Origin of the sequence: Vaginella massiliensis (assembly GCF_900089075.1) — a bacterium.
Classification (GTDB): Bacteria; Bacteroidota; Bacteroidia; order Flavobacteriales; family Weeksellaceae; genus Weeksella; species Weeksella massiliensis_A.
On the sequence record NZ_LT593746.1, the window covers coordinates 540,393 to 598,063 of the forward strand.

Annotated in this window: 59 protein-coding genes (2 of these 59 cut by a window edge); 22 read left to right on the forward strand and 37 right to left on the reverse strand. The window is 38.6% G+C overall.

Going from position 1 to position 57,671, the window contains the following annotated elements; all coding sequences use genetic code 11:
- Positions 1 to 1,038: the 3' portion of an IS1182 family transposase gene (locus tag BN8061_RS03760; protein WP_068596629.1), read on the forward strand. Its footprint begins 492 nt before the window's first position; only the last 1,038 of its 1,530 coding nucleotides appear in the window; its start codon lies off the left edge, out of view; its stop codon occupies positions 1,036 to 1,038.
- 137 nt (positions 1,039 to 1,175) lie between these two features.
- Here BN8061_RS03760 and BN8061_RS03765 read toward each other — a convergent pair whose 3' ends face one another.
- On the reverse strand, positions 1,176 to 1,586 hold the full coding sequence (locus BN8061_RS03765; protein ID WP_068596631.1) for a BrxA/BrxB family bacilliredoxin: 411 nt from the start codon (positions 1,584 to 1,586) through the stop codon (positions 1,176 to 1,178).
- A gap of 87 nt (positions 1,587 to 1,673) precedes the next feature.
- Here BN8061_RS03765 and rnpA point away from each other — a divergent pair, with 87 nt between their 5' ends.
- Positions 1,674 to 2,063, forward strand: coding sequence for a ribonuclease P protein component (gene rnpA / locus BN8061_RS03770; protein WP_068596633.1), 390 nt, complete (start codon positions 1,674 to 1,676; stop codon positions 2,061 to 2,063).
- On the opposite strand, the gene BN8061_RS11850 is transcribed toward rnpA, so the two are convergent.
- The 9 genes from BN8061_RS11850 to BN8061_RS03810 form a co-directional block, all read right to left on the reverse strand.
- On the reverse strand, positions 2,014 to 2,217 hold the full coding sequence (locus BN8061_RS11850; protein ID WP_154662244.1) for a hypothetical protein: 204 nt from the start codon (positions 2,215 to 2,217) through the stop codon (positions 2,014 to 2,016). The two genes, rnpA and BN8061_RS11850, sit on opposite strands and share 50 nt — an antisense overlap.
- Positions 2,217 to 2,819: a MarC family protein gene (locus BN8061_RS03775; RefSeq protein ID WP_068596635.1), complete on the reverse strand. Its 603-nt coding sequence runs from the start codon at positions 2,817 to 2,819 to the stop codon at positions 2,217 to 2,219. The genes BN8061_RS11850 and BN8061_RS03775 overlap by 1 nt, the downstream gene beginning before the upstream one ends.
- Positions 2,820 to 2,948: 129 nt before the next feature.
- The gene (locus BN8061_RS03780; RefSeq protein ID WP_068596637.1) at positions 2,949 to 4,715 is read right to left on the reverse strand and encodes a BatD family protein; all 1,767 of its coding nucleotides are present in this window, start codon (positions 4,713 to 4,715) and stop codon (positions 2,949 to 2,951) included.
- Positions 4,715 to 5,488 carry a tetratricopeptide repeat protein gene (locus BN8061_RS03785; RefSeq protein WP_235802681.1) on the reverse strand — a complete coding sequence of 258 codons (774 nt, stop codon included), beginning with the start codon at positions 5,486 to 5,488 and terminating at the stop codon, positions 4,715 to 4,717. Before BN8061_RS03785 ends, BN8061_RS03780 begins: the two co-directional genes overlap by 1 nt.
- An 89-nt stretch (positions 5,489 to 5,577) precedes the next feature.
- The gene (locus BN8061_RS03790) at positions 5,578 to 6,588 is read right to left on the reverse strand and encodes a VWA domain-containing protein (protein ID WP_068596641.1); all 1,011 of its coding nucleotides are present in this window, start codon (positions 6,586 to 6,588) and stop codon (positions 5,578 to 5,580) included.
- Positions 6,588 to 7,604 carry a vWA domain-containing protein gene (locus BN8061_RS03795; protein WP_068596643.1) on the reverse strand — a complete coding sequence of 339 codons (1,017 nt, stop codon included), beginning with the start codon at positions 7,602 to 7,604 and terminating at the stop codon, positions 6,588 to 6,590. The genes BN8061_RS03790 and BN8061_RS03795 overlap by 1 nt, the downstream gene beginning before the upstream one ends.
- Complete coding sequence (locus BN8061_RS03800; protein WP_068596645.1) at positions 7,604 to 8,566, reverse strand: BatD family protein; 963 nt, start codon at positions 8,564 to 8,566, stop codon at positions 7,604 to 7,606. Before BN8061_RS03800 ends, BN8061_RS03795 begins: the two co-directional genes overlap by 1 nt.
- Positions 8,567 to 8,569: 3 nt before the next feature.
- Positions 8,570 to 9,442 carry a DUF58 domain-containing protein gene (locus BN8061_RS03805; protein WP_068596647.1) on the reverse strand — a complete coding sequence of 291 codons (873 nt, stop codon included), beginning with the start codon at positions 9,440 to 9,442 and terminating at the stop codon, positions 8,570 to 8,572.
- Positions 9,443 to 9,448: 6 nt separating this feature from the next.
- The gene (locus BN8061_RS03810) at positions 9,449 to 10,432 is read right to left on the reverse strand and encodes an AAA family ATPase (RefSeq protein ID WP_068596648.1); all 984 of its coding nucleotides are present in this window, start codon (positions 10,430 to 10,432) and stop codon (positions 9,449 to 9,451) included.
- A gap of 253 nt (positions 10,433 to 10,685) precedes the next feature.
- Here BN8061_RS03810 and BN8061_RS03815 point away from each other — a divergent pair, with 253 nt between their 5' ends.
- Positions 10,686 to 11,039, forward strand: coding sequence for a Spy/CpxP family protein refolding chaperone (locus BN8061_RS03815; RefSeq protein WP_068596650.1), 354 nt, complete (start codon positions 10,686 to 10,688; stop codon positions 11,037 to 11,039).
- A gap of 52 nt (positions 11,040 to 11,091) precedes the next feature.
- On the opposite strand, the gene BN8061_RS03820 is transcribed toward BN8061_RS03815, so the two are convergent.
- Positions 11,092 to 12,282, reverse strand: a complete 1,191-nt coding sequence (locus tag BN8061_RS03820; protein WP_068596652.1) for a phosphoglycerate kinase — start codon at positions 12,280 to 12,282, stop codon at positions 11,092 to 11,094.
- 545 nt (positions 12,283 to 12,827) lie between these two features.
- Between BN8061_RS03820 and rpiB the strand changes: the two genes are divergently transcribed.
- From rpiB to BN8061_RS03835, 3 genes are all read left to right on the forward strand, one after another.
- Positions 12,828 to 13,262: a ribose 5-phosphate isomerase B gene (gene rpiB / locus BN8061_RS03825; RefSeq protein WP_068596653.1), complete on the forward strand. Its 435-nt coding sequence runs from the start codon at positions 12,828 to 12,830 to the stop codon at positions 13,260 to 13,262.
- A gap of 185 nt (positions 13,263 to 13,447) precedes the next feature.
- Positions 13,448 to 15,604 carry a ribonuclease R gene (rnr, locus tag BN8061_RS03830; RefSeq protein WP_068596655.1) on the forward strand — a complete coding sequence of 719 codons (2,157 nt, stop codon included), beginning with the start codon at positions 13,448 to 13,450 and terminating at the stop codon, positions 15,602 to 15,604.
- Positions 15,605 to 15,632: 28 nt separating this feature from the next.
- Positions 15,633 to 16,313: a LysE family translocator gene (locus tag BN8061_RS03835; protein WP_068596657.1), complete on the forward strand. Its 681-nt coding sequence runs from the start codon at positions 15,633 to 15,635 to the stop codon at positions 16,311 to 16,313.
- A gap of 41 nt (positions 16,314 to 16,354) precedes the next feature.
- Here the strand turns inward: BN8061_RS03835 and BN8061_RS03840 are convergent, their stop codons facing one another.
- Positions 16,355 to 17,356, reverse strand: coding sequence for a glycosyltransferase family 9 protein (locus BN8061_RS03840; RefSeq protein ID WP_068596659.1), 1,002 nt, complete (start codon positions 17,354 to 17,356; stop codon positions 16,355 to 16,357).
- Between the two features lie 2 nt (positions 17,357 to 17,358).
- A complete protein-coding gene (locus BN8061_RS03845) occupies positions 17,359 to 17,784 on the reverse strand; it encodes a SufE family protein (RefSeq protein ID WP_068596661.1) in 426 nt (141 codons plus the stop codon).
- 79 nt (positions 17,785 to 17,863) lie between these two features.
- Here BN8061_RS03845 and BN8061_RS03850 point away from each other — a divergent pair, with 79 nt between their 5' ends.
- The 4 genes from BN8061_RS03850 to BN8061_RS03860 all read left to right on the forward strand — a co-directional run bounded on the left by BN8061_RS03850 (position 17,864) and on the right by BN8061_RS03860 (position 21,549).
- Positions 17,864 to 18,814 carry a 2-hydroxyacid dehydrogenase gene (locus BN8061_RS03850; protein WP_068596663.1) on the forward strand — a complete coding sequence of 317 codons (951 nt, stop codon included), beginning with the start codon at positions 17,864 to 17,866 and terminating at the stop codon, positions 18,812 to 18,814.
- A 125-nt stretch (positions 18,815 to 18,939) separates the two neighbouring features.
- Complete coding sequence (locus BN8061_RS11965) at positions 18,940 to 19,059, forward strand: pirin family protein (RefSeq protein ID WP_394330296.1); 120 nt, start codon at positions 18,940 to 18,942, stop codon at positions 19,057 to 19,059.
- Between the two features lie 29 nt (positions 19,060 to 19,088).
- The gene (locus BN8061_RS03855; RefSeq protein WP_094745847.1) at positions 19,089 to 20,465 is read left to right on the forward strand and encodes a chloride channel protein; all 1,377 of its coding nucleotides are present in this window, start codon (positions 19,089 to 19,091) and stop codon (positions 20,463 to 20,465) included.
- Between the two features lie 19 nt (positions 20,466 to 20,484).
- Positions 20,485 to 21,549 carry a hypothetical protein gene (locus BN8061_RS03860; protein WP_068596664.1) on the forward strand — a complete coding sequence of 355 codons (1,065 nt, stop codon included), beginning with the start codon at positions 20,485 to 20,487 and terminating at the stop codon, positions 21,547 to 21,549.
- Positions 21,550 to 21,596: 47 nt separating this feature from the next.
- Here BN8061_RS03860 and BN8061_RS03865 read toward each other — a convergent pair whose 3' ends face one another.
- The 8 genes from BN8061_RS03865 to BN8061_RS03900 all read right to left on the reverse strand — a co-directional run bounded on the left by BN8061_RS03865 (position 21,597) and on the right by BN8061_RS03900 (position 31,298).
- Complete coding sequence (locus BN8061_RS03865) at positions 21,597 to 22,295, reverse strand: YiaD family glycine zipper/OmpA-like lipoprotein (RefSeq protein ID WP_068596666.1); 699 nt, start codon at positions 22,293 to 22,295, stop codon at positions 21,597 to 21,599.
- A 12-nt stretch (positions 22,296 to 22,307) separates the two neighbouring features.
- On the reverse strand, positions 22,308 to 22,790 hold the full coding sequence (locus BN8061_RS03870; RefSeq protein ID WP_154662245.1) for a hypothetical protein: 483 nt from the start codon (positions 22,788 to 22,790) through the stop codon (positions 22,308 to 22,310).
- 6 nt (positions 22,791 to 22,796) lie between these two features.
- Positions 22,797 to 23,618, reverse strand: coding sequence for a class I SAM-dependent methyltransferase (locus tag BN8061_RS03875; RefSeq protein WP_068596669.1), 822 nt, complete (start codon positions 23,616 to 23,618; stop codon positions 22,797 to 22,799).
- A gap of 10 nt (positions 23,619 to 23,628) precedes the next feature.
- Entirely contained in the window at positions 23,629 to 25,500 is a 1,872-nt protein-coding gene (gene mnmG / locus BN8061_RS03880; protein WP_204207189.1) for a tRNA uridine-5-carboxymethylaminomethyl(34) synthesis enzyme MnmG, read from the reverse strand.
- 65 nt (positions 25,501 to 25,565) lie between these two features.
- Complete coding sequence (gene ybeY / locus BN8061_RS03885; protein WP_068596671.1) at positions 25,566 to 25,985, reverse strand: rRNA maturation RNase YbeY; 420 nt, start codon at positions 25,983 to 25,985, stop codon at positions 25,566 to 25,568.
- Positions 25,986 to 25,989: 4 nt separating this feature from the next.
- On the reverse strand, positions 25,990 to 28,173 hold the full coding sequence (locus BN8061_RS03890; RefSeq protein WP_068597917.1) for a patatin-like phospholipase family protein: 2,184 nt from the start codon (positions 28,171 to 28,173) through the stop codon (positions 25,990 to 25,992).
- Between the two features lie 76 nt (positions 28,174 to 28,249).
- On the reverse strand, positions 28,250 to 30,724 hold the full coding sequence (locus BN8061_RS03895) for a bifunctional UDP-N-acetylmuramoyl-tripeptide:D-alanyl-D-alanine ligase/alanine racemase (protein WP_068596673.1): 2,475 nt from the start codon (positions 30,722 to 30,724) through the stop codon (positions 28,250 to 28,252).
- Positions 30,684 to 31,298: a thymidine kinase gene (locus BN8061_RS03900; protein WP_068596675.1), complete on the reverse strand. Its 615-nt coding sequence runs from the start codon at positions 31,296 to 31,298 to the stop codon at positions 30,684 to 30,686. The genes BN8061_RS03895 and BN8061_RS03900 overlap by 41 nt, the downstream gene beginning before the upstream one ends.
- Positions 31,299 to 31,461: 163 nt before the next feature.
- Here BN8061_RS03900 and BN8061_RS03905 point away from each other — a divergent pair, with 163 nt between their 5' ends.
- A complete protein-coding gene (locus BN8061_RS03905) occupies positions 31,462 to 32,898 on the forward strand; it encodes an exopolysaccharide biosynthesis polyprenyl glycosylphosphotransferase (RefSeq protein ID WP_068596677.1) in 1,437 nt (478 codons plus the stop codon).
- Here the strand turns inward: BN8061_RS03905 and BN8061_RS03910 are convergent.
- Positions 32,873 to 34,114 (reverse strand): O-antigen ligase family protein, encoded by a 1,242-nt coding sequence (locus BN8061_RS03910; protein WP_068596679.1) that lies wholly within the window; start codon positions 34,112 to 34,114, stop codon positions 32,873 to 32,875. The genes BN8061_RS03905 and BN8061_RS03910 overlap by 26 nt on opposite strands.
- Before the next feature lie 134 nt (positions 34,115 to 34,248).
- Between BN8061_RS03910 and BN8061_RS03915 the strand changes: the two genes are divergently transcribed.
- On the forward strand, positions 34,249 to 35,025 hold the full coding sequence (locus BN8061_RS03915; RefSeq protein WP_068596680.1) for a 2OG-Fe(II) oxygenase: 777 nt from the start codon (positions 34,249 to 34,251) through the stop codon (positions 35,023 to 35,025).
- 94 nt (positions 35,026 to 35,119) lie between these two features.
- On the opposite strand, the gene BN8061_RS03920 is transcribed toward BN8061_RS03915, so the two are convergent.
- The 6 genes from BN8061_RS03920 to BN8061_RS03945 form a co-directional block, all read right to left on the reverse strand.
- A complete protein-coding gene (locus BN8061_RS03920) occupies positions 35,120 to 36,214 on the reverse strand; it encodes a DUF1972 domain-containing protein (protein ID WP_068596683.1) in 1,095 nt (364 codons plus the stop codon).
- Positions 36,211 to 37,392, reverse strand: coding sequence for a glycosyltransferase family 4 protein (locus tag BN8061_RS03925; RefSeq protein ID WP_068596685.1), 1,182 nt, complete (start codon positions 37,390 to 37,392; stop codon positions 36,211 to 36,213). The genes BN8061_RS03920 and BN8061_RS03925 overlap by 4 nt, the downstream gene beginning before the upstream one ends.
- Positions 37,389 to 38,618, reverse strand: coding sequence for an O-antigen ligase family protein (locus BN8061_RS03930; RefSeq protein ID WP_068596687.1), 1,230 nt, complete (start codon positions 38,616 to 38,618; stop codon positions 37,389 to 37,391). The genes BN8061_RS03925 and BN8061_RS03930 overlap by 4 nt, the downstream gene beginning before the upstream one ends.
- Positions 38,615 to 39,859 (reverse strand): oligosaccharide flippase family protein, encoded by a 1,245-nt coding sequence (locus BN8061_RS03935; protein WP_068596688.1) that lies wholly within the window; start codon positions 39,857 to 39,859, stop codon positions 38,615 to 38,617. Before BN8061_RS03935 ends, BN8061_RS03930 begins: the two co-directional genes overlap by 4 nt.
- A 13-nt stretch (positions 39,860 to 39,872) precedes the next feature.
- Positions 39,873 to 40,799 carry a hypothetical protein gene (locus BN8061_RS03940; RefSeq protein WP_068596690.1) on the reverse strand — a complete coding sequence of 309 codons (927 nt, stop codon included), beginning with the start codon at positions 40,797 to 40,799 and terminating at the stop codon, positions 39,873 to 39,875.
- 103 nt (positions 40,800 to 40,902) lie between these two features.
- Entirely contained in the window at positions 40,903 to 41,091 is a 189-nt protein-coding gene (locus BN8061_RS03945; RefSeq protein WP_068596691.1) for a DUF6341 family protein, read from the reverse strand.
- A gap of 41 nt (positions 41,092 to 41,132) precedes the next feature.
- On the opposite strand from BN8061_RS03945, the gene BN8061_RS03950 reads away from it, so the two are divergent.
- Positions 41,133 to 42,077, forward strand: coding sequence for a DUF6427 family protein (locus tag BN8061_RS03950; RefSeq protein WP_068596693.1), 945 nt, complete (start codon positions 41,133 to 41,135; stop codon positions 42,075 to 42,077).
- Here the strand turns inward: BN8061_RS03950 and BN8061_RS03955 are convergent.
- Positions 42,015 to 42,839, reverse strand: a complete 825-nt coding sequence (locus BN8061_RS03955) for a UDP-2,3-diacylglucosamine diphosphatase (RefSeq protein WP_068596695.1) — start codon at positions 42,837 to 42,839, stop codon at positions 42,015 to 42,017. The genes BN8061_RS03950 and BN8061_RS03955 overlap by 63 nt on opposite strands.
- Entirely contained in the window at positions 42,815 to 43,267 is a 453-nt protein-coding gene (locus BN8061_RS03960; protein WP_204207190.1) for a 6-pyruvoyl trahydropterin synthase family protein, read from the reverse strand. The genes BN8061_RS03955 and BN8061_RS03960 overlap by 25 nt, the downstream gene beginning before the upstream one ends.
- A gap of 37 nt (positions 43,268 to 43,304) precedes the next feature.
- On the opposite strand from BN8061_RS03960, the gene BN8061_RS03965 reads away from it, so the two are divergent.
- Both BN8061_RS03965 and BN8061_RS03970 read left to right on the forward strand, forming a co-directional pair.
- On the forward strand, positions 43,305 to 43,973 hold the full coding sequence (locus BN8061_RS03965) for a ComF family protein (RefSeq protein WP_154662246.1): 669 nt from the start codon (positions 43,305 to 43,307) through the stop codon (positions 43,971 to 43,973).
- Positions 43,974 to 43,997: 24 nt separating this feature from the next.
- Positions 43,998 to 45,695 carry an Ig-like domain-containing domain gene (locus tag BN8061_RS03970; RefSeq protein WP_068596698.1) on the forward strand — a complete coding sequence of 566 codons (1,698 nt, stop codon included), beginning with the start codon at positions 43,998 to 44,000 and terminating at the stop codon, positions 45,693 to 45,695.
- Here the strand turns inward: BN8061_RS03970 and BN8061_RS03975 are convergent.
- From BN8061_RS03975 to radA, 3 genes are read right to left on the reverse strand one after another with little or no spacing between them, the layout of a single operon-like run.
- Positions 45,658 to 46,071: a DUF2752 domain-containing protein gene (locus tag BN8061_RS03975; protein WP_068597921.1), complete on the reverse strand. Its 414-nt coding sequence runs from the start codon at positions 46,069 to 46,071 to the stop codon at positions 45,658 to 45,660. The two genes, BN8061_RS03970 and BN8061_RS03975, sit on opposite strands and share 38 nt — an antisense overlap.
- A 14-nt stretch (positions 46,072 to 46,085) precedes the next feature.
- Positions 46,086 to 46,475 (reverse strand): CD225/dispanin family protein, encoded by a 390-nt coding sequence (locus BN8061_RS03980; RefSeq protein WP_068596700.1) that lies wholly within the window; start codon positions 46,473 to 46,475, stop codon positions 46,086 to 46,088.
- 57 nt (positions 46,476 to 46,532) lie between these two features.
- Positions 46,533 to 47,894, reverse strand: coding sequence for a DNA repair protein RadA (radA, locus tag BN8061_RS03985; protein ID WP_068596702.1), 1,362 nt, complete (start codon positions 47,892 to 47,894; stop codon positions 46,533 to 46,535).
- Positions 47,895 to 48,014: 120 nt separating this feature from the next.
- On the opposite strand from radA, the gene BN8061_RS03990 reads away from it, so the two are divergent.
- The 6 genes from BN8061_RS03990 (at position 48,015) to BN8061_RS04015 (ending at position 53,819) form a co-directional block, all read left to right on the forward strand.
- Entirely contained in the window at positions 48,015 to 50,279 is a 2,265-nt protein-coding gene (locus BN8061_RS03990) for an NADP-dependent malic enzyme (protein WP_068596703.1), read from the forward strand.
- Positions 50,280 to 50,970: 691 nt separating this feature from the next.
- Positions 50,971 to 51,741, forward strand: coding sequence for a GLPGLI family protein (locus tag BN8061_RS03995; RefSeq protein ID WP_094745849.1), 771 nt, complete (start codon positions 50,971 to 50,973; stop codon positions 51,739 to 51,741).
- Entirely contained in the window at positions 51,732 to 52,307 is a 576-nt protein-coding gene (locus tag BN8061_RS04000; protein ID WP_068596707.1) for a peptidase associated/transthyretin-like domain-containing protein, read from the forward strand. Before BN8061_RS03995 ends, BN8061_RS04000 begins: the two co-directional genes overlap by 10 nt.
- Positions 52,304 to 52,618, forward strand: a complete 315-nt coding sequence (locus BN8061_RS04005; protein WP_068596709.1) for a hypothetical protein — start codon at positions 52,304 to 52,306, stop codon at positions 52,616 to 52,618. The genes BN8061_RS04000 and BN8061_RS04005 overlap by 4 nt, the downstream gene beginning before the upstream one ends.
- A gap of 99 nt (positions 52,619 to 52,717) precedes the next feature.
- Entirely contained in the window at positions 52,718 to 53,158 is a 441-nt protein-coding gene (locus BN8061_RS04010; protein WP_068596711.1) for a hypothetical protein, read from the forward strand.
- A gap of 157 nt (positions 53,159 to 53,315) precedes the next feature.
- Positions 53,316 to 53,819 carry a hypothetical protein gene (locus tag BN8061_RS04015; RefSeq protein WP_068596713.1) on the forward strand — a complete coding sequence of 168 codons (504 nt, stop codon included), beginning with the start codon at positions 53,316 to 53,318 and terminating at the stop codon, positions 53,817 to 53,819.
- 86 nt (positions 53,820 to 53,905) lie between these two features.
- On the opposite strand, the gene BN8061_RS04020 is transcribed toward BN8061_RS04015, so the two are convergent.
- On the reverse strand, positions 53,906 to 54,199 hold the full coding sequence (locus tag BN8061_RS04020; protein WP_068596715.1) for a F0F1 ATP synthase subunit delta/epsilon: 294 nt from the start codon (positions 54,197 to 54,199) through the stop codon (positions 53,906 to 53,908).
- 76 nt (positions 54,200 to 54,275) lie between these two features.
- Positions 54,276 to 55,784 carry a F0F1 ATP synthase subunit beta gene (atpD, locus tag BN8061_RS04025; RefSeq protein WP_068596717.1) on the reverse strand — a complete coding sequence of 503 codons (1,509 nt, stop codon included), beginning with the start codon at positions 55,782 to 55,784 and terminating at the stop codon, positions 54,276 to 54,278.
- 180 nt (positions 55,785 to 55,964) lie between these two features.
- On the opposite strand from atpD, the gene BN8061_RS04030 reads away from it, so the two are divergent.
- Positions 55,965 to 56,888 (forward strand): bifunctional riboflavin kinase/FAD synthetase, encoded by a 924-nt coding sequence (locus tag BN8061_RS04030; protein ID WP_068596719.1) that lies wholly within the window; start codon positions 55,965 to 55,967, stop codon positions 56,886 to 56,888.
- A 42-nt stretch (positions 56,889 to 56,930) separates the two neighbouring features.
- On the opposite strand, the gene BN8061_RS04035 is transcribed toward BN8061_RS04030, so the two are convergent.
- Both BN8061_RS04035 and BN8061_RS04040 read right to left on the reverse strand, forming a co-directional pair.
- Positions 56,931 to 57,323 carry an acyl-CoA thioesterase gene (locus BN8061_RS04035; protein WP_068597923.1) on the reverse strand — a complete coding sequence of 131 codons (393 nt, stop codon included), beginning with the start codon at positions 57,321 to 57,323 and terminating at the stop codon, positions 56,931 to 56,933.
- Positions 57,324 to 57,327: 4 nt separating this feature from the next.
- Positions 57,328 to 57,671, reverse strand: partial view of a Gfo/Idh/MocA family protein gene (locus tag BN8061_RS04040; protein WP_068596721.1) — the 3' portion only. The gene runs 643 nt beyond the window's last position; only the last 344 of its 987 coding nucleotides appear in the window; its start codon lies off the right edge, out of view; the stop codon is at positions 57,328 to 57,330.

Below are 57,671 nucleotides of genomic sequence, written 5' to 3' on the forward strand. Positions count from 1 at the left end.
GAGAAAATGATCAAACAATTAGAGGATATGTGGCAATACGCGCAGTGCGTTGCTGATGAAGAAGACCAAGATCCCGAGCCACCGGAGTTCAAAAAACTTGATCCTGAAAAAGTCCAACAAGCTGCAGATAAAATCAACCGAATCCTAAAAGAAAAGTCTGACGATCCAAAGAAAAAAGCCAAATCCCGTTACATCCAAAAGAATTTTGCGCCAAACTTAAAGAAATACCAAGAACAAGAAAAGTTACTACAAGAACGCAACTCCTACAGCAAAACCGATCCCGATGCGACCTTTATGCGCATGAAGGACGACCACATGCAGAACGGACAATTAAAACCCGGCTACAATGCACAAATCAGCACCGAAAACCAAATCATCGTCAACTATACCTTACATCAAGACACCAACGACATTCATACTTTAAAACCTCATTTAGAAAACCATAAAAAACTCTACAATGAGCTTCCCGAAGAACTCACCGCAGATGCAGGATACGGAAGTGAAGAAAATTACGAACTTTTGGAGGACAAAGCAATCAAAGCCTTTGTAAAGTTCAACACCTTTGACCAAGAACAAGGCAAATCAAAGAAAAGAAAAAATCCCAAACCCTTTGAACGAGACTCACTCTATTATAATGAAGCGCAAGATTTTTATGTATGCCCGATGGGACAACGTATGGACAAGCGCGGTGAGCGAAAAGTCCAAACAAAGTCAGGATATAAGCAAACCTATAGTTGTTATAGCGCTAAAAACTGCAATGGATGTCCGCTCAGAAGCCAGTGCTTCAAGGGGAAAAACAACAGGACAGTAGAAAGGAACCATAAATTAGAATACCACAAACAAAAAGCAAGAGAACTTCTCACATCCGATATCGGAGAAATAAGAAGAAAACAAAGAACTGCTGATGTCGAACCTACATTTGCCCAACTCAAACACAACCGAAACTTCAAAAGATTTACCCTAAAAGGAATTGAAAAAGTGGAATTAGAGTTCGGATTGCATGCTTTAGCTCATAATCTGAAAAAGATGAGTGCGTAAACAAGAATAATAACTCATCTTTTTCTAAATTATTAAATTGAGTTGGTTTTTGACCTCAATTTTTTAATCATAAAAAAACCGTCCCGATTTTATAAACGAGACGGCTTCTTTTGTTGTGAATTTTAACAATTCGACGCTTACACGAACTCGTTATAAGCAGATTTCAAATTTTCTGCGATGACTTCTGCAGAGTGCCCTTCGATATGATGACGCTCTAACATGTGCACCAATTCACCGTCTTTGAACAATGCCACGGCTGGCGAACTTGGCGGGAATGGAGCAAAATGTTCTCTTGCTTTTGCTACCGCATCTATATCGTAACCTGCAAATACGGTAGTGAGGTTGTTGGGTACTTTGTCGTTGTTCAACGATAAGATGACACCTGGTCTTGCTGCACCTGCTGCACAACCACAAACACTGTTGACTACTACCAAGGTGGTTCCTGGTCTTTGCAATGCTTCTTCTACTTTATCTGCTGTCGAAAGATCTTCGAAACCGTTTGAAGTGAGTTGCTCCTTCATCGGTAATACTATTTCTGATGGATACATAATATGCTCTTTTTTATATTTAATGATTACAAATTTACGATATTCTCTTATAATACCTAGAATCCTTACCTTTGAAAAAAAATTTGGATGTCGTATACGTTTCCTAAAGAAGAAAAACTGAAAAACAAAAAAGCGATCGAAAAACTATTCGCCGAAGGCAAAAGCTTCAGCCATTTTCCCATCCGAATTGTTTACCGAGAAAATGAACTGATGATGAATAGGGTAGCGATAAGCGTATCGAAAAAGCATTTTAAGCATGCGGTAGATCGCAATCTGTACAAAAGACGTATGCGAGAGGCTTACCGCCTGAATAAAAGTATTCTACTCGAAAAGTCGACGACTTACGATCTCATGTTTCTCTTTCTTAGCAAAGAAAAAACTTCTTACGATACCATAGAGCAGGCTTTACAGAAAGTCCTGAGAAGACTTATTTCGATTTCAGATTCTCTTGAAGTCGATCAGCTTTCAAGAAAATAAGACTGAGTATTATACCCAAAATACCTCCAAAAATTCCGCCAAGAAAAGGTAAGTTTTCGCCTGCCATTACACCCAATTTGTAATCGATACTGTACAGACAAAAAGCAATGCCGGCAACAAAAAGTAGGATGGTGATGTATAAAATCTTTTTCATTATATATTGAATTCGTTGATGAACAAGGTACCAATGTTTGTTGTAAAAAGTTTGATCGCGATAGAAAGCAATACGATTCCGAAAACTTTTTTCAAAATACTCAAAACGGCTGGACCTAATATTTTTTCTAATTTTCCGGCAAACTTCAAAACCAAATAGACGATAATCATGTTGAGCAAGATGCCAACTACAATGTTGATGTCGTCATATTGAGCTCTAAGCGAGAGAACGGTGGTCAACGATCCTGCCCCAGCTACCAAAGGGAAAGCGATGGGAACGATGGATGCCGAATTTGCTTCTACTCCTTTCTGTATCTCGATTCCTAGGATCATTTCCAAGGCAATCACAAAGATGACAAAAGCACCGGCAACAGCGAAGGCTTCTACGTCTACATTGAACAAGGTGAGGATTTTGGTCCCGAAAAACAAGAAAGAAATCATCAAAACTCCCGCTGCGATAGCGGCCTTTTCCGATTGGATATGTCCTACTTTGGAGCGGATATCTACAATGATAGGAATACTGCCCAATATGTCGATTACAGCAAACAAAACGGCGAAGGTGGCTCCGATTTGTGATAACGATAACTGTTCGAAAATTTGCATAACGTAGTTTTGATTTTGTAGCAAATTTAAATCAATTCTTTGGGATTTAAAATTTAAGCTTTCAGCTTTTTTCTAATTTTGTATAAGCCATCCAAAAAATGTTTTTTCAACCTTAGAATTATGGCGGCGTCAGAATCGTTTCAGCAAGTTTTCGGTTTGTAGATACAGCGCATTTTGGTCTACAAATTCGGTAGAAGGTGCGTATTTGGCTTGTTGTGCTTTGTTGAGTAAAGTCTGCCATTCGTCTACAAGCTTGACATCGATTCCATTCGCTTTCATGAGTTCTGCTGCTCTGAAATCGGTGAAATTTGCCAAATCCAAATCGGTATAATGTCGCGCGAGGTCGATCAATATTTTCTCTAATTGCGCAAAGAAGTTTTTATCATCAGCATTCAAATGATTTCGCAATGTCTGTAAGGCTTCTTGGTAAGACCATTTTTGTTTTTTGACCACTTTTTTTGGAGCTTGTTCGGGTTGATTTACAGCTGTTACCGATTTATTTTTTTTCTTCTTTTTATTATTTTTCAGCATCAAGAATCCAAACAATACCGCAAGTGCAATTCCGATCAGCCCTAAAAATCCAACCGAAAAGAATTCGTCTTTTACCTTCTCAGGTAATTTTTCGGTAATTTTTGGAAGCAGCTGATTTTCGTTACCCGAATTGGCCAAATAATCGTTCACTTCTCCCACTTTTGCCGTCGAGTCTACTTTTTCTGGCGCTAGGTCGCCTTTTACCTGCAATTGAATTGGTTCTGATTTCAAGGTTACATATTTTCCAGATTTCGGATTGAAATACGAAAACTCTATGGGATCTAAATGATATTCGCCACCATATTGTGGGATGAGCATGTGCCGCTCTGTAATTTTACCAGTATATCCTTGCGCTGTGGCTTCAAACTTTTCTTGTTTTTTTGGAGGATAAATCTCTAGATTCTCGTTGCCTTTGAGGTTGGGCAAGGCAAACTGATTGAGGTTTCCAGTCCCATTGATTTCTACTGTAAAATTGGTGGTTTCGTTTTGATTGAGCTTATCTTTGCTCAATTGCGTTTTCATCGTGAAATCGCCCACGGCTCCACTAAAATTTTTTGGTTTGCCTGCTGGTAATTTTTTTACATTCAGATAGACTGGATTACTGCTTATGGTAACCGGTTCTGCACCATAAAATCCTGAAACCATAAGGTCTAAGGTAAAAGGTTCTATTTTGATGTTCCCAGCGTCTTGCGGAAACAAAAGATAACGCACAATCTCTTCGGAAATGTAGACGCGTCCATTTACCATTTCTTGTTTCATGCGAACAGCTTGATCGTCCTGATTGATTACTTTTGCATCGAGACCCGAAAAATTTGCGGCTTTGAAGTTTTTTGCTCTATTGAGCAGGCTGTAATCGCGTGCATACAATTTTACCGATAAATTTACAGCTTCGTTTACGTAGGGATCTTTTTTGGATACTTCCGAACTCAGAAATGCACTTTGTGTGCGATTGGGTTGCGCATTGTATGCTGTTTGTGGTCTTTCGTTTACCACAATATCTATGGGTTTGGTCGCATAGGTTTTGCCGTCGATCACTACTTTTGCCGAGCCTATTTTGTATCGTCCTTCTCGTTCGGCAACCAAAACTAGTTCTACGCCAGATGAAGATTGCATTTCACCGTTGATCACTTGAAAGTTGCGCACACTATTTTCGCCCAAAACATGGAAGCCTGCAAAGTTGGGGAAATTAATAGGCGAATCGACCGAAATCGAGCGTGAATCGCTGATGAGATAAAATCCAACTTTGAATTGTTCACCAACTCTTACTTGGTCTGTGCTTGCCTCTGATTTGAATGTAATATTCTGAGAGCAAACCAATGTAGAAAGTAAACCGAATAACAGTGCGATGTAGTGTTGCAATTTCATTACCAATCTTTGGTTGCGTTTGTTCTAGTTTTTTTTGCTTTTTTTTCTATAAATTTTTGTTGCGTCTGTGCTTCTTGGTTTTGTAAGGCTTTCAGTATGTTTTCTCCTTTATTGTTGTGCGCGTTTTGCTGTTCTGCTCCTGCGCCGCTATCGCCTTGTTTTATTTGCGGATTGGCTTGTTCTCCCCGTCCTTTATCGTTGCCATTTTCACCTCCACTTTGCGATTGTTGCGCGTTTTCTTTTTGCTGTTTCGAATCATCACCTGGTTGTTGTGGCTCTTGTTTCGAATCTTGATTTGGATTGTTTTGGTTATTTGGTTCCGATTGATTTTGCTCTTGGTTCTGTGGCTGATCTTCGTTGTTTTGCTGGTCTTGATTTTGTTGTTGATCTTTCTGCTCTTCTTTTTGTTGTTGTTGCAAAAGCTTTTTTGCCAAAGCAAAATTATGCCGAGTGTGTTCGTCGTAAGGATTATTTTTCAGCGCGTTTTTGTAACTTTCTACTGCTTTTTTATAATCTTTCTCTTGCATATAAGCATTTCCCATATTGTGATAAGCCTGATGCTTCTCTGATTGGTCTCTAGCCAATTGTGCTGCTTTGTTGTAATGCGAAATGCTCTCTTTATAACGTTTTTGTTCATAAAGGGTATTGCCCAAGTTGTAATTCGCTTTTACCGAATTTGGATCTTCTGCCAATGCTTTTTTGTACGAAAATTCTGCCTGATCGAATTTTCCGTTTTCGAAACGCTTGTTGCCTTCGATAATGTTATCCTTCACTTGATTTTGAGCAAAACCAAATGTCGATAGCAATACCAAAAAAATAAAACAAAATTTATTTAAAAAGCGTATCATTATATCGTACAAACTTATCTCTTTTTTCCGTTAAAATTCTTATATTCAGTTGTTAAGATTTCTATAAAAAGTAAAACAATTGCTACGCCCAAAAACCACTGAAAAATATGTTTCATGTCTCGGGTAGAAGAAGTCGCGATTTGGGTTTTGTCTAATCGTGATTTGTAATCGTTGATTTGCTTCACCAATTCATTGGTAGGCGCATCGCTCAAATACATTCCGTTGGTCTGATTTGCCAATTTATTCAAATTGTTGCTTTCTAGGGTTGTGACCACGACCTCGCCGCTCCGATCGAGTTTGTATTCGCTGCTATAAGGGGTCTCGACTGGAATTGGTCCTCCTTTTTCAGTTCCGATTCCGATCGAAACAACATGAATCTGATTCTCTTTTGCCAATCGTACAGCAGCGGTAACCGTGTTTTCATTATCTTCTCCATCAGACAACAAAACCATCATTTTACTCGTATTGGGAGCGCCTTTCAACACTTTTACTGCTTCATCAAAAGCCACCTGAAAATTGGTTCCTTGGTTGGAGATGATTTTGGTCGAAATGGTGGCAAGATAGGTATCAATGGCGGCATAATCGTTGGTTAGAGGTGAAATGGTATAAGAATCGGCTGCAAAAACAATCAAAGATGCGCGGTCCCCGCCCAAGGTATTCAACGATTCGCTGATGACACGAGAAGCTTTTAGCAGGCGAGATGGTGCAATATCTTCGGCATCCATACTGGTCGAGACGTCCAAGACGTAGACGATATCGATTCCTTCTCGTGAAACTTCTTTTTCTTCTGTTCCAGCTAAAGGGTCCATGAGTGCGAGAATGATAAAAAATAAGGCAATGCAAGATAAAATCAGCTTCAGACCAAATTTTTTTGGCAAACTGTAAGGAAAGACAAATTCGAAAAGATGAGCATCGGCAAAGGTTTTTCGCACAGTTTCTCGCCATTGGTACACACGATAAGACAAATAAATGATCATTACCAAAGCCAAAAGCCACCAAGCATTATGTAAAGCTCCCCACTGCATTAGACCAATTGTTTAAAAAGGGTTCGACGTAAAACAAGTTCGAGCAACAGCAATATCATCGCCGGAAAAAGAAAACGAGCAAACAATTCGGTATAATTGTAATACTTGATTTCGTTGATTTCTGACTTTTCTAAGCGATCTATTTCATCGTAGATTTTAGAAAGTGAATTGTTATTTGTCGCTCTGAAATATAGACCTCCTGTAACATCTGCAATATTTTGCAACAGTGGTTCGTCGATATCAACGGGCAACATCTCGAAGAAATAATTGCCCAGCATATCGTAACCCGTAGGGAAAGGCGCTAAACCGTTGGTTCCCACGCCTATGGTGTAAACTTTGATCCCTCTAGAAGCAGCTAAATCTGCAGCTGTTTTTGGCGAGATATAGAGCAAATCATTGGTCGGATCTATACTTTCTACGCCATCGGTAAGGAGGATGATTACTTTACTCACTGCTTTACTGTCTTTGAGGTGGTTAACAGCGGTTGCCAATCCAACGCCTATTGCTGTCCCATCTTCCAATTCGCCAGTTTGCAAGGCGTTGATTTCTCTAAACAATATCTCGCGATCGGTAGTCAAGGGCACGCGGGTAAGGGCCTCACCAGAATAAGCGACCAAACCTATTCTGTCTGTGTCTCTACCAGCAGAAAACTTTATGGCGACATCTTTCAGGGCGGTGATTCTGTCAGGTTGCAGGTCTCTTGCCAACATACTCAGCGAGGTATCGACAGCTAAGATAATGTCGACTCCTTTGTCTGATTTTATTTTGGTCGAAACGTCTACAATGCGAGGCCTGGCCAATGCTACCATACACAAGGCAAGTGCCAGCATGCGGATCACATTGAGCAGAGGAGCCAAGCGATACAGCGTATTTTTCGAATTTCCGAAAGCTCGTAACGTGCCAATTTTCATGGCAGGGCGAGTTTTCTTCCTTTGTTTTATTTGCCAATAAATCACCATAGGAATCAAAATCAACCCGAAAAGGAACCAAGGATTCTGAAATTCGAAATTTGTCATTAATCTTTTATTTTTCTATAGTTTTCTCCCGTCACGCTATCCAAATTTGTTTCGGGGTTTTGGGGTATATCGATGGGTTTTATGTAATTTACAAAGTCTTCTACCCATTTTCGATAGCTCGTATTTTTTTCTTCGGGCAGGGTTTGTTTGGCAAATTTTACCAAATCGGCATCGTACAAAAATTGCTTCAGCGTTTGGATTTCTTCGTTTTTCAACTCTTCTTTTTTGACCAATGCGTCGACTACTTCATCCGACAATAATTCTTTTGCAGAAAAATGATAAACTCGCCCTATATAATGTTTCAAAGCTAGAGAAAGGCGGGAATAATATTCCTTTTGTTCGCCTCGTTGTAAGTATTTCTTTTTATCGATTGATTTCAGCTCGTCCATCATTTCTTCGAAAGGTGTTTTGATCAGTTGTTTATTCAGACCTTTGCTTTTCGATCTGATGTAGAGAATGACCAAAACAATTGCAATCAGCAACAACAAAAGTGCAACAATACCGTAAATCCAATATTTTTTCCAATAATCGTCTAAGGTATAATCTTCTAGCATAATGGGTTTATTATCTGCTAGTTGCGGATTTTTTTCGTCTACGATTACGTCGTGCACTATGATTTGGTAGGAGGCAGATCGGACGGTATCTTGGTTCACGACAAAGGCGAGCGGTTTGATAAGAAATCTACCGGCTTCGTAGCTGGTAACCCTCAATTTCAGTTCTAATTTCGAACTTCCGTCACGCTTGATAGTGTCGAGTTTTTGCTCCAACACTTCGATGTGATAAGATAGGGTGTCTTGAATGCTTGGAATTTGAATTTTATCGGAATCAGAAAAGGGTAGTTGATAGGTTAAGCGAATAGGCTCTCCTATTTTGATTTGCGTGGGTTCTATCGAGGATTCGACTTGTGCGAAAACCAAAAGTTGAGCAAAAAAAAGCAAGTATAAAAAACTCAATTTTTTCATGTATTAGTTTCGTTTCGCTTTGAAATAATTCAACAAAGGTTTGATGTAATCTTCATCATTTCTGATGGATAAACTTCCGGCATTATTTTTTTTGAATATGGCATGAAATCGACGATCCAATTCTGCAAAATAGTAGGCATATTGCTGGCGAACTTCGGGCGATGAGGTGTTCACCATGCGTATTTCGCCTGTTTCGTTGTCTTGTAAATGCAACATGCCCACATCTGGGAAAGTACCCTCTTTTTCGTCATAGATGCGTATCCCAGTAACATCGTGTTTTTTAGCTAAAATTCGAAAATTTTTTTCGTAATCCGAAGCGTCAATATAATCAGAAAAAATGAAGACGTTGCTTCTGCGTTTTGTTTTTTTCAGAAATTCTTCTAACGATTGTTGCAAATTAGTGCCTTTGTTTTGCGCTTCTGTCGCAATCAATTCTCGAATGATGCGCAAAACGTGTTGTTTTCCCTTTTTGGGTGGGATAAATTTTTCGATACGATCTGTATATAGAACCAAACTGACCCGATCGTTGTAGGTGATGGCAGAAAAAGCGAGTGTAGCACACAGCTCGGCAATGGTTTCTATTTTGGTTTGTTTGCGTGTGCCATAATATTCAGATGCAGAAATATCGACCATGAGATAGAGGGTTTGTTCGCGTTCTTCTTCGAAAACTTTTACAAAAACTTCATCATATCTTGCGGTTTTGTTCCAATCTATATTCCGAACATCATCGCCGTATTGATAGGGTCTAATTTCCGAAAAAATCATACCTCTTCCTTTGAACGAACTGTTGTATTCGCCCATGAAAAGATCAGACGCTTTTCGACGACTTTTGATCTCAATACGTTTTACACGTTTGATGATTTCATTTGCATCCATGCTGTTTTATGGAACCGGAATTATATTCAGTATAGTATCGATGATTTCTTCTGGTGTCACATTTTCGGCTTCGGCTTCGTAAGTGATGCCTATTCTATGACGCAAAACGTCTTTTGCAACAGCTCGTACATCGTCTGGTATTACAAAGGCTCTACGTCTGAGGTAAGCGTAAACTTTGGCTGCTTGTGCCAAGTTGATGGATCCGCGTGGCGATGATCCGTACGAAATCATCGAATTCATTTTTGTCAAGCCTACATTATCGGGAAATCGTGTTGCAAACACAATTTCGAGTATATATTTTTCGATTTTCTCATCCATGTACACTTTTTTCACCATTTCGCGAGCTTCTAAAATTTCTTGCAAACTGATGACTTTGTTTACCGACGGAAAAGTTTGATTGATGGCATGACGTAAAATCATTTGTTCGGCTTGTAAAGACGGATACGAAATTACCGTTTTCATCATAAAACGATCCATCTGAGCTTCTGGTAGAGGATAAGTCCCTTCTTGCTCCACTGGATTTTGGGTTGCCAAAACCAAAAACGGATGATCCAGCGAATAGGTTTCGTCGCCAATTGTCACTTGTTTTTCTTGCATGGCTTCTAACAAAGCCGATTGTACTTTTGCTGGTGAGCGATTGATTTCATCGGCGAGAACGAAATTGGCAAAAATTGGTCCTTTTTTTATCGTAAAATCATTTTCTTTTACATTGTAAATCAAGGTTCCAACCACATCGGCTGGTAAGAGATCGGGTGTAAACTGTATACGAGAAAAGCTGCCATCTACGGCATCTGCCAAGGTTTTGATCGCCAGTGTTTTTGCCAAACCAGGCACTCCCTCCAAGAGAATATGACCATTACCCAAAAGTCCGATCAACAAACTTTCGATCATTTTTTCTTGTCCAATAATGGTTGTGTTGATTTCGCTAGCAAGTCGATGGATGATTTCGCTTTTCGCCTCTATCAGCTGGTTAAGTTCTTGTATTTCCAATTCGAGTATCGTTAATTAAGGTTAGGTCAAATTTCTTTAAAAATTTCATCCAATTGCAACAATATCAACTAAATCTTTATTGACGTTTTGTTAAACTTTGTTAAAGATCATTTCGATCGAATTTTCCTACTCTTTTTCGGGTTTCTGAGGGATTCATTCTAATGATTCTGAATGATTTAACATTTTTTATCATTTCTTACCGTTGCAATGGTATATTAGTTGTAAAGTTAAGGTATAATCAAATGAAATAAAAATGAAAAAAATAATCACCTTAGTAGCAATCGCCATGGCGTTGAGTGTTTCGGCTCAAACAGAAAGAGCGCACAGACAAGACATTAATCCGCGGATGACGCAAGAGCAATTCATGCAAAAATTTGATGGATTGGATATTGATGAGCAACAACGCCAAAAGTTGGTTGAGCTTTATCAGAAAAAACAAGCTGAGCGTGAAGATTTTAGAAAAAATAGAGCAGAAATGAGTAAAAATCAGGTGTTTGATGCCAAGGCTGCAGAAAGAAAAACTAAAATTGAAGCTAAGAAATCGAACGAAATTCAAGAAATTTTAACGCCAACGCAATACGAAATTTTTTGCAGAAAAAGCAGATGAGTAGATCGGTAAAAGCTACAAAATAAAAAAAGAGCTCGGTTGAGCTCTTTTTTTATTTCAATATGGCGGCCACGCCTGGCAATTCTTTTCCTTCCAAACTTTCGAGCATAGCTCCGCCTCCCGTCGAGACATAGCTTACTTTGTCTTCGTAACCAAACGATTTTACAAAAGCCACCGAATCGCCGCCACCAACCAACGAAAAAGCTCCGTTTTTGGTTGCCTCGGCAATCGAATCGCCTAGCGCAATTGTACCTTTCGAGAAATTTTGCATTTCGAATACACCCAGTGGTCCATTCCACAAAATGGTCTTCGATTTGTTGATGACTTCATCAAAGATTTTAGCTGTTTCGGGTCCTACATCCATTCCCATCCAATCATCTGGTATCTGGTCTACTGCCACAATTTGTGTAGCAGCATCGTTGCTGAAAGCGTCTGCAATTATGTTATCTACAGGCAGATAAACTTTTACATTGTTTTTTTCGCAAGCGGCTAATATTTCGTTTGCCAAATCCAATTTGTCGTCTTCTACCAGAGAATTTCCGATTTTACCTCCTTTGGCTTTTACAAAAGTATAGGTCATTCCACCGCCAATGATCAGGTTGTCGATAACGGGTAAAATATGGTCGATAATGGTGATTTTAGACGAAACTTTTGCGCCACCAAGAATTGCTGTAATAGGATGTTGTCCAGTTTTCAACACTTTGTCGATGGCTTCTAATTCTTGTTTCATCAAATAACCAAATGCTTTATTTTCTGGAAAATAATGGGCTACAATTGCTGTTGAGGCATGCGCACGGTGAGCTGTACCAAATGCATCGTTTACATAAATATCACCGTAAGAAGCCAATTGTTTTGCAAATTCTACATCGCCTTTTTCTTCTTCTTCATGAAAACGCACATTTTCTAACAACAAAATATCACCAGCTTGCAATGCTTTCACTTTTTCTTTGGCGTCTTCGCCAATCACATCCGATGCAAATTGTACTTTTTTACCCAAAATTTCTTCTATTTTGTACACAATATGCTTCAAAGAAAAGGTGTCGTTGAATTTGCCTTTTGGTCTTCCAAGATGACTCATCAGAATTATACTTCCACCGTTGTTCAAGATTTTTTCGATGGTCGGTTTTGCTGCTACAATTCGGGTATCGTCTGTCACCTTGAGGTTTTCGTCTTGTGGAACATTGAAGTCTACACGAATCAAGGCTTTTTTTCCTTCGAAGTTGAAATCATCAATTGTTTTCATTTGGTTTTGCTTTTCTAGTTTGTTTTTATGTGTAACAAAAATAACCAAAGATTTTCAGTCTGCAGGAATTAATTTTAGGAGTTATCAACCGTGAATATAGTTTAATAAGTATTTAATTTTTAAAATTTTTAAAAAAAGAATATATATTACCCTTATTAAGCCTGTTGATATGTTGATAACTGGAGAAGTGATATAATTATGAAGCTTTATCAACAGTTTGTAAAAAAAATATTTTGTTTGGTATGAGCAGGTTAACATGGTTATCAACATTTGTTAAAATCGTGATTTTATGTTGGATTGTGAATGAAGGCGTTGTTTATTTTTGTGGAGATGTGTGTGTAAAGTTTTTGTTACGAATTGAAATTTTCTTCTTGCAAAATTCAAATACTTATCTATCTGAAAATATTTTTCGATTTTCAAAATTTATTGTTCCTCAACTTATCAATTTTCATGGGTTAATTATTAACAATATTTTCAAAATATAAAGGTGTTGATTCAGAATAGAATACCTATTTTTGAAAAAAATAGCTGTTAAAAACTATAAAATGATGAAAATTGCAATTGGCGCAGATCATGCTGGATTCGAATTGAAAGAAAAAATTAAAGATTTATTAACATCAAAAAATATTGAGTATAAAGATTTTGGAACGTTTTCAACAGCTAGTGTTGATTATCCAGATTTTGCTCATCCTACGGCTTTGGCTGTTGAAAACAAAGAATACACTTTCGGAATTCTTATCTGCGGAAGCGCACAAGGAGTAACCATGACCGCAAACAAACACCAAGGTGTACGTGCTGCGCTTTGTTGGATGACCGATATTGCAAAATTGGCAAGACAACATAATGATGCCAATATGCTTACCTTACCCGCTCGATTTATTGCCAAAGATTATGCATTCGAAATTGTAGAAATTTTTATCAATACTCCATTCGAAGGAGGAAGACATCAAAACAGAGTCGATAAAATATCTTGCAGCTAAAAGAATTTTTATAAAATTCGAATTTTATTTTAGATCGAGCAGTCTTATCGGTTACCTTTGTATGGTAAAATAGCGATTTTGTGAATGGCTCAATTTTAGCTGTGCTACTTTTGCTGTTGGTTTTATGATTTACTTTTGATATAATCAAAAAAAAAACAGCAGTTTATTCAACTATAATTTAGAATATGTCGAAAAAGAAAAAATTCAAAAATAATTCTAATCACCAAAACAAGCTTCAGAAATTTTCTAAACAAATCATAGAAGTCTTGTTCAAAAATCCAAATAAACCGCTCAATTACAAACAAATAGCTTCTGCGTTGAAATTGGAAAATAGAATTGATAGAGAAATTCTTATCAAAAACCTCTACATTTTGGCAAAGGAAAAAAAAATTGTAGAATCTGAAAAAGGAAAATACAAACTGAACAATGTAGAGCGAGATTATGTTTTGGGTACGATAGACATTACCCAAAGCGGAAGCGCTTATGTTTTGGTCGAAGGATCGGAGAAGGACATCTACGTACCGAAAGGCAAAACCAAAAATGCCATGCAAGGCGATAAAGTTCGTCTGTATCTATTTCCGCCAAAACCGCACAGTAGGAGAGAAGGCGAAGTAGTCGAAATCGTACAGCGACTAAAGACCCAATACACGGGCATCTACGAAGAACACAAAACAGGCACTTACGGCTTTGTCGCGATGCAAGGTGGAAATTCTAAAGATTTCTACATCCCAAAAGGTAAATCTATGAACGCCAAAAATGGCGATAAAGTAGTAGTCGAACTGATCGATTGGCCAGAAAACGACGATTCGCCAATAGGTTATGTACGAGAAGTTTTGGGTAATCCTAAAGATTCTAATGTAGAAATGCACGCCATATTGCTAGAATACGGTTTACCAGAAGATTTCCCAGCAGAAGTTATAGCAGAAGCCAACAATATCGATACACGCATCGATGAAGCAGAGGCAAGCAAACGTCGCGATATGCGAGCGGTAACCACATTTACCATAGATCCAAAAGATGCAAAAGATTTTGATGATGCCCTGTCGATACAAAAATTAGAAAACGGAAATTGGGAAATCGGTGTTCACATTGCCGATGTTACCCACTATGTACGTCCGGGGATGTTGATCGATCAAGAAGCATACAAACGCGCTACATCGGTGTATTTGGTAGACCGTGTGGTGCCAATGTTGCCCGAAATTTTGAGTAACGTTGCCTGTTCGCTACGTCCAAATGAAGATAAATTTACCTTTTCTGCTGTTTTCGAAATGAACGATCAAGCCAAAGTTATCAAATCATGGTTTGGTAGAACGGTTACCCATTCCAATCGTCGTTTTACGTATGACGAAGCTCAGGTCATCATAGAAGGAGCAGAGGGTGACTTCAAAGAAGAAATATTAGCGCTCGATCGTTTGGCGAAAAAATTACGTCGCAATAGATTGAAAGAAGGCGCTATTAATTTCGATAAAATAGAAGTGAAATTCGATTTAGATGAAAACCATAATCCAACGGGAGTATACTTCAAAATCAGTAAAGATGCCAATCATTTGATCGAGGAATTCATGTTGCTTTGCAACCGAAAAGTGTCAGAATTTGTGAGTTTAGAAAATGGAAAAGAATCCAACAAAACGTATATCTATCGTATACACGATGATCCCGATTCTGATAAACTGATCGATCTGAAAAATTTGGTTTGGCAATTTGGTTATGACCTCGAATTGGGTGATCGTAAGAAAACCATCAAATCACTGAACAAACTTTTGGCTGATGTAAAAGGTAAACCCGAAGAAAATATGGTCGAAACTTTGGCAATGCGTTCGATGTCGAAAGCTAAATATTCTACCGACAACATTGGGCACTATGGTTTGGCATTCGATTATTATACCCATTTTACATCGCCTATTCGTCGTTATCCCGATATGTTGGCGCATCGTTTGTTGCAAGATTATTTAGACAAAAAGAGTTCTCCAGCTCAGACAATCTACGAAGACAAATGCTTGCACTGCTCAGCTCGAGAGAAGTTGGCTTCAGAAGCCGAACGAGAATCGATCAAATTCATGCAAGTAAAATACATGCTGCCATTTGTTGGCGAGACTTTCGAAGGTTTTATCTCGGGTGTGCAGGAGTATGGCATTTTTGTAGAGTTGCCTTTGACTAGAAGCGAAGGCTTGATTCGAACACGCAACATCGAGGGTGATTATTATTATTTTGATGAAAAAAATCATGCTTTGGTCGGTCGTAGCACAGGAAACAAGCTTCAGCTAGGCGATCGGGTTACAGTAAGATTAAGATCTGCCGATTTGCTCAAGAAACAATTAGACTTTGATTTATTAGTTGATTAGAATTTCATAACTTGCAAGCCTTTAGGTTATGGAATTAGTCTTATCAGCAATATTAATCGGAATTATTTTAAGTCTATTTTTAATAGGACCTGTCTTTTTCTTGTTGGTCGATACCAGCCTCAACAAAGGTTGGCGTTCGGCGGTTGTACTCGATTTGGGAGTAATTACTGCAGATGTTTTGTGCATTGCCGCTGCCTATTTCGGATCCAAGGATTTCACCGATTACGTTGCCACGCACCCCAAATATTACCAAATTTACATCATCGCAGGTTTCTTTGTGGTGGTCTATGGTTTTTTTATGTATTTTTCCAAGCCAGTATTGCATTTGAGCGATGAAGCAGGAGTGATTAGTCGCAATTATTTGCGCACGTTTTTCAACGGATTTGTGATGAATTTGTTGAATGTCGGGGTAATTGTTTTTTGGTTTGTTATCGTTTCTTCCATTATCCTCAAATATCCAGATCCATCGCATTTTATGCTCTATATGGGTATAGTATTAGGAACATTTTTTAGCATAGACCTCATCAAAATTTTCTTAGCAGCCAAACTCAAATCCCGAATTACCGATCAGAAAGTCTTCGTGATCAGAAAAATCGTTGGGATCTGTTTGCTGATTTTCGGAATCATCATCGGTTTGAAAGGCTTTGGATTCTTCCAAGGAATTGATAAGAAAATCGAAAATAAATTGAATATCGAGCAGAATCTCTAAAGGCTTTAATTTGATTTAGATTCTAAATGTTTTTTTACTGGCTAAGCTTCGATTTTAGCCCTGATTTTCTCAAAAACATCATTCGCCTCAAGATGCTGAAAATAATCGAAATTCTTGAATTTTTTCGGGTCTTTACCATAGATACTCGTCGGTCGAATCGTTAAACCATCATCTTGTATCACATCTTCCATCGACTGCCCATAACCCAAAAATCCAGCGTAAGGATGAGTGCCGCCCCAAATCGATATTACCCGCGTTCCCATCAACGATGCCAAATGCATATTGGCACTATCCATAGAAATAATCACCTCCAATTTGGCGATATACACCAATTCTTCATGAAAGGTCATTTTACCTGCCAATGATTTGATGTTGGCGTGTTTTTTTTCCCATTTATGAAGAATTCCAGCTTCTATTTTTCCGCCTCCAAACAGCAAGACTTTATAGCCAGCTTCGGCAAACTTGATGGCGATGCTTTTCATTTTCTTTAAATCATACGTTTTGCTCTTGAATTTTGCAAAAGGAGCAATGCCAATCGTTTTTGGAATTTTGTTGGGACTCGGATACAATTGGTGCGATAAGTTGAGCGTATAGCCCAATTCTCGAAATACGTCGGCATATCGCTCGGTCATGTGTTTCAGAGGTTTCAGAACTTTGTTTTGTTGCGAGACCAAGGCTTTTTTTTCTGCACGACCTTTGTCTAAAACAGCAATTTTTTTTCCAGAAAATTGAAAAAATTTACACAAGATTTTGCTCCGAAGAACATGATGACAATCTGCAACTGCCGAGAAATGATACTTGTGCAAACGTCTGTATAAGCGGTAGAGACCAAGAAGTCCTTTGTATTCATCATCCAAATCAACTGGGATAAAATGAATGTTTTCGATTTGGTTGAAAATGGCTTTCATGCCTGGCCTAGAAGCGACGTAGATCGAAATTTCATTGGAATGTTGTTTTTTCAACTCATCGAGTACAGGTGCCAGCATTGCCACATCTCCCAAAGCAGAAAATCGAAGCACCAAGATTCTCTTTTTGTTTTTCATACCTATTGATTTGCTTTTGCCTGAAAGGCAATCGCATAAAACTTAAATTGTTTTATCATGGCCAATAAACCATTGGCGCGGGTAGGCGATAAAAATTCTTGCAAACCTATCTCGCCAATGAAGTCGGTGTTCGCATTTACAATGTCTATAGGTTTTTGATTGTTGTAGATTCGCAACAGTAAGGCAGCAATACCTTTGGGTAAAATCGCATTGCTATCGACGGTGAACTGAATTTTATCGCCATCGAATTTTGCATCCAACCAAACAGAAGATTGGCAACCTTTGATGAGTTTATCATCTGTTTTTTCATCTTCTGGCATCGACGGCAAATCTTTACCCAATTCGATGAGGTATTCGTATCGTTGTTCCCAATCGTCGAAGAATGAAAACTCATCTATTATTTCTTGTTGAATTTCTTCTATTTTCATACAACAAAGTTAAGAAGATTTCTTTGATTTGGGTTGAGTTATTGCATTTGTCTTGTACATTTGTATAAACACTTTTCGAATGAAAATTTTAGCAATAGATACCAATCATCCCACATTGGTCAATGATCTACGCGATGCAGGTTTTACGGTAGACGAAGATTATGTAAATTCTAAAGAAAGAATTGAGGCTAAAATAGAGCAATACGATGGTTTGATTATTCGTTCCAGATTCCCGATTGATCGGAATTTTTTAGAAAAAGCATCAAAACTGAAATTCATTGGTAGAGTAGGAGCGGGTCTAGAAAATATCGACCAAGCCTACGCTGCAGAACGCAATATACAATTGTTCAATTCGCCAGAAGGTAACCGCGATGCTGTTGGTGAGCATGCTGTAGGAATGTTGCTGATGTTGATGCATCATTTGCGTAGAGCCGATTTAGAAGTGCGCAACGGCATTTGGCGTCGTGAAGAGAATAGAGGCGATGAGTTGTACGGGAAGACGGTTGGGATTATCGGTTATGGCAATATGGGAAATGCTTTTGCAAAACGTTTACAAGGTTTTGGGGTTGAGGTGATTTGTTACGATATTCTCGATGGCAAAGGAAATGAGTACGCTCGTCAAGTTGATTTGAATGAATTTTTTGAAAAGGTCGATGTCTTGAGTTTGCATACACCGCAAACACCGTTAACCACCAAAATGATCAACAAAAATTTTATTCATAATTTTCGTAAACCGTTTTATCTTGTCAATACCGCCCGCGGAAAAGCAGTTGTTACAAAAGATTTGATAAGTGCACTAGAAGAAGGTAAAATTATAGGTGCAGCTTTAGACGTTTTGGAGTTCGAAAAATCTTCTTTCGAGCATCTCAAACTCGACGATTTCCCAGACGATTTTCAGTATCTTATCCAATCAGATCGAGTGGTTTTGGCTCCGCATATTGCCGGTTGGACTCATCAATCCAAATACAAATTAGCTCGGTATATAGTCGATAAAATTCTAAAATGGCGCGAATTTTACGAGGCAGAATAACAGGTTTTTACTTTTATCTACATCATTTTATTTTGTTGGTCAAAGTTTGAACTTTGTATTCAATTGATCAATAATTATACTATATTCAGATAACCAAGCAGTTATGTTTTTTTATTCGTAGAAATATTCAAATTTTTGATATTATGTTAAATAGAAGAGATGCTATAAAAATTTCTGATGTTAAAGAGTTCGAAATTCAGGTGTCTGAAGGCTCAAAAATTTTACTGATTGAAGTACCTTTGTAGTCCTAGAAATTTTAGAACCTAAACGAGACATGAAACCGTTGAACCAACTGATTGATTATTTTGTAAAAAAATCGAGAGATAATAATCCGAAAGCAAAAGAATTCTTTTTGCAATCGATTCCGTTGTGGATTTCCTCCATTTTCATTGGTCTCATTTCTACCAGTTATGCCGCCTTGTTACATTTTGGTGAAGAAACCTTTTTGTATTTTTATCAACAAGACAGAGCATGGGTTTTTGCTTTAGCCCCAATTTTCTTTTTACTTTCTTATCTCACGGTTTTCAAATTCGGGAAGCATGCCAATGGCAGCGGAATTCCACAAGTGATGGCTGTTCTGAATATGAACAAAAGGTATTTCAAAGCCTACTCGGATCAGTTTCTGAGTTTACGCATCATTGTGGTAAAAATTGTGAGTAGTTTTTTTATGTCACTCGGCGGTGGGGTAGTGGGGAGAGAAGGTCCAACCATACAAATCGCTGCATCTGTGTTGCATTTTACCAATAAGATTTTACCCTCGTCTTGGCCAAAGATCAACGAAAAGTTGATGATCATTACTGGCGCTTCGGCGGGTTTGGCAGCAGCCTTTAATACGCCATTGGGTGGAATTGTTTTTGCGATTGAAGAGCTCACAAAAAATCATCTCAAATATTTAAGAACCACCATTTTTGCGGCAGTTATTATCGCCGGTTTCACGGCTCAAACCATTTTAGGACCTTATTTGATATTCGGTTATCCTAAGGTTGATGCCGAAGGAATTAAGATTTTTTTATTAATTCTCCTTACCTCGGTATTATGTGGGATCATTGGAACTTATTTTGGGCAATTGGTTTTTTTTGTCAATGATTTTAGACGAAAACTCAAACGAATCGTTCAATTTATTTTTGGATTTTTGATGGTGATGATTTTTTGTATCATCGTCTATTATACCAATGCCGATAGCGTTGGAGCAGGAAATTTTTTGTTGGATCGTTTGCTTTTCGAGACCGATAAAACGGTCGAATGGTACACCATTCCTGCAAGATTAATCAATGGTGTCATCTCGTTTGGCAACGGTGGTGCAGGCGGTGTTTTCGCTCCAGCCTTGAGTTTTGGCGGTACAATCGGTTCTTTTATTGGCGAAATTTTCAGCCTGAAACCTCGACAAATGAATATGTTGATCCTTATTGGCATGGTCGGATTTTTAACATCTTTCACCCGTTCACCTTTTACATCGGCCATCTTGGTATTAGAAATGACCGATAGGCATTCGGTAATCTTTTATTTTATGGTGGCGGCCTTGGTTTCTTACCTTATTGCCAACACCATAGACAAACGATCTTTTTATGAAAGAACTTCGAAAGCAATTTCAGACGCTTTGCCTAATTTGGAAGAAGATAAATCGAAAAAATCTTCGGATATTCGTGTATAATTAGTTAATACAACAGCCTATGAAAAGATTAATCATTGCAATAATTATCGCAATCACTTTTGTTCAATGTAAAAAAGATCAACCGACCATCGATAGTCAGACCGAAATCACGTTCAACACTTCATTTGACGAAATTTCGAAGACATTGCCTAGCTTACAACAAGAAAAGTTTAAAGAAGCCTTGTTTTTACTTTTCGAATACGACACCAAACAAGCTACAGTTGAAGCCCGATGGGCGCAAGTAAGACGATTGTTGGACGGCAAGAATGCAGAAGAAATTTTTACCATGGCAGAGCAAGTTGCTCAAGAAAATGGTATTTCTTGGAATCGAAATCAGGCGCCTTATCCTGGCGGGATTCCAAAAATGGAAAAAACCGAAGCCTTGGCAACTCAAGAGCATGTGGGTCTTGCGCTGGATCTATCCAATGTTCCGAATGGTGTGAAAATTTATCCAAGTTTGATCGATGCGAATGGGCAGACCATCAACAATATGGATGAATTGGTCGCAACGGTTGATGTGTTGAGCGATAATGTATTAATTCATACTCAAAAATTTTCTATCCCACCTCAATCATTCGATTTGATGAGTGCTTTTGACGGTTTTGTGCTGAGCTATGATAAGCTCGATCAACATAAAATCACCTCGAATATGTTGGATATTTTAGTTAGAATACCGCATCCTAACCGATATTTAACCTTGCGAAAAAGAATTAGAATTTCGGATCAATATGTTAAAGAAACCAAAGCTGAGGCTAATGATTCTATTGCTGTTCAGGAAAATGTAGTGGTAGCTAAGACGAATCCTATCGCAACAAAATTTGTTCAGAATATTGTGAATGGCAATTTATCTGGCGCTTATGCTTTGTCTAAAATCGACAAATATGATTCATACAATGATTTTGCCAACGCCGATGCGATAAAAAAATTAGCTAAAGCTAAAATCAATTCGAATGTGATTACCCAAAGTAATGAGAATAGGGTAGAGGTGAACGCGAACATCAGCAATACAGAAGGCGTGTCGCACGATTACAGCATTGTTGTAGAAAAAATAGACAACCGATGGTACGTAACCAGATTTCAATAAAAAAAGGAGCTTAAAAGGCTCCTTTTTTAGTTTATGATGATGGCGTCTTATTGACCTGCTTCTTTTTTAGCGTCTTCGATCATTTTAGCGTTTGCGGTAATGGCAATCTCTACACGACGGTTTTGAGCTTGTCCAGCTTTGGTAGAGTTGTCCGCGATTGGTTCGCTAAGACCAACACCTTTGTATTGTAAACGAGATGCACTTATCCCTTTTGTTTTTAAATAATCTACCACAGACTTTGCGCGTTTTTCAGATAACGGTAAATTGTAAGCTTGTGAACCTACATTATCGGTATGGCCTACAACCATTAAATCTGTATCGGGATATTCTTTGAAGACTTTGACCAATTTGCCTAAGTTTGATTTTGCAACCGAGGTCAAAGCGGAAGAATTGTATTCGAATGTTACTCTTGAATTCTCGTCCAAAATCAAGTTGATTCCTTCTTCGGTACGTACAACTTCTGCACCTGGCAAAACTTGTTCAATTTTTTCGGCTTGCTTGTCCATTTTCTGACCAATCAAGATTCCGGCTCCACCACCTACAGCAGCTCCGATTACAGCTCCCAAAGCAGTGTTACCACCTTTGCCTACGTTGTTTCCTAAGACACCTCCGATTACACCTCCAGCAACTGTTCCGATTGCCGCACCTCTTTGGGTATTGTTTGTATTTTTTACTGCCTCACATGATGAGAAAAGGAATGTACCTCCTAATAACAATGCAATACCTGATTTTTTAATATTTTTCATAGTTGAAATTTTTTATCTGCTTAAATTATATACAATATTTATTATTTTTCCTTCGAAAGGAACATCTTGCACCAAAGTCATATTAGAATCTGTTACACTTTGTAGGCGCATTTTATATCCTGTCAAAACGTTTTTCGCTTTATCGTTGTTGACACGTTTGAAGTTGAAATATTTTGATGCTCCATCATCGCTCACCGTCCATTTGATTGCGTTTGTGCCAGAAGGACAAGTTCCGCCACCGACCAAGGTATAGGTTCCCGAGTTGTTGTTTTGTACCAAATTCCATTGGCTTCCGATGTAACATTCGTATGGTGCTTCGTCAAATACTTTTGCATTTACTTTTCCGGTTGTTCCTTGTATCGAAACATTGGTCACTGTCCAACTTCCGCGCATTTGCGTTTCGGTATTGATGATATCTTTTTTGACATTGGTGGAAGCGCAAGATGAGATCAAACTCATAGCGACTAAACTCGATAATAATATTCCTTTTTTCATAGTAATTTATTTTTGATCCTTTTTTATCATATAGATTAAAGATGAAAATTGTTTCGTTTTTTTGGCTTTATAATTCGAAATTAAACCTAGATATACACCACGTAAAAATGCGAATTGATTCTTTTGGTATTTCTCAGACAATATTCCAACATACAAGCTGTCGAAGTATTGTGGGTATATAATTTCAATTTTCATACCAAAAAAAGAAACATAGCGTTTCATACTCTCTGGATCGAAGTGCCATAGATGTCTCGGAACATCGTAAGCAGCCCAATATTTACCATAAAATTTGGCGTCGTAACTATTGTGATTGGGTAGGGCAACAACCAAAATGCCGTCTGGCGTAAGATGATCGATCAGCGATTGAAAGATTTCGTCTCGATTGGGAATATGCTCTAGCACGTGCCATAGCGTGATGACATCGTATTGCTGTTTGCGTTGGATGATGGATTCGTTTGTGACCAAATTGCCGAGTTTTCGACGAGCAATTTCCAGTGCTGTGGCGTTGGGTTCGAAGCCTTCTACCTCAAATCCTTTTTGTTTCATGTAGGCTAGAAAATCGCCAACCCCACAACCGTAGTCCAAAATCTTTTTTCCAGTTGCGTGTCGTTCAACTACTTTGTATTTGGCTTTCAGATTTGCTGATTTTGCTAATTGATATAATTTTTCGAATACGCTCTTTTTTCCGTCGGTATGAGAAATATATTTTTCACTTTCGTAATATTTTCCAAAATCCGAAGGAATAGGTTGGGTGCAAAGCATCCCATGTGTTGGGTCTTCTTTTAACTCGAATTCTTCTTGCGTTAAGAAATAGTCTTTTACTTTCAATTTAGTGAAATTATCTTCCCATATGAATTAATAGCACGCTGATATCGGCTGGTGAAACTCCCGAAATTCTCGAGGCTTGAGCCACTGTTTCTGGTCGTATACTCGATAATTTTTGTCGAGCTTCTATCGTCATCGAACCCATTTTCAGGTAATCGATGTCTTTGGGTATTTTCAAGTTTTCTAAACGAGTGAGTTTATCTGCATTGTTTTTTTCTTTTTTGATATAACCCTTGTATTTGATCTGAATTTCGACTTGTTCCAACTCTTCTTCTGTGAGGTCGTGCTCTGCGAGGTATTGTTCAACCTTTGGCAAGTTATAAAAATCGTTCAGTTTCAGTTCTGGTCTTGCAACCACCGTGGCGATTTTGTTGGTTTGTTTCAATGGATTTCCTTCGCGTTCTTGTATCGTTGTGTTGATTTCTTCAGGCGTTACCGATTCGTTTTCTATATAGGTAAGAAATTCATTTGCTCGACGATATTTCTCTTCCATATTTCTCAATCGTTCTTCTGATGCGAGTCCAAGCTCGTAACTTTTACGCGTCAGGCGTTCATCGGCATTATCTTGTCTGAGCAAGATTCTATACTCTGCACGCGAGGTAAACATACGGTAAGGCTCTTCTGTACCTTTGGTGATGAGATCATCGATAAGAACGCCGATATAAGCCTCGTTGCGTTGTAAGACGAAAGGTTCTCGTTGCTGAATTTTCAAGGCTGCATTTATCCCTGCCATTAATCCTTGCGAAGCTGCTTCTTCGTAACCCGTTGTTCCGTTGATTTGTCCAGCAAAAAATAGATTATCGATCAATTTTGTTTCTAAAGTATGTTTTAGTTGGGTAGGAGGGAAGTAATCGTACTCGATTGCATAACCTGGTCTAAAGAATTTTGCATGTTCAAACCCTGGGATAGCTCTCAATGCTTTTGCTTGCACCTCTTCTGGCAACGAAGTCGAGAACCCATTGATGTAATATTCTATGGTATTCCAGCCTTCGGGTTCTGCAAAAATCTGATGTCGCTCTTTATCGGCAAATCGGTTGATTTTATCTTCGATCGAAGGGCAATATCTCGGTCCGATGCTTTGGATGGTTCCATTGAACATCGGCGATCTATCAAATCCTTCTTTCAGCAAATTGTGTACTTCTTGATTTGTATACGAGATCCAACAACTTCTTTGTTTGGTTAATTTTGGTGTATCGGTGTAAGAAAATTTTCTCGGGTTTTCGTCACCGGCTTGTTCGCTCATTTTACTGAAATCTAATGATCGCCCGTCTATTCTTGGAGGTGTTCCCGTTTTCATTCTACCTGCAACAAAACCTAATTCTACCAATTGTTCTGTGAGTCCGAATGCTGCACTTTCGCCCATTCTTCCTCCTCCAAATTGTTTTTCACCAATGTGGATCAATCCGTTCAAAAATGTTCCATTGGTCAAAATCACCGCTTTGGCTCTGATTGGTATTCCGATGTTGGTAACGACTCCAACCACATTGTTTTGTTCGACGATCAGGTTGCGCACCATGTCTTGATAGAAATCGACATTTGGAGTGTTTTCTAATGCCAATCGCCATTCTTCTGCAAACCTCATTCGGTCCGATTGTGCTCTTGGGCTCCACATAGCTGGACCTTTCGAGAGGTTCAACATTTTGAATTGAATCATGGTTTTATCGGTGATAATTCCTGAATATCCTCCAAGCGCATCGATTTCGCGTACGATTTGTCCTTTGGCAATTCCGCCCATTGCAGGGTTGCAAGACATTTGTGCAATAGATTGCAGATTCATGGTTACCAAAAGTGTTTGGCATCCCATATTGGCTGCGGCGGCGGCTGCTTCTGCGCCCGCGTGTCCACCTCCGACAACTATTACATCATATTGTGATTGAAATATCATTTTATTTTCTTTGTTAAATGCTTGTTATTTAAGTGTTTTTGGTGATTGTTCCACGTGAAACAATTTTAATTAATCAGCTCTAACCGTGAAAGGTAAAAGTCTTCCATTTTGGTCATTTCTTGTTTTTCGTCTTCTTCTTTGTCTTTGTATCCAGCAAAGTGCAAAATGCCATGAATCATGACTCGAGCTAATTCGTTTTCGAACGAAACCTGATGAGTTTTGGCATTGTCTATAATGCGCGTAATGCTGATAAAAATATCTCCGTTGAGCTCGTATTCGTCAGAATTATCGAAACCAATAACATCGGTATAATAATCGTGGTCGAGGTATTGCCGGTTGATGTTCAGCAGGTAATCGTCGTCACAAAAAATATAGTTGAGTTCTCCAATGGTTTTGCCTTCGTTTTTCATACTGTCGATAATCCAATCGATCAAGTTGTTGGCTTGTTTTATTTCGAAGTCTGTCTCGTAAAAAAATTCTATCATTGTCTTAAAACCAAAATCCTAAACTTACATTAAATAATCCTTTGTTGGTTTGGGGCGAATAAGCCCAGTAACCGTTGATTGGTCCCAATGGACTGTCGTACCCATACGAAATTCCGTAACCGCTGTATTGGTATTTCAAGAAATTTATATCATCGAGTTGTTGTTCTACATTGGCGACATTGGCAAACAGATTCAGGTAATGATTGCGTAATATTTTAGCTTGCAAACCAACACCAGCAGTAAACATATTATCACCCACAACCGACCCAAAAGGTAGTCCGTAAAACTTTGTATAATTAATGAAACTCTGTTCTACATAACCGCCTAAGGTGTATTTCTGAACGTTTGAAATTTTATCGTTGAAAAAGGTTCCAAAGTTAGCAGTAAATCTGAAACTTAAGAAATTATTGATGGGTAAATTTGTCTCCACTCTCGTTTTGAGCTGTGTGTGATTTTCGAACTCTTCTGCGTCAGAATCTACAAAATAAGCAAACATCGCTTCGAGTTTTGTTCCTGTTTGGGCATAATTCGGGTTGTTGCGATTGTCAACTGTAAAATAAGCATAGGCTTTATAGAAGTTCGCATCTTCTTTTCGCTTGAAAAAACTGCTTTGTTCGTCAATATAATTTCGGGTAGAAAAGTTGAGGTATTGATGTTCTAGCCCCACACCCATTGCATATTTTTCGCGCAGGGTCGATTGCATATAGACTCTATTCACGTAGTTTTTGAAATCATAATTAACCTCTGTATTGTCGGTTTCGGAAATCGGAATTCCGTAATCGAAGTTGTGCATAAAGGCGCTAATTCCAAAACTCGGCAGGTAACCATTGTCTATAAAAAAATTGATATTGTATCGAAAAAAATCACCAAAAACGAAATCGGTCGAGAGGTTGGTATTTTTGAACAAGAAGTTTTTTGAGGTGAAATTCACCAGCAAACCCGTCTTGAAAAGATCGTCGTAATGAAGACCAAATTTCAAAAACTGACGGTTACGATTTTCGGTAAACGCCAAAGATAAATTGTAGTGGTCGTCTTTGTCTTTTTCTATCCGATACGTAATGTTCGAGAAATTTCCTGTTGCGTACAACTGATTCACCCCAGTCAGAATGCGCTCGTAATTCAACAATTCTGGCGGTTTTATACCGAATCGAGCTTTGATATAAGCATCGGTAAACTTTTCTAATCCGCTTGTTTTTACATCGCGTATCAAGATGTAATCGTTGTTGTAAATACTGTTTCGTTTGTTGTCTGTTGCATTTTGCAGTTTTGCAATCTCTATCAGCTCTTCAAATTTTTCTTCTCCCGCTTCGATTCCTTTCTGATAAATGGGCATAAACTCCGAAAAACTCGTAACGGTATATTGCGAAATGTCAGGTCTAATGATAAGATCGGCAAGTTTTTTTTGCTCCGTAGAGTTTTTTACAATATTGAACGAGATAATTTGTTGGATGATATCTACCGCCGAATTCACGAGTTCTTTTGGTCGTAATTCTCCTTCTTCTACATCTACACCTATTATATAATCGGCACCCATTTTTTTCATTTCATCTGCTGGAAAATTGTTGAGAACCCCGCCATCAATATATACTCGATTGTTGATTTCTACGGGTTTTATAAGCGAAGGATAAGCCGCGCTTGCTAGTATCACTTGTGGCAAATAGCCTGATCGAAAAACTTTTGCTTCTCCCGTTTCGATATCGGTTGCAACACAAAAGAAAGGAGTAGGAAGCTTGTTGAAATCCTCTGTCTGATGAACATTTCTTAGCAGATACGAAAGCAAATCTAATGGTCCTTGTCCCGAAGAAATCGCTTGCGGAATTCTAATTTTGAAATTGTTGAACGGAAGCTCGAGAATGTATTTCTCCTGAAAAGTTTTATTGAAAAAAGGAATGTCTTTTCGATTCTTGTCATTGGTGAGCACATTGTTAACATCGAGGTTGTTGATGATTTGCATCATATCATCGGGCGTATAACCAGCGGCGTACAGTCCTCCGATCACCGCACCCATACTTGTACCACCGATATAATCGATTTTCACTCCTGCTTCTTCAATTTTTTTTAATGCTCCAATGTGTGCATAACCTTTTGCACCGCCACCACTCAGTACTACACCAACCTTCTTTTTTTGCTGAGCATAAGTCGTGAATGGAAGCGTAAAAGCGAGAATTGCAATAAGAAACTTTACCATTTCACTATAGAATTTGCGAATAAAGATACTACGGAAAACGAAAAGCTTGGCGTTGATTTTCAGATTTAAGAAAAAATTATTCTTTGTAATAGATTCGTTGCACACGCGTAGAAATCGACGTCAAAACTTCGTAAGGAATCGTTTGTAACCAGTTTGCATACTGCGATAAGGAAGGATTTTCGCCAAAGATAATGACTTCGTCTCCTTCTTTGCAATCGATATCCGTTACATCAACCATCATCATATCCATACAAATCGTGCCAACTACCGTCGCCAAATGCCCATGGATGTTGACCTTGGAATTTCCGTTGCCTAAGGTTCTTCGAATTCCGTCTGCATAGCCAACGGGCAAAGTTGCAATACGAGCATGCCGTTTTGCCTGGTATCGTCGTCCGTAGCTTACCGATTCTCCTGCCTCGATTTCATTGATTTGCGAAATCACGGTTTTGAATTGTACCGTTGGTTTCAATCGGTTCATAAAATCTTTGTATTCACTGTAACCGTACATTCCGATGCCTAATCGAACCATGTCGTACTGATGCTCTGGATAGGCAACGATGCCCGGCGAATTTAGGACGTGCTTGATGGGGCGGTACGCCATCTGCTCTACAAAATAATCGTACGATTTATTGAACACCGCTATTTGTTGGCGTACAAAGTCTTGTTCTTCTGGCATATCTGCCGTTGCCAAATGACTGAAAATCGAGCGTACATATACGAGATTGGTGCTTTTCAACAAAGCGATAATTTCATCTAATTGTTCGGGCTTGAATCCTAACCGATTCATCCCAGTTTCTATTTTCAGATGAATGGGATAAGGTTCGGATATCTGTTTTTCTTGTAATTTTTGTAAAAATAATTTCAGGACTCGCACCGTATAAATTTCAGGTTCTAGCGCATAATTGATTACCGTAGAGTAGGAATGTTGCTCGGGATTCATGACTACAATCGGAGTCAAAATTCCGGCTTTTCGCAATTCTTTTCCTTCATCTGCAATGGCAACGCCCAAGTAATCTACATTGAGTTGTTGCAAAGCATTGGCAATTTCGAAACTTCCTGTACCATAACTATTTGCCTTTACCATGCACATGAGTTTGGTCGATGGCTTCAGAAGAGATCGATAGGTTTGGATGTTGTGGCGAAGGTTTTCGAGGTTGATTTCCAGAACGGTGTCATGGGTTCTTTTTTCGAGCTGTTCCGATATTTTTTCCAATTCAAACTTTCGAGAACCTTTCAACAAGATGACCTCGTGGTCTACATTCTCTTGTCTCAGTTGCGCTATGAAATCGGCTGTTGTGGCATAGGCTCTTACGTAAGATTTGAACAAGTTTTGGTAATTCGAAATTTTCTCACCAATCAAAACTATCTCTGCGAAATGATACGAGTTTACTAAGTTCGCCGTGAGGTTATACAATTCATCATCATTCAGTTGCGATTGCAAAATGTCGGTCAGCACCAGTACTTTACGTTCTCGCGCTTGTTGAGCCAAGGTGTCTAGAGCATTTTTCAGGGAGACGAGGTCGCTGTTGAAACTGTCGTTGATGATGATGCTATTATTCACGCCCTCTTTTATCTCCAAACGCATTTCTATTGGCAAAAGCTCTCCAAATCTTGCAATATAATTTTCTAAGTTTAAGTTTAAGGAAATGATTGTAGCACAGCAGATTAATGCATTTTGTACCGAAGCAAAATCAGAAAAAGGAATAATTATGTTAAATAGTTTCCCGCTGTATTGGAGTTCGATCGAAGCTTTGCCATGAAATAGCTGATAGTCGAGCAGTTGAATGCTGGCATTGGCAGACCGCCCGAAGGTTATTTTTGATTTTTGTTGAAAAATTTCGTTTTCCGCAATCAAGCCTGTTACAATTTCATCATCGGCATCGAAAATGATTTTTTCTGCTTGTGCCAACAAAATGAGTTTTTCTTGGGCTAGGGAAGTGGTATTGATAAAGTTTTCTGAATGAGCCGATCCGATGTTGGAAAGAATCGCAATTGCGGGCTGAATGATTTCGGCGAGGGTTTGCATTTCTCCTTGCTCGGAAATTCCGGCTTCGAAAATTCCCAGCTCTTGGTTTTCATCCATCAACAAAACCGAAATCGGGACGCCCAATTGTGAGTTGTAACTTTTGGGACTGCGAACGATTTTAAAATCTTCCCACAACAATTGATACAACCATTCTTTAATCACGGTTTTACCGTTGCTTCCGGTAATTCCGATCACAGGATAATGAAATTGTTGTCGGTGATGTTTTGCCATAGTCTGAATCGCTTTCAGGCTGTCGTCGACCACGATATAGTTGGCAGCTGCAAAGCTATTTGTAGGCATTTCGGATACCAAGAAATTCCGAATACCTTTGTTATAGGCGTCTTCTAGGTACATTAGACCCGATTTTTGTATTCCTTGCAAAGCAATGAAGAGTCCGTGCGTTGGAATCACAATGGTTCGCGTATCGAAATAATATTCTTCTATTTCAACCTGTGGATTCCCCAGAAGTCGACCTTCAACAAGTTCAGCTATTTGTTGAAGAGTGTAATTGGTTTTGGTTTTCATTTTCTATTTCTTCCCAAAAAGCTTGTCTACTCAATGGTTCATATTCTGATACTTCGCCCAACTCAACCAATTTATCGCTTTTTATTTTTCGGTGCGAATAATGAGCCAAGTTACCTGTTTTTACGCAAATTGCGTGAACTTTGGTTACATATTCTGCTGTCGCCATCAGGTAAGGCATGGGACCAAAAGGGCGACCTTTGAAGTCCATATCGAGACCAGCAATGATGACTCTTTTACCCTGATTCGCCAATTGATTGGCTACTTCTACAATCCCATTGTCGAAGAACTGTGCTTCGTCGATACCTACCACATCACAATCGTCGGCAAGGATCAAGATATTGGCAGAAGATTCTACTGGTGTACTCGAAATGGAGTTTTTGTTGTGCGATACCACTTCGGATTCGTCGTAGCGTGTATCGATGGCAGGTTTGAATATTTCGGTTTTCTGTTTGGCAAATTGAGCGCGTTTCAAGCGACGAATAAGTTCCTCTGTCTTACCCGAAAACATAGATCCACAGATGATTTCTATCCAACCAGCGTGTTGATGATGATTTACGGTATTCTCGAGAAACATGTATTTATTCAATTTGATATGGTGTGTAAAGTTAAGGAATAAAACAATGAATAATTATTTTTATTAAAAACGAAAGTTTGAATAATTACTTAAATCTTTGATTATCTTTACGCATAATTTTTTCTACTATTGTATAAATATCAGAAAACGATATTAAATAATTATGTATAAAAAAAGAAATTGGTTCATACATTATCTATTGCGAGCCTATGACTTGAGTTGTTTGGTCATTTTCTTTTTTGTTTTTTTACATTTACAATACAAATATTTCTATCCAAAGGAACATTTACCGCTTTTAGACTTTCCAGATTTGCAAGATTTGGTGGTAAAGCATTACAAAGCGCTCATTTTGCTGATTGTTTCTTGGTTTTTTATTGCTAAAAATGGCAAATTGTACCACAACATTTTTCAGTCGAAATTTATCACCATCGTCAAGCGAATAAGTAGCCAAATCTTCTATTTTTCTATCATTCTTTTTGCTATTTCTGGACTCAAAGAGTATGATTTGTTTCACTATCGATTGAGTATTGCCTTTGCCATTGTGATGTTTACGATGATGATTGCGAGCCGGTTCTTTTTGTTTTTCTTCTACAGAGAACGGCATCTGAAAGGGAAAGATCTTACCAATGTTTTGATTATCGATACCAACATCAATACCCCAAAATTTATCGAAATCATCAAAGGGCGAAAAGAATTGGGCTTCCATCTGGTAAATCACCTCGAATCTGCCGAACAATTTGGTAAAAACCGCGATAAAGGTCTTATGGTAGAGGACGTTGACTTTGAACAATATTTGGCAGATCGAGCAATCCGAAGAATTTTTATATCGCAATTTGGTAATATTAATAAAGAATTTTACAAACCCATTTACGACATCGCAGAAAAACTGCACATCGAGATCAGTTATATCCCATATTCTATCTACAACAATTTCACCAATCTGAACATAGAATACATCGACACCTTGCCTATATTAGAAATCAGAAGGTTTCCTTTAGATCTTGTGCATAATCAATTGATTAAAACCCTTTTCGACAAGGTTTTTGCTCTTTTTGTATGTGTTTCTGTTCTGAGCTGGCTGATTCCAATCATTGGACTTCTCATCTATTTCGATTCCAAAGGACCAATCTTTTTTGTTCAGAAAAGAAATGGATTGAACGGACAAGAATTTGGCTGTATCAAATTCAGAACGATGCGAGAAACCAAGCTGAATTCTATAAAAGCTACGGTACGAAATGACGATCGGATTACCAGAATCGGAAATTTTTTGCGCAAGACATCCTTAGACGAAACGCCACAATTTATCAATGTTTTATTGGGCGATATGTCTATCGTGGGACCAAGACCGCACATGATTTCTCAAGACTCTTATTACAAAGAAATCATCGAGCGTTACAACCTTCGACACTATGTAAAACCTGGCATTACAGGACTGTCGCAGGTGAAAGGGCATAGAGGAGCCATAGATTGTGATGCCGATATGGAAAAACGAATCATCACCGATATTTACTATGTAAGAAATTGGTCTTTCTTACTCGATATCCAAATTATTTACCTTACGATAATGTTGGTAATCAAAGGGGATGAGAATGCAATTTAGTTGAGTTGAGTTGTGATAATAGGCAACAAAACACCATGATGAAGACAATACCTCTTTGCCTGCTCAAAGGGGATTCTGTAACAAAAAAACTCGCCATCAATATTGAAAAGGCCAGGGCATAGAAGTCCCGATTTCGGATGGCAACGTAAAAACTATTGGCGACCATCAGGCATAAGATTATCAATCCCAAAACACCCAACTCAGCCGTAGTTTGTGCATATTGATTGTGGAAATTCAGGTCCCAATAATACTCGTCTAAATCTTGTTTTTTTTGTTTTTGGGTAAGAAAGTCCTGCGCAGCATTCAGTCCGAAACCTTTCCAAAAGATAGGATATTCCTTTTGTAACTCGAACAGCAATCGCAACTGATAAATCCTGAAACTGCTTCCGTTGAAATACGAATTACGATTAAACTCTGCCTGATGCCAAGCATTGTATAGCGAGATATTTTCTATTCCGTTTTCGATAATCTCGTTTTCTTTCACATCTCGCAACTCGTTCTGAAAACGATTGTAGACATATCCGCCAGAAGAAACTAAGAGCAATGCGCCAACAAACAGCGACGCTATAATTTTTCGATTCGTCAGTTTTCGCAGATTCATTAAACCATAAATTCCAATGACAAAAAAGGTGACGATGACCATATTTTTTGATGAAAGTAAAATCAAGGAAACAAATAAAATCACCAAACAAGCCCAATCTTGCGGTCGTTTCTCGGAGCGAATGACAAGAAAAATAAAAGCCATTGCCACAAAGACCGATACATAGATGGCATTCACTTTCAGGCTTACCAAATCATGGTAAAAGAACCAATGCGTAGAACCCGTGACCAAGAAATTGTAAAAAGCAAACCCTAGCATTACCGCCATGTAAGCTGTAATGCCATAAGCGTATAACGTAAAAATAGAATCGCGTTGCTTTTGGTTGAACATCGGAATAAAACTAAAAATCACAGGTATAATAAACATGGGCAAAATTTTACCAATTGCTTTTGTACTGATCTCTGGAGCGTAACTCCAAAAGACCGATAAGCAACTCCAAAAGAACAATGCTAAAAGCAAAAAATAAGTCCAATTAAACTTAAATTTCAAATCCTTATAATTCAACACAACCGCAACGATCAATAAAACCAGCGCTACGCTGTTGAATGCGAACGGCAAAGGTAAAGTTAAAAGAAGTGCAGCAATAGAAATAGTGAGTAATTGTATCTTCGTCATATTTTGTTATCTGAGGTGAAAGGTAAAAAATGATTATTTAAAATCTTAAAAAAACATTAAAATTATATAAAGATTCGGGATATTCTAACTAAATTTAGGCTGAATTAACATATGATGTGTATAAAACGAGAATTATGATAAACTTTGAGTATCTAGAGAATAATTTAGATGAGTTGAGACTGAAATATCTTACAGCAAAACCATATCCTCATTTGATAATCGATGATTTTTGTGATGTAGAAAAATTAGAAAAAGCCTACGCAAGCATTCCAGAATTGGAGAACAAGAGTAGAGATTATGCTTTTGCCAACAACAAATTCGAAAAATCGAATTATAAAGTTTTGGGGCCAGAGTTGGAAGAGTTGTACTATGATTTATCATCAGAAAGATTCAATAAAATATTGTCTTATATCGTAAACAAAGAAATATTTGTAGACCCAAAAAACCATGGAGGAGGCTTGCACCAAGGAAAGAAAAATAGCTTTCTAGACATGCATTTAGATTTTAATTATCATCCGATCAATAAGAATTGGTATCGAGAATTGAATCTACTTTTGTACATGAACAAAGATTGGAAACGCGAATACAAAGGACATCTGAAGTTGGTTGATTTGCGTACAGAAGAAGCCGTTGAGGTGGAAGTTCCGTTCAACCGAATGATCATCCAACAGTGTGCACCTTATACGTTGCATGGTTATGATATGACCAACTTCCCAGAAGGAAATTACAGGACCTCTATTGCAACCTATGCTTATCAGGTTCATAAAACTCATATAGAAGAGCCTCGTACAACAGATTGGCATCCGAATGAAGATGCTAGTTTCTTGAAAAAAGCTTTAGCAAAAAATTACAATACGCTGGTACAAACCAAGAACAAATTTTTCGGGTCAGGAACTGCAAAAAATCAATAACCACAAGCAATACAAAGCAAATAGCTAGTTCATAAAGCTTTATTGCCGTGCTGAGGCTGACCAAAAGGACAGCCTCAGCTTGTTTTATTCGTGCTTATTTACCGTCCATTTGTTGTCTTAGCAAATCATAATATGCTTTGTTGATGATGCTCCAACTAAACTCTGTTTCGATTGCTTTTTTATTTTGTTCTATCAAATTTTGATGGTTTTCCTTTTTCAGCTTGCGGTACAATTCTTTCACTTCGTCTGAGGTTGAGAAGTAAAAAGCGTTCTCTTTCAGCACACCAGCATTGAATTCGTTGCGATGAGCACAAATTAAGCAATTGGAAGCCATCGCCTCGAGCAGAGAAGGATTTGTGCCACCCACCGAATGCCCATGGAAATACAATCGCGAAAAATGGCGCAGGTTGTTGAGCTCCTGTAAATTGTAAATTCCGCCAACGAACCGAATGTTTACATACGATTCAAACTTAGATTTCAGATAATCACCAAAGTCTGTTTCGTGTTTTCCGACGACCAAAAATGGCTCTTTTCCGTCACTTTTTGCAACACCATCCAAAATCATTTCGAGGTTGTTTTCGGGCTCGAATCGCGCGATGAGCATGCAGTATTTTTCCTTTTCGAGTTGGTATTTTGATAGAACTTCTTCGTTCGGATGTTCGAAAACATCTGCTCCGTATGCAATATAGGTCGAATCTTTTTGATACTTATTTTTAAGATAGGTTTGAATTCCTAATGAATCTGAAATCAAATGATCTGAATGTTTTGCTCCGAGTTTTTCGGCGTATTTCAAGAAGGTTTGAACTTTCTTAGAGTATTTAGAACGTTTCCATTCCAGACCGTCCATATTGGTAATGATTTTAGCTTTTTTGGGCATTAGCCACCACCAAATTGTACTGCTGGTATAGCCGAGTTGCAAAATGATATCGAAGTTGCGTTTGCGGGCATCCAATATGCAGTTGAGATCGTAGATAAATTGTCCGGCTGTGCCCAATTTGTCTTCTGGATCTTTGCAATGGATGAGTTTCACCCCTTTGTATTCTTGTTCTTTATAGGGGTGTAGCGATGAGTTGTAAACATAGACCTCTTCGCCTTGCTGAGCTAGGTAAACAGCAAAGAAATCTGCGAATTGCTCAAAACCACCGTGATAATTCGGAATGCCTCTGGTACCAAAGATTGCTATTTTCATGCGGTATATTTCTTGATGACTTGGTGTACATTTTGTACATATTTCTTGACGTCGAACTTTCGATTTACGCGTTCGAAACCATTCTCTCCGAATGATTCTATTTTTTGCGGCTCATTAGCAAGCAGTTCTAATTTGTTGACCAAGTCGTCGACATTGTTGGGTATAAATTTGTAGCCTGTAACCTGGTCGTCTACGATTTCGGTTAAACCTCCATGATTGGCTGCTACTACAGGTTTTTTGGTCAACATCGCTTCTATTGCCACCAACCCAAACGGTTCGGGTTCCATAGACGGGATTACAGCAATATCCATGACTTGCCAGTAGGGATAAACATTTTTCACGAAAGGTACAATTTTTACCTTATCACCTATTGCATAGGTTTTTATTTTGTTTTCTATATGCGTCAAAAAATCTTCTTTCCCGGGTACTGGCGAGCCTACAAACAAAAGTCTCACATTTGGATTGTTTTGCTGTATTCGGTAGAAAGCATCGACGAGCAATTCGATTCCCTTGCGTTCACTTATCCTACCAATGTTGCCATAAATGAGGGTTTGGTCGTTGGCGTCTGGAAATAAGGAAGATTTTAACTGATTCACACTTTCGGGTGATGCGAGCTTTATCGTTAATTCAATTCCATTGTACACCAAATTGGATTTTGATTGCATGATTTTGTCCTGTCCGACCCAACTTTCTAACGTCGTTCTCGAATTATAAATGACCTCATCAACCAGCTTAGATTTTACAATTTTATGGTAAATTCTGACGAAGGTTTTGGGCGATTCTATAATCTCGTGACAATGCCAAATGTGATGAATTTTGAACCAAAAACGATAGGCATTACCCAGCATTACCGAAAATGCATTGGAATAGATCAACGGTACATTGTTTTTCTTAATCAGTTTGTGCAGGTGATAGACACTTGCAAACGAATGGTATGCCAAATGCATAAGATATAGCGGATGGAACATTCGTTTATGCAATTTCAGAACAGGGATAAAATGGTATTCTATCCCATGTTTTTCTAGCTCTTTGTCTAGTAAACCCGGCTTTTGCATGATGACGATAGGGTCTATATCGTAATTGTTTTTTAGTCCAACGACCAAATCTAGAAGCGTTTTGTCTGAGCCGTACAATTCAGACGATTGGTTGATGAATATGATTTTTGTTTTATGATTCATTTTTTCAGTATTTCATAATAAGCAATGAGTCCGCCTACAAACAAAGATTTGTTATCCAATTTCAAATAATAGCCCAAGAAAACCAGGGTAGAAATAATCAGGAAAATCCCAGTGCTATTCAACAAGAGTTTGATGTTGTTTTGCAACGGATCTCGAGAAATGCTACCATACCAAATGAGGTAAAACATGCTGCTGAAGTAGACAAGCAGTCCTATGATCCCGGTTTTTAGCAGAATAGTAGTGTAGCCATTATGCAAAATTGGGGCATGGCGTACCTTTGTGCCATCGTTGGTATACATCAGTGATCCGTAATTTACCGTTGCGCCAAATCCGTTCCCAAACCAAATGCCTGCGTCTTCTCTATTGAGCATTTGCTTTATGGTGACTTTGGTTTCGTAAGACCTAAAGTTGTCGTGAAAGCGACTCGAATTGTCATTTTTCACATACGGATCGTAGATTTCTCGGGGTGAATTTTTTATTTTATAAAAAAAGTTTTCAATTCCTGTAGCATTACGGGCAGGATTCATGTCGTAAATGATTTTGTATCCTATTCCTATTATGAGGATTAATACAGAAAGTATGATGATTCTTTTTCTCGTCAATCTATACAAGCCGAGTAATCCAAAGGTGACCAATGCAAATTGGATGATGTTGGTTCTTGCAAAATAGAGACAGAGAGACGTTGTGATGATTCCGATAAAAATCCATCTTTTTCTCTGAGAAAAATCGAGCGTAAATTTTTTGTGAAACAACAATATGATAAGCGCAAATGTTTCGAGATCAGAAAAATATCCGCCGTAATGCCTCACTTGGCTCACGTATCGTATGTGGTGTACAACAAATGCATTCGCGAGTATGACGAGGTGAACAATAGCAATGATCAGTGCGCAATAGATGACCGTTTTGAAGAAATTATTGTCTTTCGTTCGGAAGCATTGATACCCAATCATGAGTCCGACGATTGGCTTCAAGAAATACGATAAATCCCTAAAAATGACGTAGGCATCGTAATCGTAAAACAAAGACCGTAGGATTCCGATGAGGCATAGGATAGCAAAGAATGAAACATAGATGAGAAAAGATTTAGAATAGTAACGTTTAACCGTTAGTGCAAACACTACAATCCATACAAAAAAACTCAATTCGTAAATGTTGATATAGCTAAAAGCTATAGCAACGAAGAACAAAAGTTGATATGCCCAGTCGCGATTCAGAACGAATTTCATGCTACACTATTTTTTAGATTCGTCTTCAAATGATAAATGTACAGTATAATCACCAAGATTTCTACCAAGAACATCGAAATAAATGCTCCCCACAATCCATAATATTTTATACCCAGACACAATACCAAAAAATTGATTGTACTAGACAGGTAAATAATTTTTGTATAAATAGAAGTCATATTGAGGGAAAACAACAATTGGCGAAGTGCCTGTGAGAACACCAAAACGAGAGGAAGCAATAGGGCTAACCTCAGCAACGGAACAATGAAAGAGAAAAACGTCTCATTCACATTGAAGTAGTGCAGAATATCATTTGCCAACACAAAAACAAGCAATACACCAAGCGCGATAATGCCCAAATTTGCCAAATGATATTGTTTCCAGTTTTTTATACCAAGCGCCAAATTTCGGCTGATTTCATCACAAACAGAGGCATAGCTAAAGTTGAAAAACATGAAAATAAAGGTCCTGAATACGCTGAATATTTGCTCTATAATTCGATAAATCCCAGCACTGGCATTGCCCAAAATAGTTCCCACGATGATGATCGGAACAAACTGATAGATGGATAAACAAAATTCTGATATGCAGATATGGAGGTCTTTTTTCAGAATGCCAATTCCTCTTTTTAGGTTTTGCTTGTTGATGGTGATATGAAACGATTTTCTAAAATACAATAATGCGATAAAGTAAACCAATACACCGCTGGTTCCCAAAAAAAAGTTTGCCCAAACATAATCTTCATAGGTCTGGACAAAAACATAGACCAAGCCGATGTATAGGGTTTTGCTCAAGACGTTGAGCACAGAAATTAGTTTGAAGTTTTCCAAACCTTGTAAAATCCAATTCGGATTCAGAAATTGTGAAACGACAATAGCAAGGCTCAACAAATAAAGTTTCTTTTCCTTTATCACCGGCAAACCAATAATCACAAGACAAAAAGTTAGAAGAATCACCAACAACAAAATGAATTTGTAGGCATAAATACTGCTGATGATTTTAGAAAGCTTTTGGGTATTTTTACGATAAATTGCAATTGCTTTTGTGCCTTGCAGATAAGAGCTGTAGTCTACTAGACAGTTCAAAATAAGGCAAATAGAAAATGCAATTCCAATTTTACCCACGCCTTCTTCTTTGCAAACACGAATCAGGTAGGGTAAAACAATTAATGGACTCAGCAAATTGATAGATTGACCGAGTCCATAAATTAAAAAATTGGATATTTTTTTTGAAATCTTCATGAAGATTTCGTGTTTAACGGATTTTTCTGAAAGCCGAAAACAGGATAAATAAAACCACAAAAAAGATGGGTAAAACGAATTTAAATTTACCCAAAATACTGGTTTTCCCTTCCAAGTTCAACGAGCTAGACATTGGGGTTACAATGTAATCGAGGTTGTGTAAATGAACTTTCAGTTCGTGGTTCCGTTGACTTAATTCTATTTTTTGCGTAATCAAATCGTTCAACGAAGACTTTTCGGAAGAGTAAATTGTAGCACCAGTTCCTGTTCCCAAAGGCACACTATTCAGAATATTATCAATCTGTCGAATAGTAGAATCGTTGATCGCGATTTGATTCTTCATATTACGCTCAATTTCAACGCGTAAAATTTGGTAATAATCACTCGCGTTGATGTATTGCACAACTTTCTGAATCACATCTTGGTTCAACATTTTCTTCGATCGAATGGTAAGCAGGTGATTCTTATAATTTTTACTCGTAGCATAATCTTCAATCACCTTTCGTGCATCGGCATTTTCTGATAGGGTTTTGAAGGTGTTGTAATACACTTCTTCCTCATTCAGAAAACGATAAATATCCACAATCGGTTCTACTTTTACTTCTATTATTTTATCTTCTGGGTTCAACCCCACCGATTGTAAGAAGGGTAGGTCGCCTAGCTCGATTTTAGAATTGAGCTGATTTACTTTTTCGTAAAAATAATCTACCGTCTGAAAGTTGGGCATCATGATGATGTTGCTTTCATATTTTTTATTGTATTGGTCTATAAAATAGCCAATTACTCCACCAGCAATAAGCAATGTTAATAGTACAAAAAACTTGCGTTTGATGAATAAGACAATCGAATAAAAAAAGGCAGAAATTCTTTGAAAGCTATTGTTTATAGAGCGCGAAACGTCTATAAAGTCTATTTCTTTCTTATCGGTAGAGTTTTGCATGGGTGTGTTTAATTTTTTGGATTAAATTATAAATAATTATAGTTATAAAAAAAACCTTGAACAATTCCAAGGTTTTATTTCATATAAATTGACAAAAGGTCTTTTACCAACCGTTGTATTTCTTTTCGTTGTCGTTACCAAATTTTATCAACTGCAAACACCACCAAACAAGCATGACGCAGCCAACTACAAACAAGATCCAATCCAATGGAGTTCCGATCAATTCTAATAGCCCGTAAGTCCAAGTGAAAAAATCACCAATCGCAAAAATTATATCTGTAATTAATCCCATGATTATTCGTTTAATCCTTAATTTGCAACAAATTTATAAAAATGTTGGATAAACTACTATCTAAAAAGCTTTTTTTTATACAGATAATTATCATTGTCTTTACTAGCGGTTTGGGAATCTTGCTCGTCAACACCGATTCTTATCTGCAACGATACAGCATTGCCATTGCACTTTTTGCCTTTAATTGGTATTTGATTGTTTCATATTTTAATGAAGATCAATCTCTTAAAGAAAACAACTATGCAATCTGGTTTTATAGCATTTGGATGATTCCGTTTACTCAATTCTTCATCGACTACCGTTTTGCCTTTGCTTTGCTGTTGATGAATTGGGTCATGATAAAAGTGTTGCAATACGAAGACGACAAGAACGATGTGCGCTCTGCTTTCGAAATTGGGCTGTTCTTGGTGACTGCTTCTTTTTTCTTACCACCTATCGCTTATTTATACCCTATTTTATTGGTTTATTTCCTCAGCCTTAGAAGCATCAACAGTTCTATTTATTGGATGTATTTCGTTGGTTTTGCGATACCAATATTGGCAATTGTGCAAATCCTCTATTTGCTCGATTATACGTTTATGTTCGATTATTATACCGAAAGATTCATGCTCGATTTTGCCCAATGGAACAACTATTTCGTATTGCTTATGCCTATTCTCGTTGTGCTTATTTTGGCGATTATCGATCATATCATGAATCAGAACAAACAGTCGGCAAACCGTAAACGAATGTACATTTTGATGATTGGTTTCTTGATGTTTTGGCTTGTACTCTTCTTTTTGTTCAATGCTCAATACACTTATTATCTTGCATTTTTGGCTTTACCCATGAGTATCATGCTCGGCAAATATGTAAAACACCTCAAATCGAATTTCAATATTTTTAAAAATGCAATTCTGATTGGTTTTTTGGTGCTGATGATTTTATACACCTTTCTCAACAAGATGCCTAAAATCTACAGCCTCTTTGGTGAGGTAACGATATAAAGTAAATTTCTCGCCGTCGAATTCGCCATAGGTAAAATAATCGATCCAATCGCCAAGATTGATGTGTTTTGCCTCGTCTAGATCGATCACCATGGGCAAATGACGATGACCATACACGAGATAATCATAATGCTGTGCTGCCAATTGCCGTTTGCTATATTGGATGAGCCACTCGTTGTCGGCACCCAAATAATAGACATCTTCTTCACCCGAAATCAACTTGTTTTTACGCGAAATGGTGATGCCCAACCACATCGCCAAATCGGGATGAAGTAAATAAAATAGAAATTGATTGATCTTGTTGGTAAAAACCCGCTTCATACGCTTGTAGCCTTTGTCACCTGGACCTTTGCCATCGCCATGCGTGATGAAGAATTTTTTACCATTGATGATGAAAGTCTGTTTGTCTTCGAATTGCAAAAGCCCAATTTCATTCACCAAATAATCTTTCATCCAAAGATCGTGATTCCCGAAAAAGAAATAAATCGGAATTCCAGCATCGCTCAATTCGGCTAATTTTCCCAAAACACGAACAAATCCTTTGGGAACAACATAGCGATATTCGAACCAAAAATCGAACAAGTCGCCCACCAAAAACAAGGCACCACAATCGTGCTGAATCTCATTGAGCCATCGAACAAACAACTTTTCTCGCTCGAGACTGGCTTGCTCGTTGGGCGCACCAAAATGATGATCCGATGCAAAATAGGCTTTTTTGCCCGCCACAAGTTCGAGAATTATGGGTTGTCCGATGCCAGCCATTCGCAGTAGGAATTTTCGGTTTCGTGTAGCTTTAGAGAAACAAGTTCGATATCTGAAGGTAAAAGCGGTTTCAACGTATCTACAATCCACAAAATCATGTTTTCGCACGATGGTTGATAAGGCGTGAATACCACGTGATGCCCTTGCGACAAGAGTTTTTCACCAAGTACTTTATGTGGTGAATTTTCGTTCAACAAGATAGCATGGTCAAACACCTCGACAACGGCTTTGTTCACGATCTTTTTCAAATCGCCAAAATCCATCACCATTCCCAACTTTACATCATCGGTGTTTTGCGATGGCGTTCCTTTTACCGTTACATACAATTTGTACGAGTGACCATGAATGTTTTTACACTTTCCATCATAGCCATACAAGGCGTGAGCTGTTTCGAATGTGAATGCTTTGGTTAAACGAATGATTTTCATTAACTTTAAATAATTGGTAAATTTTTGGCAAAGTTACATGGAATTCAAGATAATCCTAAATTCTTTGATCGATTTATTTTTCCCACATCGCTGCATTGGGTGCGACGAAGTTTTGCCCAAACAAGATTATCTTTGTTTAAGTTGTTTACAAAAATTGAGCTATACCTATTTTCCGTTGAACAACGACAATCTGGCTTACCATAAGTTACGATCGCTATGCGAGTTGGAGTCGGCTACCGCTGTTTTTTATTTCAGAAAAGAGAATATTTCACAGCAGATTTTACATGCAATTAAATATAAAAACCAAGCAGCATTAGGAAAATTTTTTGTACCAAAACTCGACTTAAATGATCAGCGATTCGATGGGATAATTCCCATGCCGATACATCACAAACGCCTGAAAGAAAGAGGATATAATCAGGTTTTGCCATTTGCCAACGAGTTGGCAGAGGTCTTGCAAATTCCAGTTTTGGATGAGGTGATCGTCCGACAAAAACATCTGAAAACTCAAACCAAAAAACATCGTGAAGCTCGTTTTCAGTCGTTAGAAAATACCTTTCTGCTAAAACAAATTCCACCAGACGGGCATTATATTTTGGTCGACGACGTGCTCACGACAGGATCTACCTTGGCTCATTGTGTCAATCTTTTTCAAACTTATCCAAAAATTAAAATAAGCATCATCACCTTGGCATATACCATTTAATCCGAAAATTCCTAACTTGCACCCATGAAATTGAATGCTTCGTTTTTCTTCTACGTTTTCTGTATCCTATTCGTAGGTTGTGCAAGAATCGGAACGCCAAGCGGTGGAACGCGAGATGTTGATCCGCCGGTATTTTTGGGCTCGTTCCCCGACACGCTTTCGACCAATGTAGACCCTAATATCAAAGAGATTACCCTTGATTTTGACGAATATATTGTGCTACGAGATTATAGCAAAAACAGCGTAATTTCACCTCCATTCGAACGCAATCCTATTGTATCTCCTCAAGGTACGGCAAACAAGAAAATCACCATCAAACTGCAAGAACCTTTGAAGCCCAATACCACCTATAATTTCAACTTTGGCGATGCGGTGCGAGACAATAACGAGGGCAATATTCTATCCAACTTTTCGTATGTTTTCTCGACAGGAAATTACATCGATTCGTTGCAATTGAGTGGTAGAGTAAAAGATTCTTACCAAAGAAAACAGCCAGAGAAAATTTTGGTCGGATTGTATAAGTGGGATGAGCATTACAACGATAGCCTCATCATACAGAAAAAACCTTATTACATCACGCGAGCAGATGCAGACGGAAATTATACCCTGAAATATTTGGCAGAGGGAGATTATCGATTGATGGCTTTTGCGGATGATGTAGAAAACAATCAGTTTGATTTCGGAAAGGAAAAAATTGCCTTTCATACCCAAAAAGTGAATCTGAATAAGCATGAAAAGATCAATTTGACACTTTTCTCACAAAAACCGAATTATCGAGCAGTAAGGGCAGAGCAGAAGGGTTACGGACAGCTTTTGATCAAAACAGAAGGTTTGCAAGATTCGATCAAAATCACTCCAATTGCAAAGAATTATCGCACAGCGCTCATCGAGCAATTTCCCAATCAAGACTCGATTGTCTTTTGGTTCAATCCAAAAATAGACACCCTGTCGAACCGAAACCAACGTCTGAAATTTGAGTTGGATAATCAGGGTCATAAAAATGAGTTGACCGCCTTGTACAGCGAGCCAAAAGAAGAATTCGTCTTCAAAGTTACCACCAATGTAGGCACTACAGTGGCACCAAATCAGCCTGTGAAATTGATAGGGAATGCACCGATTGTTTCTTGGAACAAAGCAGATATCGAATTGTTTCGAGATTCGATTCAAATACCATTCGAGGTGAGAAAAAATCCGAAAAACCGCAACGAATTGTTCATTGATTTCGAAAAAGATTACGATCAACATTTCGAGATTAATTTATATCCAAAAGCCATTCAGAACATTTTCAGCTTACCGCATGACACCATCGTGTACAAGTTTGCGACAGGCAAATCGATGGATTTTGGCAACCTGAAACTCACGATTGCCAATTTGCCAACAAAGCCGTTTATATTGCAATTCCTCAAAAGAGATAAAGATCAGCTTGTAGAAGAGTTCTATGGCAATCAGTCGGTTTTTGAGTTCAAAAATCTAGAAGCAACCGAATATTATTTCAGACTTTTGGTTGATGAAAACGAAAACGGCAAGTGGGATAGTGGCGATGTACTAAAGGGAATTCAGCCAGAGTCGGCTTATATATACCCCAGCCTCATCAATATTCGCAAAATGTGGGATGCCGATGAAACTTGGATTTTGGGCGAATCGAAAGAAGAAGAAACTAAAGAGCCTATTCGCCGCAACATTCCTAACCCACGGGAGGGGCGAGGTATACAAACGGACTAGCCGGAATGTTGCGCAACATGGCATAAAGCGCTAAAAAAATGATAAAATAGCCCGCATATCGGGGCGAAATATGAAACGAATTCAATAGTCTTTGATTTCCGAGAATCCACGATTCTATGATCATGTAATAAAGATAGAGTCCGCCTGCAACGACAAACGGAACCAAAACATTGTGTCGTAATGCCGTAAGAAATTGCCCATGCAACAAAAAATGCAAAGCTCGTTGTCCGCCACAGCCCGGACACCACAGTCCGGTCAGTTGATGAAAGAGACATGGCAAAGCAAACGGACTATGATCGTGGTAAAAATCATGAAAGAAAATGAAAAAAGCAATGGGCAAACACGCTGCCAACGCATAAACCAGAATCCGTTTCATCAGCTTGGGGCTCATCATTCAACATCGTATCCTTGTTGTTGCAAATACTCTAAATATCTTTCAGAAAACACATTTACATCACTTGTAGCGATGGCATAGATTGAAAAAATCAAACCTAAAATACCTAAGCCCAAAGCGACATAAGAAAGTATTTTGGCGTTTTTGGCAGCTTTTTCAGCACCCAAATAGTCGCCTGCATCGTATTTAGTATTGACTTGGGTTGCCATCACAATCGCAACAACGCCAGCTATAAAACCAGGAAAACAAAAAGGTGAACACAATCCGACAACCGTGCCAACAATCGCAAGCAATAAATTGTTCTTCGGTTTTGCAGATTGATTTTCCCAGTCGAAAGAAGAATTTCCGAATTGGTTTTGTGGTTGAAAAGGTGTTTGATGATCCATAAAGCACGTTTTTTGTGTTATTAAAAATAGCTTAATTATTTAGCATTTCCCCTCTGATTACTGAAACAATTTTTGATAAATCTCTTCCACTTTCGACACCCGGATAATACGTATTTGATGATCAGAATCCCTCAATTTGTTGTATTTAGACACAAAAATTGCATCAAAACCTAGTTTTTCTGCCTCGGACACGCGTTGTTCTATTCGGTTTACAGCCCGTATTTCTCCGCTCAAACCCACTTCGCCCGCAAAACAACAATTATCGGGCACCGTAATATCTTCATTAGAAGATAAAATAGCGGCAATGATCGCCAAATCTATCGCCGGATCATCTACTCGTATGCCGCCGGTGATGTTGAGAAAAACATCTTTTTGATTTAAACGAAATCCGGCACGTTTTTCCAAAACAGCCAACAGCATATTCAAGCGTTTCAGGTCAAAACCTGTTGCCGAGCGTTGTGGCGTTCCGTACACCGCGGTGCTTACCAAAGCCTGAATTTCGATCAACATGGGACGCACACCCTCCAAGGTTGCCGCAACGGCGTTTCCGCTCAAGGCTTCGTCTTTTTTTGTTATTAAAACCTCCGACGGATTCACCACTTCGCGTAATCCACTGCCTTGCATTTCGTAAATTCCGATTTCGGCAGTAGAACCAAATCGATTTTTATTGGCCCTCAAAATGCGGTAGATGTGATTGCGATCTCCCTCGAACTGCAAAACCACGTCTACCATGTGTTCCAAAATTTTGGGTCCAGCAATCACTCCTTCTTTGGTAATATGACCGATGAGAATCACAGGCGTATTGGTTTCTTTGGCATATTGTATCAGCTCTGAAGTGGTTTCTCTGATTTGTGAAATAGTGCCCGCAGACGAATCGATAAGCGAAGTTTGAAGCGTTTGCACAGAATCTACAATAATCATCTGTGGCTGAATCTCTTTTGCGTGGGCAAATATTTTCTGAGTATTGGTTTCGGGTAGAACATAACATTGGTTCGATTCTATCCCGATGCGTTCTGCACGCAGTTTTACCTGATTCACACTTTCTTCTCCCGACACGTATAAAATTTTGATGGTATCAAGTTTCAATGCGACTTGCAACATTAGCGTAGATTTTCCGACGCCGGGTTCACCACCGACCAAAATCACCGAGCCTGGCACAACGCCACCGCCCAAAACGCGATCGAGTTCCATGTTTTTGGTACTGATTCGGGTTTCGCCTAACGGACTCACCTCGCGTATGTTGAGTGCTTTGGTAGGAGTTTTGATCGTTGGATTTTTCCACAGTTTGTTGGATTCGCCCTTGTCGATTACCTCTTCGACAATGGTGTTCCATTCGCCACAATTTTTACATTGTCCCATCCATTGAGCGTATTGTGTGCCGCAATGCTGGCAGAGGTATGTTGTTTTGATTTTTGCCATGCAAAAGATTTTAGTCAAAAATACAACAAATCGAACGTTAATAAATCGTGGAGAATAGATTTATGAAAAGATAAAAATATTAGCCCAAAAATTATAAATTTGGTAAAAAAGTAACGTGTGATGAAGAACAACAATCGTAAGCAAGACGCACTCCATTACCACTCAATGGGTAAACCAGGTAAAATTGCAGTAGTGCCAACCAAACCAACCAATACCCAAAGAGATTTGTCTTTGGCCTATTCGCCAGGCGTGGCAGAGCCGTGTTTGGAAATCGAAAAAAATCCTGAAAATGCGTACCAATACACTGCCAAAGGTAATTTGGTGGCAGTAATCAGCAACGGAACAGCCGTTTTGGGATTGGGTGATATTGGAGCACAAGCCTCGAAACCCGTGATGGAAGGTAAAGGTTTGCTGTTCAAAATATTTGCCGATATCGATGTGTTTGATATTGAATTGGACACCAAAAACGTAGAAGAATTTATCCAAATTGTAAAAGTAATGCAACCCACATTTGGCGGGGTGAATTTGGAAGATATAAAAGCTCCTGAATGTTTCGAAATCGAAAGAAGATTGAAAGAAGAGTTGGACATCCCTGTCATGCACGACGATCAACATGGTACCGCGATTATCTCGGGCGCGGCTTTGATCAATGCTTGCGAATTGCAAGGAAAACGTCTCGATGAGGTAATGGTTGTGGTGAATGGAGCAGGAGCAGCCGCAATTTCGTGCACGGCGATGTACGAATCGTTGGGCGTAAAACGAGAAAATATTGTGATGTTGGATAGCAAAGGCGTCATCAGAAAAGATAATTCAAACCTACCCGAAAGCAAGGCAACTTATGCGACTTCTAGAGACCTCTACACCTTGGAAGATGCCATAAAAGATGCCGACGTTTTTATTGGGTTATCAGCTGCCGATGTGCTTTCACCCGAAATGCTGTTGACGATGGCCGACAAACCAATTGTTTTTGCCATGGCAAATCCGAATCCCGAAATTTCGTACGATTTGGCGACGGCAACTCGCCAAGATGTGGTCATGGCAACTGGGCGTTCAGACTATCCCAATCAGGTGAACAATGTATTGGGCTTTCCGTATATTTTCAGAGGAGCATTGGATGTGCGAGCTACCACCATCAACGAAGAAATGAAAATTGCTGCGGTATACGCTATTGCAGAATTGGCAAAACAATCGGTACCCGAAGAAGTGAGCAGAGCCTACAACAACAATTTATTGAAATTTGGTAAAGAATACATCATACCAAAACCAAATGACCCACGATTGCTTACAGAGGTATCTTCTGCTGTTGCAAAAGCTGCTATGGAAACAGGCGTTGCCAAATCGAATATCGAAGATTGGGCTGCTTACAAAACGCAACTCGTCAAACGATTGGGTAAAGACAATCCGATTTTGCGCAATCTGACTGCCACAGCAAAATCTAACCCGAAAAAAGTGGTGTTTGTTGATGGAGATCGATACGAAATTTTGCGTGCTGCCCAAATTGTAAAAGAAGAAGGCATTGCCGAACCCATTATTTTGGGGCGAATAGAAAAAGTAAAGAAAATCATCAACGATTATTTACTCGAACTGGACGATGTCGAAATCATCGATCCGTATTTGGAGCAAGAAAGTGAGCAGTACCAAAAATATGCACAATTCTTATACGAGAAGCGCCAACGCAAAGGCGTTACCTTGCACGACGCCCGAAAACTGTTGAAAGATCGAAATTATTTTGCAGCCTGCATGGTAGAGTTTGGCGAAGCAGATACGCTGATTTCGGGTATGACGAGAAATTATTCGGCTTCAATACGCCCAGCGTTAGAAATAATTGGTGCAAGAGACCACGCAAAAGTGTCGAGTATGTATATGATGTTGACCGATCGTGGGGCTATTTTTATGGGCGATACAACGGTAAATGTGAATCCGAACGCACAAGAGTTGGTCGATATTGCCTTACAACTCAACGAGTCGATCAGAAAATTGAACATCACGCCAAGAATTGCGATGTTGTCGTATTCTAATTTTGGATCGAATGGTGGCGAAACTCCGACCAAAGTGCAAGAGGCGGTGCGTATTTTACACGAGCAACATCCCGAAGTGATTATCGATGGCGATATTCAGGCGAATTTTGCGGTGAATAAAGAAAAAATGCAGGCAAATTTCCCGTTTTGTAAACTCAAAGAGCATACGGTCAATACCTTGGTTTTTCCGAATTTAGAATCGGCAAATATGTCGTATAAGTTGTTGCAAGAGTTAGGAAATATCGAGGCTGTTGGGCCAATTTTGTTGGGAATGAAAAAACCTATACATCTCTTGCAGCTAGACAGTAGCGTGCGCGAAATTGTAAACATGGTCACCATTGCAGTGATCGATGCTCAAACGAGATAATTAAGGCATATTTCGGAGGAAATCGGTTGGTCGAAAACTGGTTTCTTCTCGAAATGCTAATGAAAAACTTTGTCTTGTCTTGAACCCTGCTCGTTTGGCTAAGGCTTCTATTGTCAAACTTCTTAAATGTTTTTCTTGTTCTCGCTAAATCGAATCAAGTCATTAAAAAATGGCTGTGAATAATAAAATATTCTTTTTATATCTGTTTAAGTTTTATTAGGTAAACATATATTCTGTTAAAATTTTACCGATATGAAAATTTTATATAATTTTAGTTTTTAAATTAACAAAAATTAATATTGATGAAGAAAAACTTACTTACGTTAATACTTGTTGGCATCGGCTCGACAAAACAAATTAAAGGATAAAAATACAGTTAGCTAACTTAGGAGTAAACGGAAAATCCTTAAAAGAGTCGGTATCAAAAATAAAATAGCAAATAATAAGAAAAAAATCTTATTTTTAAGTGCATTTGCACTTTTTGGAACTTTTGCTTTAGCAGGGAATAAAGCAAATGTAGGCTATCAATACGATACTGCACCAGAAGGAAGGTGTTGGATTTTTATATACAATGAAAATGGAGACTTAATTGACGTGACTGTTGTTTGGGCTAGTTCTGAACGTCATTGTGCATTATTAGCCGCACAAGGTGCAAAAGAAGTACTGACAGATTAAAAAAAAACAGGGTTTTATGCAAACCATAAAGCCCATTAAAACAATTGCTTATGAAAAATTTTTATTTTTTTTAATGATAGGTACGCTTGTTAATGCCCAAAATTATCAACTGACGTACGAATTTTCGAACCACATTCCAGTGTTTACTAAAACGAACTATTACACCACTACCCTAAAATATGATGATCAAAACAAAGTCGCGCTTTATACGGTTTATCTAAAAGGTACCAACCAAAAAGGAGGATTAATAGATGATAATAAAATTGTCTTAACCACCCCAAAGATTGATGATTTTCTTGTGTATCAGGATATGAAGTCAAATAAAATGTATCTACAAGATCAGATTGATATTGAAATGATGATATTCGAGGAAGAAATTCCTCAACTAAGCTGGCAATTGAGCGATGAAGAACGAGTGATAAATGATTTTGTGGTGAAAAAAGCGACGACCAGCTTTCGTGGTAGAAACTATACCGCTTGGTACACCTTGGATATCCCGATTACTTATGGGCCTTGGAAACTAAACGGCTTACCGGGTGCAATAGTAGAAGTTACAGAGGATAAAAACAAATACGCTTGGCATTTGAAGAGTTTCAAGAAAGTTGATGAAGAGTTGGAAAATCCAATAGCGAAGACTAAATATAAAAAACTGTCGATAAAAGAATATCCTCAACACAAGTTTGTAGATCCAGCGCGTATTAAAGCCAAATTGAGACAAGTTAACCCAGAGGGAACTTTTCCAGCTTACCAAAGAAGTGATTTAGAATTGAAATTTGAATGGGAATAAAACGCATACTATTCAGTCTGTTTTTGACGACAATATTTTTTTCACTCCAGACGTATGCGCAATCGGTTTTGTATGGAAATGTGGTGGGAGAAGATCATAATCCCATAGAAAATGTAAACGTTTATCACAAACGAAAAGATAAAATATTGGCTACAACTTCTACTACAAAAGATGGCAAATTCGAATTGCACAACGTACAAGAAGAAGATATCATACAGTTCAGCCGTTTGGATTACAAATCCAAAACGATAACAATTCATCAATTAGACGAAATCGAGGTTATTTTAGAAACTTTTGACTTCGACGATGAAATTGTTTTAGAAGAAGTATTGCTGAAAAACAATGTACAAGTTCGCAAAGACACCATCGTTTTCAATGCCGATTTTTTTCGCACAGGAAACGAACAAAATGTAGAAGCTTTATTGAAAAAAATTCCTGGAGTTGACGTAGACTCCGAAGGAAAAATTAAAGTATTGAACAAACTCATAGAACGCCTAATGGTCAACGGTGGAGACATGTTACGAAAAAATTATAAATATCTACTCGAGGGCTGGATGCGACCGTGATAGAAGACGTAGAACTCCACCTCAACGACGAAGAAAATCATTTGCTACCAGGACTCAATGGTGACAAGAAACACGCGATAAATCTAAAGTTGAAAAAAAATTTTGCCAGCAATGTTTTTGGTGAATTAGAGGTGGCATATGCTTATCCAGATCGTTACAAAAGCAATAATTATCTGATGAAATTGTCTGAGAACAATAGCATCAATGCCTTTGTTTTTGCCAACAATATTGGTCGCGACGAAGCCAGAGAGGATTATCGTGGTGGTATTACAAAATATGGGCTGAATAAGATTGCTTATATGCCAATTTAATCGATTGCCTTTTTAGAAACATCTTATCAGTCTTCATTAGATTTCGAGCGAACCAATTTCAATAATCTGCAATTTTTCAACCTAAACGACTTGCTAAAGTTGAGCAAGCGAACCACACTGAAATTGAACGCGCATCAATTGTTAGACAAGAAACGGGTGCGAAATACCCATACATCAGAATATTACCAAGAAGAAGAGCCTGTGCTATTCGAACAAGAAAACACAGCAAAAACAGAGGTCAACAATCTCACCATGGTAGGCGAATTGGACAGCAACCTTGACGAAAGGAAAAAATTGCAAACTTTTAACAGCCTCAGCAAAGGAAATCAAAACACCAAACTGAATCAAGTTTTTAATGGAATCGACAATTTTCAAGGTTTGAACCATAAGAATTTTGTCTTTCAACTCAACGCTATTTTAACAGCAAAATCCAGGCACGACAGTATAGTGCATCAGGTCTATCAATCGACCAGTTACGAAGTTTTCAATCAGCATTTGCATGTGGCAGAATCAAACGACGTCAACCATAAAATTGAGTAACAAAGCATTGAATATGGTGTGGGCTGGGAATCGAGATGGACATAGAAGAGGTGTTGTAATAAAACCCTATTAAATTCTGAAAGATAATGAGTTATTCGTCTAAATTTAGCTTGTAAAATATAATTTATATGAGAAAAACCTTTACAATTTTAGCGGTTTGTCTTTTGCAAACGTTCAAGCGCAACAAGAAGCGCCAGTAGCTATTGGCAAAGTTGAAATCAATACCTTTGGCGCAGGAGTGAGCTACGAATTACCCTTGTCGAGAAAATTTATTTTAGAGACTGCTGCAGGCGTTGGTTTGGGATATGGTGTACACGATAATGGATTCGAAACAGATCTCAGTTTCAGTTCGATAGCGCCCTATATTCGTACAGAGTTGCGTTATAGGTACAATTTGGATAAGCGAACTGAACAAGGCAAAAGCACTGCGCTCAACTCGGGCAATTATCTAGGATTGCAAACCAAATTCAGTTTTGGGAATTCCAATCCAGATGCCAATCAAGTCTTATCTGTCAACTTGCATTGGGGAATACAGCGAAATTTTGGGACAAAATTTGTCTTGAATGCCTTTACGGGTGGAGGTGTGAATTACGACTTCCAGAACAAACAAATGAATGTATTACCAACCGTTGGCTTGCGTTTGGGTTTTAAATCGTTCTAAAAGAAGGTTTATAAAAAAGAAATCGTGACAAAACTTAGATTTTGTCACGATTATTTTGTGTTATTCGTTTGCAGCTAAGCGGTAAATTAGCTCGCTAATACCGATACTACATTGTTGTTCATTTCCAAAACACCCCCTTTGATATCGAACAAAAAAACATGTTCGTCGGCAGGCGAATGATACACTTTTCCCGACTTGTTGTCGAAGTCTTGGAATGTTTTAGAATGCACTTTTATTTTGATCGTTCCTTCGCCCAAAGTGGCAACAATAGGAGCGTGGTTGTTCAGAATCTGAAATTCACCATCCTTTCCTGGTAAGGTTACCGAGTCTACTTCGGCATCAAAGACTACATATTCTGGAGTTACGATTTGTAAACGCATAGTTTTTAATTTTTAAAAAAAGAGTACTTAAGTTATGCAACGTAAGTACTCCAAATATAAAGGATTTATTCAAATCTTATTTAGCTTCAGCTAACATTTTCTCACCAGCCTCGATTGCTTCTTCAATTGTACCACGTAAATTGAAAGCTGCTTCTGGATATTGGTCAACCTCACCATCTAAAATCATGTTGAATCCTTTGATGGTGTCTTTGATATCAACTAATACCCCTGGGATACCAGTAAATTGCTCTGCCACGTGGAATGGTTGAGATAAGAAACGTTGAATACGACGTGCGCGGTGTACCACCAATTTGTCTTCTTCTGATAACTCTTCCATACCCAAGATTGCAATAATATCTTGTAATGCGTTGTAGCGTTGTAAGATTTCTTTTACGCGTTGAGCACATTTGTAGTGTTCCTCGCCAACGATTTCTGGCGTAAGGATACGAGAGGTAGAATCTAACGGGTCTACCGCTGGATAAATCCCCAACGAAGCAATTTTACGAGACAATACCGTAGTTGCATCTAAGTGCGCAAACGTTGTAGCTGGCGCAGGATCTGTTAAGTCATCGGCAGGCACATATACTGCTTGTACCGATGTAATCGATCCGTTTTTTGTAGAGGTAATACGTTCTTGCATAGCCCCCATTTCTGTTGCCAATGTTGGTTGGTAACCTACAGCAGATGGCATACGACCTAGAAGAGCCGATACCTCAGAACCTGCTTGGGTAAAACGGAAGATATTGTCTACGAAGAACAACACGTCGCGTCCTTGCCCTTGCCCGTCACCATCGCGGAAATATTCTGCCAATGTAAGCCCTGTCAAAGCAACACGAGCACGAGCTCCTGGAGGTTCGTTCATCTGACCGAAAACAAACGATGCTTTAGATTCTTTCATCAATTCTTTGTCTACTTTCGACAAATCCCATCCGCCTTCTTCCATAGAATCTGCAAAGTCGTCACCGTATTTTATAATTCCAGATTCGATCATCTCACGAATCAAATCGTTACCTTCACGAGTTCTTTCACCCACACCTGCGAATACCGATAAACCTCCGTGTCCTTTCGCGATATTGTTGATCAACTCCTGAATCAATACAGTTTTACCAACACCAGCACCACCGAACAAACCAATTTTACCTCCTTTTGCGTAAGGTTCAATCAGGTCGATTACTTTGATCCCTGTGAACAAAACTTCGGTAGAAGTCGAAAGGTCTTCGAATTTTGGAGCCGGACGGTGAATTGGCAATCCGTTTTCTTTATCGATATTTCCTAAACCATCGATAGCATCACCCACCACGTTGAATACACGCCCATTGATCGCTTCGCCTATTGGCACCATGATTGGTTTACCAACTGCAATTACCTCTTGCCCGCGTTGTAAGCCGTCTGAACTGTCCATTGCGATACAACGCACGGTATCTTCACCAATGTGTTGCTCAACTTCTAAGATAAGCGTTTCTTTCCCTTCACGAGGAACCTCTAACGCATCGTAAATTTTTGGAAGGTTTTCTACGTTATCAAAAATAACGTCGATTACAGGACCAATTACCTGTGAAATTTTACCTTTTTGTTGATTTGCCATTATCTCGAATGATTTAGTTTTAAATATTTGGGTGCAAAGGTAATGTTTATCAATGGATTTTACAGCACGCTTTTTAAGATTTTTATCATTATATTTTAACAACTCAACTATTCGACTTTTCGAAAGCCTTAATCTTTTGCCAAAAAGGTTTAAACAACTTACATTTGTAAAAACAATAAATTGAAAGTTTTTACCTCTATAGAAGAATGCCAAAACATCCAAAATCCTGTGCTCACTTTGGGCATGTTCGATGGTGTGCACAAAGGGCATCAAAAAATTATACAGCAGTTGAATGCGATTGCTGATGAAGTTGAGGGCGAGAGTGTTTTGCTTTCTTTTCAACCGCATCCGAGGCTGGTTTTGCAGCCCGATTTCGATTTGCAATTGATTACAACCGAACGCGAAAAAGAAGAAATTTTGGAGCGTTACCAATTGCAAAATTTTATACGTCATCCTTTCACCAAGGCGTTTTCGCAACTGAGTTCTCGCGATTTTGTGTTAACCTATCTCATCGGGAAACTCAATATCCATACTTTGGTGATTGGGTACGATCATCATTTTGGGAAGAATCGCGAAGGGAATTTTGAGCAGCTGAGCCAATTGTCACGTGAATTTGGATTTAATTTGATTCGAATCGATGAAATTTGCGAAAACGAAACGCCAATCAGTTCCACTAAAATCCGGCATGCCATCAAAACAGGCGATATCGCGTATGCTCGTCATGCCCTGGGGCATTCTTTTACGCTGTCTGGCGAGGTAATGCACGGCGACAAACTCGGTCGAACGCTTGGTTTTCCGACAGCTAACCTTCGATTGGAACCGCACAAAATCGTGCCGAAAATAGGCGTTTATGCGGTAAATGTTTTTCACAACCAACGTCAATATCTTGGGCTGTTGAGCATTGGCTATCGAGAAACGGTTACCGATTCTAGAGAGCTTCGCCTAGAAGTGCACGTGCTGAATTTTGCGGGTGATTTGTATGGCGAAACGCTAACAGTCGAAATATTGAGCTACCTTCGAGAAGAAAAAAAATTCGGTTCGTTGGACGAGCTGGTAAATGCCATGAATCAAGACAGAGAATTTACCTTGAAAAATTTTTCATAATTGCCAACAATAGACCTCTGAAGTTGCATAGAGCGAAAAAGTCTATTTTTTAGCCAAACGATCTTTTACGTATTCTACCTGCGTTTTGCCATGCGGTTTGGGTTTGCCGTCGGCATCGAGGTTCACCATCGTTATTTTTTCTACCGTGATGATGGTCTGGTGTGTCATTTTGTTTCGTACCTCGCATTTCAGCACCAAAGAAGTACGACCAAACTTCACTACTTCTAACCCAATTTCGATGATGTCACCTTCTTTTGCCGATGCCTGAAAATCGATTTCAGACATAAATTTGGTTACCACATGCGGATTTTCGAGTTGGATGATCGAGTACAACGCCGCCTCTTCGTCTATCCAAGCCAGCAATTTACCGCCGAATAGCGATTTGTTCGGATTCAAATCTTCGGGTTTTACCCATTTTCGTGTATGGAAATTCATCGCCTCAATTCGAAAAATATAGTTGTTGCTTTGCCAGTGTGTTGGCATCTGCTATAAACTTTACCAAATTCACCGCGTGCGCTCCGTCCAATATCGATTGGCGATTTTCGCTCAGTGTTTCACAAATCTCGTTGATTGCATTCGGATGAAAATTCTTCTGCTCGGTCGATATTTTTTCTGAGCAACACACGTTTTTCATATCTGCATAGAGCAACTTGTTCAGGTATTGATCGCCAATTTTCACCGTCCCTTTTTCGGCAATGAGTGTAATGTGACTTTCGAAATTTTTGTTGAAAACCGAGGTCGTATACGTCATGCTTCCGATTGCGCCATCGGCAACAAAATCAA

Bases quoted from the DNA above. Each gene is read 5' to 3' on its own strand.
- BN8061_RS04020 (WP_068596715.1), bottom strand. From the start codon at position 54,199: ATGCGTTTACAAATCGTAACTCCAGAATATGTAGTCTTTGATGCCGAA.
- BN8061_RS03955 (WP_068596695.1), bottom strand. From the start codon at position 42,839: ATGGCTGGCATCGGACAACCCATAATTCTCGAACTTGTGGCGGGCAAA.
- BN8061_RS03815 (WP_068596650.1), top strand. From the start codon at position 10,686: ATGAAAAAAATAATCACCTTAGTAGCAATCGCCATGGCGTTGAGTGTT.
- BN8061_RS03765 (WP_068596631.1), bottom strand. From the start codon at position 1,586: ATGTATCCATCAGAAATAGTATTACCGATGAAGGAGCAACTCACTTCA.
- BN8061_RS03780 (WP_068596637.1), bottom strand. From the start codon at position 4,715: ATGAAATTGCAACACTACATCGCACTGTTATTCGGTTTACTTTCTACA.
- BN8061_RS11850 (WP_154662244.1), bottom strand. From the start codon at position 2,217: ATGAAAAAGATTTTATACATCACCATCCTACTTTTTGTTGCCGGCATT.
- mnmG (WP_204207189.1), bottom strand. From the start codon at position 25,500: ATGATATTTCAATCACAATATGATGTAATAGTTGTCGGAGGTGGACAC.
- BN8061_RS03970 (WP_068596698.1), top strand. From the start codon at position 43,998: ATGAAATTGAATGCTTCGTTTTTCTTCTACGTTTTCTGTATCCTATTC.
- BN8061_RS03895 (WP_068596673.1), bottom strand. From the start codon at position 30,724: ATGAAAACCAAAACCAATTACACTCTTCAACAAATAGCTGAACTTGTT.
- BN8061_RS03820 (WP_068596652.1), bottom strand. From the start codon at position 12,282: ATGAAAACAATTGATGATTTCAACTTCGAAGGAAAAAAAGCCTTGATT.
- rnpA (WP_068596633.1), top strand. From the start codon at position 1,674: ATGTCGTATACGTTTCCTAAAGAAGAAAAACTGAAAAACAAAAAAGCG.
- BN8061_RS04000 (WP_068596707.1), top strand. From the start codon at position 51,732: ATGGGAATAAAACGCATACTATTCAGTCTGTTTTTGACGACAATATTT.
- BN8061_RS03990 (WP_068596703.1), top strand. From the start codon at position 48,015: ATGAAGAACAACAATCGTAAGCAAGACGCACTCCATTACCACTCAATG.
- BN8061_RS03800 (WP_068596645.1), bottom strand. From the start codon at position 8,566: ATGAAAAAATTGAGTTTTTTATACTTGCTTTTTTTTGCTCAACTTTTG.
- BN8061_RS03960 (WP_204207190.1), bottom strand. From the start codon at position 43,267: ATGAAAATCATTCGTTTAACCAAAGCATTCACATTCGAAACAGCTCAC.
- BN8061_RS03850 (WP_068596663.1), top strand. From the start codon at position 17,864: ATGAAAATTTTAGCAATAGATACCAATCATCCCACATTGGTCAATGAT.
- BN8061_RS03975 (WP_068597921.1), bottom strand. From the start codon at position 46,071: ATGAAACGGATTCTGGTTTATGCGTTGGCAGCGTGTTTGCCCATTGCT.
- BN8061_RS03915 (WP_068596680.1), top strand. From the start codon at position 34,249: ATGATAAACTTTGAGTATCTAGAGAATAATTTAGATGAGTTGAGACTG.
- BN8061_RS03845 (WP_068596661.1), bottom strand. From the start codon at position 17,784: ATGAAAATAGAAGAAATTCAACAAGAAATAATAGATGAGTTTTCATTC.
- BN8061_RS03935 (WP_068596688.1), bottom strand. From the start codon at position 39,859: ATGAAGATTTCAAAAAAAATATCCAATTTTTTAATTTATGGACTCGGT.
- ybeY (WP_068596671.1), bottom strand. From the start codon at position 25,985: ATGATAGAATTTTTTTACGAGACAGACTTCGAAATAAAACAAGCCAAC.
- BN8061_RS03965 (WP_154662246.1), top strand. From the start codon at position 43,305: ATGGAATTCAAGATAATCCTAAATTCTTTGATCGATTTATTTTTCCCA.
- BN8061_RS03795 (WP_068596643.1), bottom strand. From the start codon at position 7,604: ATGACAAATTTCGAATTTCAGAATCCTTGGTTCCTTTTCGGGTTGATT.
- BN8061_RS03945 (WP_068596691.1), bottom strand. From the start codon at position 41,091: ATGGGATTAATTACAGATATAATTTTTGCGATTGGTGATTTTTTCACT.
- BN8061_RS03995 (WP_094745849.1), top strand. From the start codon at position 50,971: ATGCAAACCATAAAGCCCATTAAAACAATTGCTTATGAAAAATTTTTA.
- BN8061_RS03925 (WP_068596685.1), bottom strand. From the start codon at position 37,392: ATGAATCATAAAACAAAAATCATATTCATCAACCAATCGTCTGAATTG.
- BN8061_RS03930 (WP_068596687.1), bottom strand. From the start codon at position 38,618: ATGAAATTCGTTCTGAATCGCGACTGGGCATATCAACTTTTGTTCTTC.
- BN8061_RS03805 (WP_068596647.1), bottom strand. From the start codon at position 9,442: ATGGATGCAAATGAAATCATCAAACGTGTAAAACGTATTGAGATCAAA.
- BN8061_RS03870 (WP_154662245.1), bottom strand. From the start codon at position 22,790: ATGAAAAAAGGAATATTATTATCGAGTTTAGTCGCTATGAGTTTGATC.
- BN8061_RS03980 (WP_068596700.1), bottom strand. From the start codon at position 46,475: ATGGATCATCAAACACCTTTTCAACCACAAAACCAATTCGGAAATTCT.
- BN8061_RS03920 (WP_068596683.1), bottom strand. From the start codon at position 36,214: ATGAAAATAGCAATCTTTGGTACCAGAGGCATTCCGAATTATCACGGT.
- BN8061_RS03790 (WP_068596641.1), bottom strand. From the start codon at position 6,588: ATGCAGTGGGGAGCTTTACATAATGCTTGGTGGCTTTTGGCTTTGGTA.
- BN8061_RS03940 (WP_068596690.1), bottom strand. From the start codon at position 40,799: ATGCAAAACTCTACCGATAAGAAAGAAATAGACTTTATAGACGTTTCG.
- BN8061_RS03950 (WP_068596693.1), top strand. From the start codon at position 41,133: ATGTTGGATAAACTACTATCTAAAAAGCTTTTTTTTATACAGATAATT.
- BN8061_RS03900 (WP_068596675.1), bottom strand. From the start codon at position 31,298: ATGTTTCTCGAGAATACCGTAAATCATCATCAACACGCTGGTTGGATA.
- BN8061_RS03855 (WP_094745847.1), top strand. From the start codon at position 19,089: ATGAAACCGTTGAACCAACTGATTGATTATTTTGTAAAAAAATCGAGA.
- atpD (WP_068596717.1), bottom strand. From the start codon at position 55,784: ATGGCAAATCAACAAAAAGGTAAAATTTCACAGGTAATTGGTCCTGTA.
- BN8061_RS03865 (WP_068596666.1), bottom strand. From the start codon at position 22,295: ATGAAAAATATTAAAAAATCAGGTATTGCATTGTTATTAGGAGGTACA.
- BN8061_RS03840 (WP_068596659.1), bottom strand. From the start codon at position 17,356: ATGAAAAACAAAAAGAGAATCTTGGTGCTTCGATTTTCTGCTTTGGGA.
- BN8061_RS03910 (WP_068596679.1), bottom strand. From the start codon at position 34,114: ATGACGAAGATACAATTACTCACTATTTCTATTGCTGCACTTCTTTTA.
- BN8061_RS03835 (WP_068596657.1), top strand. From the start codon at position 15,633: ATGGAATTAGTCTTATCAGCAATATTAATCGGAATTATTTTAAGTCTA.
- BN8061_RS03775 (WP_068596635.1), bottom strand. From the start codon at position 2,819: ATGCAAATTTTCGAACAGTTATCGTTATCACAAATCGGAGCCACCTTC.
- radA (WP_068596702.1), bottom strand. From the start codon at position 47,894: ATGGCAAAAATCAAAACAACATACCTCTGCCAGCATTGCGGCACACAA.
- BN8061_RS03905 (WP_068596677.1), top strand. From the start codon at position 31,462: ATGTATAAAAAAAGAAATTGGTTCATACATTATCTATTGCGAGCCTAT.
- BN8061_RS04035 (WP_068597923.1), bottom strand. From the start codon at position 57,323: ATGAATTTCCATACACGAAAATGGGTAAAACCCGAAGATTTGAATCCG.
- BN8061_RS03890 (WP_068597917.1), bottom strand. From the start codon at position 28,173: ATGGTAAAGTTTCTTATTGCAATTCTCGCTTTTACGCTTCCATTCACG.
- rnr (WP_068596655.1), top strand. From the start codon at position 13,448: ATGTCGAAAAAGAAAAAATTCAAAAATAATTCTAATCACCAAAACAAG.
- BN8061_RS03860 (WP_068596664.1), top strand. From the start codon at position 20,485: ATGAAAAGATTAATCATTGCAATAATTATCGCAATCACTTTTGTTCAA.
- rpiB (WP_068596653.1), top strand. From the start codon at position 12,828: ATGATGAAAATTGCAATTGGCGCAGATCATGCTGGATTCGAATTGAAA.